This is a genomic window from Anaerolinea thermophila (genome assembly GCF_020723905.1).
GTDB classification, from domain to species: Bacteria; Chloroflexota; Anaerolineae; order Anaerolineales; family Anaerolineaceae; genus Anaerolinea; species Anaerolinea thermophila_A.
On sequence record NZ_DYHZ01000004.1, the window covers coordinates 235,195 to 291,227 of the forward strand.

Here is a 56,033-nt window from a genome sequence, read left to right on the forward strand (position 1 = left end):
ATGCCATGCTGGAGCATGTGCGCGGGCTGAATCCCGCGGTGCTGGTGGTGGATTCCATTCAAACGGTCTATTTGCCCGCGCTGGAGTCGCCGGCGGGATCGGTCTCTCAGGTGCGCGAGTGCGCCAGCCGTCTGCGCGACCTTGCCAAATCGGCGGGAATTTCCATTTTTGTCATCGGGCATGTCACCAAAGAGGGCATCATTGCCGGTCCGCGTGTGCTGGAGCACATTGTGGATACGGTGCTGTATCTGGAGGGCGACCGCTACCAGTCTTACCGGCTGCTGCGCTCGGTGAAGAACCGCTTTGGTGCCACCTCGGAAGTGGGGGTGTTCGAGATGCTCGAACGCGGCATGAGCGAGGTGCTCAACCCCTCCGAAGCCTTCCTGGCCGAGCGCCTGGTGAACGTGCCCGGCTCTGCCATTGCCGTGACCATGGAGGGGACGCGCCCCCTGCTGGTGGAGATTCAGGGGCTGACCAGCCCCAGCCCGCTGACCCTGCCGCGCCGCACCGCTAACGGCATTGACGGCAACCGCCTTCTGCTCATCACCGCCGTGCTCACCCGCCGTATGGGCTTGCGCCTTGCCGAGCAGGATGTCTTCGTCAACGTGATCGGGGGGCTGCGCATCAGCGAGCCTGCCGCTGACCTTGCGGTGGCGGCGGCGATTGCCTCTTCCATGAAGGACGTGCCGGTGCGCGCCAGCGCGGTGCTGATCGGCGAGGTGGGGCTTTCGGGTGAACTGCGCATGCCCTCTCAGATGAGCGCGCGCCTGCGCGAAGCCGCCCGCCTGGGTTTTGATACCGCGGTGGTGCCGCGGCGCATCCGCCGCGGGGGCGAAGCCTACCCCGAAGCCATGCAGGTGCTGGAGGCGCGCTCTCTGCGCGAAGCCCTGACCATGGCGCTGGTGGAAGCCCCTGCGCGGGAGTAGAGCGGGCGGGAGAAGTAATTTGCGTACCCCCCCTCTATTTCAGGGCATTTCGGGGCATTTTTTCAGGGGGGGTACGCAAAAATCGGGCAGGTGGAAGACGAAACCACTCTGCCGGAGAGAAAGACATGGAAAAAGACTTGATTTTTGAAAAAAGATGTGCTATTCTGGAAACAGTTCACCCTGCGGGGGCACTTCTACCGGCAGGCAGTGGATGGGCAAAAGTACAGTCTGAATCAAAGAAGACCCGAAAGGGTATTAAGACACAAGCAAGACCTTTTGTGGAGTATAAAGCAGTCACCAGTCTGAATCAAAGAAGACCCGAAAGGGTATTAAGACCGAGTACGGGTGCGGATGCAAGGGGTGCGAAGTGGTATACGTCTGAATCAAAGAAGACCCGAAAGGGTATTAAGACTTTTTCAGCCTTGTTTCCCTGTCTGCCTTCTCTTCAGTCTGAATCAAAGAAGACCCGAAAGGGTATTAAGACATTCTATGAGGGTGGCCGGCTCACCCTCGAGTTCGATTGTCTGAATCAAAGAAGACCCGAAAGGGTATTAAGACGTTAGAGGGCAGGAACTGTACCCTGCCCACCACTTTGAGAGTCTGAATCAAAGAAGACCCGAAAGGGTATTAAGACAGCACAATGATCAGTGACGACCAAAGTGCGGCAGCGATGAGTCTGAATCAAAGAAGACCCGAAAGGGTATTAAGACCCATAGTTATCCTCCAATAGAGACAAACCATGAAGGTTTAGTCTGAATCAAAGAAGACCCGAAAGGGTATTAAGACAGGCTGAAGAGGGAAAGAGGGGGGGGAAAAGGTCTTAAGTCTGAATCAAAGAAGACCCGAAAGGGTATTAAGACTCACTGGCTTGTTTTTATCCGATACTTTCTTGGGCTGTTTGTCTGAATCAAAGAAGACCCGAAAGGGTATTAAGACTCTAGCATAAATGCAACGGTTGCATTTGCAGGTGAAACGTCTGAATCAAAGAAGACCCGAAAGGGTATTAAGACTCTAGCATAAATGCAACGGTTGCATTTGCAGGTGAAACGTCTGAATCAAAGAAGACCCGAAAGGGTATTAAGACATCTGCGAGCCATGTCTGTCGCGTCCATGCCTTTCAAGATTGTCTGAATCAAAGAAGACCCGAAAGGGTATTAAGACCAATACAGGATGCTCAATGCCCGTGGAGGTAAGGTTGAAGAGTCTGAATCAAAGAAGACCCGAAAGGGTATTAAGACTGCGCCCTGAATGGGGCGCCCGCGCCACTTTCTCTCGTGGGTCTGAATCAAAGAAGACCCGAAAGGGTATTAAGACGCCCCTCCCGTCTGGAAGGGGCACAGCCACTGGCAGGTGCGTCTGAATCAAAGAAGACCCGAAAGGGTATTAAGACACGTCTACGGCCTTTTGGCCGTACGATATTTCCAACGCTAAGTCTGAATCAAAGAAGACCCGAAAGGGTATTAAGACAGAACCGCGGACAAATCATACCGACCGTTTATCTTAAGTGTCTGAATCAAAGAAGACCCGAAAGGGTATTAAGACTCAGTTTTCATTTCTCCCTCCGTTGTATTTTCCGTCTGAATCAAAGAAGACCCGAAAGGGTATTAAGACTCAACGAGATTGTGGATGCTCTTTCGGGATTTCTGTTCTACGCAACTCAGAGGGGGATTGACCAGAACGTGGCTCTGTACGTGGATAATGTTCTGGTTTTCGGAGACCCATACGACGAAGAGATGTACAACGAGTTGTTTGTCAAAGGGTTGCTGAAAGGCAAACTGAAGAACCTGTTTGACGAATATATTGGTCTCCTAAAACTCAGCCAGAAACTGAAAAAGGCTGGCGTGGATATCTTCAATGCTGAATTTTGCTCAAAAGCACTGGATGATTACGTCTGGGAGATTACCTTTCAGGGAGGTTAAAGGCTGGGAGAGCGAAAATTGTTTTGCGTTGTTTGGGCACAGCCCTGTTCGATTTCAACCCCCTGACAACAGCGGGAATTTCTAATTACTGAGGAGGTTGTATGTTGAAGAAAGCCGTTTGTGTGTTCTGCAAGAAAGAAATGATGACGGACGCCTGGGAATATGCCGATGAACCCGTCGAGATTATCTGCGATGACTGCGACACCCGCAAAGTCATTACCGTCAAATGCCCTGTGTGCGGTAAGACCCACCAGACCCTGTGGTTCGAGGGCACGGAAACAGAAATCTGTGATGAGTGTGAAAAGAACCTGATTGCGTAAGGCAGGGGAGGGCGCCAGCCCTCCCTTAGAAAGGAGTTGCCATGAAACTATTCGTGCAGAAAGGGAAGGTCGTCTGAATCAAAGAAGACCCGAAAGGGTATTAAGACGTATCAACGTTCGAAGCACCGCGAGGTGACTAGAAGCACTAAACGGTTACAATCAATTGAGGAGGTTATATGAGCGACGAAGAACCTGTTGTTATTCGCGAATCGGAACTTAACAGCGACGAGACCCAAGACCGGAACGCCGACTGGATTAAGTACGCGAACCCGAAATCACAGGAGGCGGATTTGCGGGCGTCAATCTGGGCGCAGTATCATCATTTGGGCATCCCGTGTCCTTTCGAGGACGAGTGGGTAGAGGATCAAGAACCGCCCAAACGCAAGTAAGTCTGAATCAAAGAAGACCCGAAAGGGGATTAAGACCGAAAGGCGGCAGAGGTTCCCCTCTCCCTGCACTTGCGCAGGGAGAGGCTGTTTTGGGTCACCCGCTCGGACAAAATTCAGATATACTTAAACCATCCACACCCTTGAGGGGGAAGCCCTATGCCTCGAACGATTGTGCTTCTGTTGCTGGTTTTATCCCTGACCGCCGCGGGACTGGGGGCCTGTCAGTCCACGCCCACCCCCGCTCCCACCATGGACCCTGCCGTGCTGACGCAGACCGCCGCCGCCGCCCGGACGCAGGAGCGCGGCACGCAGGAAGCCCTGCAGACCTCGCAGGCGCTTCTGAACATCACCCCCACCATCACCCCCACGCAGACGACCGCACCTACCCGCACGGCAACCCCCACCGTCACCCCCACCATCACCCTGGTGCCCACCCGCACGGCAACGCCCCTGCCCAGCGCCACCATCACCAACACTCCCTCGCCCTACACCTGCCGGCTGGTCTCGCAGGTGCCGCGCGACGGCTCGACCATCAAGCCCAACACCACCTTCACCGTCACCTGGACGGTGCAGAACGTGGGCAAGGCGGTCTGGGAGGATATTGGCATTGACCTGGTGCAGTTGGGCGGCGATAAAATCGCCGTGCAGACCATTTACGACCTGCCGCGCACGGTCAAGCCCGGCGAGACGGTGGATCTGCAGGTGGAGTTGAAAGCCCCCGAAACCTCCGGCTATTACCGCACCGACTGGAAACTGGCCATTGTGGATCAGGGGTTCACCTTCTGCCCGCTGTACGTGGATTTCTGGGTGAGCGACCGCTAGACTGGATCCAGGTCTTTTAGATATAATGTTCTATAGAAAGGAAACCGGGTATGCCGGGAAGAGGAACTGCCCCGCGAAGTGGGAACGAACTGAAACAACGAGTTGTGGATCTTGCCCGCGAACTGGGTCTGGAAGTCAAGACAGAAGTCAGGGCGGCAAGGAGGCTCTGGGGACAAAAAAGACATATTGATGTCGTTCTTACCGAGCCTAAAACGGGAAAGCGTCTGGGGATCGAGTGTAAATTCCAGTCCACTCCGGGAACGGCGGAAGAAAAAGTGCCTTCCACCATTCAGGATATTGAGCACTGGCCCATTCCCGGAATTGTCGTGATTGACGGGGAAGGTTTTTCGGAAAATATGAGCGGTTACTTGATGTCAACCGGAAAAGTGGTCTGGTTTGAAGATCTGGAAGACTGGTTGCGCCTTTATTTTGGACTGTGATATGGGAAACCCGGTTCCACGACCTTTTCTGAAATGGGCTGGCGGAAAGACACAACTGGCAGATGCAATTCTTGAACGCATGCCGGTTTCTTTCAACACCTATCACGAGCCTTTTGTGGGGAGTGGAGCCATATTCTTTCGCCTTTACCGCGATCGCAAAATCCGGCATGCGATTCTCTCTGATATTAACGCCGAACTGATAGATACCTACCTTGCCATCCGTGACCATGTGCTGGAAGTTATCTCCATCCTGGAGCAGTACCCTCACGATAAAGCCTTTTATTATGAGATTCGCGAAAAAGATCCGTGGACAATGAGTTTACCGGAGCGGGCTGCTCGCATGATTTACCTGAATAAGACCGGATACAACGGCCTGTACCGCGTCAATCGTCAGGGAAAATTTAATGTGCCTTTTGGCAAATACAAATCTCCAAAATATCTGGACAGGGAAAACTTAATCGCCGTTTCGCAAGCCTTGCAGGATGTAGATCTTCTATGTGTTTCTTTTGAGACGGTTGTTGAACGGGCAAAGATGGGAGACTGGGTATATTTTGATCCTCCCTACGTGCCGCTTTCTCAGACAGCGAATTTCACTTCCTACCAGCCAAACGGTTTTGGCGTACAAGAACAGGCAAAGTTAAGGGATGTTTGTGTTGAATTAACTCGTAACGGGGTCTTTGTGACCCTCTCAAACTCAGACACCCGGTTGATTCGCGATCTCTATTTCCCTGAATACTTTTTAACGGATGAGGTCTTAGCCAATCGTGCCATCAACTGCAATGGTGCAAAGCGAGGCAAGATTACCGAACTGTTAATTACAAATTATCCTGTTGAAAGAGCCATTCAACTGCAACTGCTGGAGACGAGAGGAACGTACCTGATTCATTCTGCCTCTTAACTTCGATGGGGTTTTTGTATGGAACGGGTGGGAAGACAAAAAAGGGCTGTCGGGTACAGTGACCGGACAGCCCTTTGCAATGGCGCGCTCAGCGCTTCAGTGCGTCACAGCGGGAAGTGGGTGGCTGTGCCCGCCACCACAATCCAGGTGAAGAGCAGGGCATTGAGGAACGCGCCGGTGTAGATGCGTCCCGTCTTGCGGTAGAAGAAGGTGGTCAGCGCGCCTGCCAGCCCGAGGATGGGGATGAACTGAATGCCGATGATCGTCCACAGCGGCTGGGTGGGATCCAGCAGCATCCCGTTTGTCCACATGGGGATGTACTGCACCAGTTGCAGGGCGGTGTAGCCGACGATGAAGAACAGTGCGTTCACCGCCACTTCCTTCCACAGCCCGAAGTCGGCGCGGCGCATCTGCGCAAACAGGGCAAGGCTGGCGAGGAAGAAGTACACAAACAGCGGAATGAGGTAGCGCAGGGCGATGGCGAAGTGCGTCGGGCTCATCAGTTTGACTGCGAACACCCAGAAGCGGTAATCGGTCTTGAAGAGGAAGTCGGTGACCAGCAGGGTGGCGTAACCCAGCAGGACAATGGACAGTGCCAGCACGAAGGCGCGCCCGATCTTCATCCAGTTGAGTTTGCCGTTCCAGGTCAGTCCGTATTCATCCCCGCCGCCGCGCTGGCTTTTCTTGACCAGCAGGAAGTGCCAGATCAACAGCAGGGCGAGGGAAATCAGTCCGTTCAGCACCGCCCAGAAGGTGACCTGGGTGGTGATGTTCTGGGGGAAGAACCACGAGGCTTTGAAGAGTTTGCCTGCCCAGGTGGTGAAGGTGAAGAGGGTCAGCGGACCGATGGCGGCGGTGAGCAGAGCCCCCAGCCACCAGCCCCAGCCGCTCAAGCCTCTGGCGGCAGGCAGAGGATCCACAATGGCTTTGAAGTAGGGCACTTCTACCAGCAGACCGCCCACGGCGAAGAGGAACAGGAAGAAGCCCAGCAGGGCAATCAGCGTGCCAATTTCCTTCCAGTACCAGATTTGATTGCTGGCGGGCAGGGGTGTGCCGCCCTGCAGGGTCTTCTGGAACCAGTCAATGGCGTGACCGATGGCTTGCTGGCTCAGGTGATCGCCGGGGTGGGAGATGCGCGGCTGGTAAAGCACCCGCGCCGTGCCGGCGTTGATATCGCCGTACACTTTGCCCACCTGGATGTCTTCCTGCGTGTTGAAGAGGGCTTTCATCTTGTCGGTCTTGCCGGCATCCACGGCGCGCGGTGTCAGCCACATCAGCCCGGAGAACTCATCCCACTGGCTGAAGACTACTGCCACGTTGCGGGGGAACTCGGGGGTGCCGTCGGGTGCGCCGTAAGTGCCGGTGGATGAGCCTTCCAGCACCACCGATTTGTAGCCATCGGGGAACACCGAGGCGGCAATCAATACTGCCCAGCCGCCCATGGAGTGCCCTTCCAGACCGATGTTGTTCTTGTCCACAATGTCCAGCGAGCGCAGGTAGCGCAGTCCTTCAATGCCGCCGAAGCCGTCGGCAAAGGCGGGACCTTCGCTGTAGCCGTGCCCGGACTGGTCAAGCGCCAGCACCACATAGCCGCGGCGGGCAAATTCAATGGCAAAGCCGCTCTGCGTCTCACGCGAGTTGATGTAGCCGTGGATGGCGAGGATGCCCGGCGCGGGCTTTTCCACCGACACCCCTTTGGGAATGTAGAGCAGGGCGGAGTAGAGACGTCCGTTGGGTGCGGCAAAGCGCACATCTTTAACGATCACCTGTCCAAAGTTGGTTTGCACGGCACTGGCAAGCAATCCCCCGATCAAAATCATTGCCAGCGCAACGATTAAGAGATTGCGATACAGTTTCTGATTCATGGTTGTCCTCCCGAGAAAAAAAACAAACAGCGTTGAAAGCGATGAAGTCAGGCGTCAGGTGCGTACTCCCAACAAACCACCCCCTTTCGTGTGAAGGTTCAACCCGATTCATTGTATATTCATTTTGATTAAAAAATCAAGTTTCTAGCGCATGGAATTTCTCGAAGGTCCTGCTCCGTTGTGATGGTGTTCGTGCTTGTTCCGGTACATCTCCCGGTCGGCGCGGGGGGCTTTCTCGGGCGGGGGCGTCAGGTTCAACCCGTCCACGTGGTTGATGTGCGGCACGTGCACCTCGCCGTCCTCACCGAACACCACCACGCTGAGCGAGGCGGGCGCCACTGCAAGGCGGTGCAGGGCGTGCAGGGGCATCAACAGGTAATGCGCCACCGCCAGACGCACCACATCGGCATGGGTAAAGCAGGCGATCATCTCGCCGGGGTGGCGCTGGCGCAGGTCTTCCAGCTGGGCGATGATGCGCGCCTGCGCTTCGGGGAAGGACTCGCCGCCGGGGAAGGTAAACTGTTCGGGGCGCTCGCGCAGGGCTTTCCACGCCTTAAGCCGGCGCAGGCTCTTCAGCGTGCGCCCTGCCCATTCCCCGGGGTCCACCTCGTTCAGCCCTGCGGCTTCCAGAATGGGCAATCCTTTTGCCTCGGCAAGGGGACGGGCGGTCTCGCGGGCGCGTTCCAGCGGGCTGGCATACACCGCGCGGATGGGGGCATCGGCAAGGCGTTTGCCCAGCGTCTGGGCTTGCTGGATGCCCTTTTCGGTCAGGGTTACGCCGGGCAGACGTCCGGGCAGGCGCCCCTGAGCGACAAAATGGGTCTCACCGTGACGAATCAGCAGAAGGATGGTCGGGGGCTTCATGGGGGGCGGTCTCCGTTTGAGCGGTTTTCCAGGCACGCCAGCGTTTGAGGCGTTCCTGAATGGCGGCTTCATAGCCCTGGTCAGAGGGGTTGTAGAACATCGTTCCCTGCAGGGAGGCGGGCAGGTACTGCTGGGGGACAAAGTGACCGGGGAAATCGTGGGGGTACAGGTAGCCCTTGCCGTGTCCCAGTCCTCTGGCGTCGCGGCTGGCGTCCATCAGGTGCACGGGGACGGGACCGGCGCCTTCCTGCTGGATGCGCTCCAGGGCGCTGTAGTACGCCGTGCCCACGGTGTTGCTCTTGGGGGCGGTGGCAAGGTAAAGGGTGGCTTCGGCGATGGGGTAAATGCCTTCGGGCATGCCGATGTAATCAAAGGCATATGCCGCCGAGACGGCAACCTGCAGGGCGTGCGGGTCTGCCAGCCCGATGTCCTCTCCTGCCAGGATGATGAGGCGCCGCAGGATGAAGCGCGGATCCTCGCCAGCGGCGAGCATCTTCGCCAGCCAGTAAAGGGCGGCGTCGGGGTCGGAGCCGCGCACGCTTTTAATGAAGGCGGAGATGGTGTCGTAGTGGGCATCGCCGTTCTTGTCGTACAGCACGGCGCGGCGCTGGATGGACTCCTGCGCCACCTCCAGGGTGATGTGGCGGACGCCCTCTTGATCGGGCGGGGTGGATTCAACCGCCAGTTCCAGGGCGTTGAGCAGGTTGCGGGCATCGCCGCCGGATACGCGGATGAGATGCGCGCGGGCTTCGGGGTCCACCTCCACTTTCAGGTTGCCGTAACCGCGTTCGGGGTCGGTGAGGGCGCGGTCGAACAGCACGCTGAGGTGATGCTCTTCGAGGGGGAGCAACTGGAAGATGCGCGAGCGCGACACCAGCGCGCTGATCACCTCGAAGTAGGGGTTTTCGGTGGTGGCGCCTACCAGGGTAATCATGCCGCTTTCCACGTGGGGCAAAAGGGCGTCCTGCTGGGCTTTGTTCCAGCGGTGTACCTCATCCACGAAGAGGATGGTGCGCCGCCGGTACAGTTTGCGGCGTTCTTCGGCTTCCTGAATGACGCGGCGCAGATCGGGCACACCCGCCAGCACGGCTGAAATGACCTCGAAATGGGCGCGGGTGTACTGGGCGATCAACTGCGCCAGGGTGGTCTTGCCGGTGCCGGGCGGTCCCCACAGGATGATGGACGAGAAGAGGCGGTCGGTCTCGATGGCGCGGCGCAGCAGTTTGCCGGGACCGATGATGTGTTCCTGCCCGACCATTTCGTCAAAGGTGCGCGGGCGCAGTCGCGCCGCCAGCGGGGCTTCGCTCTTCATTTGTTCTTCATGAGCATGGTCAAAAAGGTCCATGCGCTTTGTGCTCCTCCCTGAGATTCTGATGTTGAATATATCATGTTTTGGGGGAGTGTGGAACATTTGTCTGAAGTTTTATGGCGGGCAGGGGGCGCCTCTACCCGCCCGAAAGACAAGCCAGACCATCCCCCCGCGGGATGGTCTGGGTCGGATCTGCGCTGGGAAGGGGATGGACTACTCGGCTGGAATCAGGGCTTCGAAATCCTGCAGGGTACCGCGGTCGAGGGCGCAGGTGATGATTTGCCTGCCCAGGGGGTCGAGGTCTTCGGTGAGGAAGGGCTGAAGGGTGCGGCGGAAGAACTCGTAGAGGATCTTCGCGCCCTGATCGTAGCCTTCTTCTCCCACTTCGGGCTGGGTGTCTACCTGCAGGAACCAGCGGGCAATCTGCTGGCCTTCTACCTGCATTTGGTGCATGGCGTAGCCCAGCAGGGCGCAGCGCGCCGGGCGGATTTGCTCCGGGCGGAAGCGCGCGCTCCCGCGCCGCGCCAGATACTCGCGGGCAATCCACTGTGCCATGAAGCCCACCTTCCACGCGCCGATGTGCTGGTTGGGGACGAGGATGTAGCGCATGCGCCGGTAGGCGGCAAACTGGTCGAGCAAAATGTTGGCGTGGCGCACCTGCAAACCGCTGGAGAAGGGCCAGTACGAGCCGACGCCTTCACTGCTCATGCCTTCTTCATGCACGATACTGGGGTTGTCGTGTCCGCGCGGCGCCGCCAGACGCCACAGCCAGGCAAGCGCAGGCGGCAGGATGTGGAACAGCCCGATGATGCCGTAACTGGGGTTTTCGCGGGTGCAGGGCGGGGTGCGCACTCCAAAACTGCGGATGTCCACCGTCACCGAGCCGTGAATGATGTTGGGGACGATGGCGCGCGGGATGATCACCCGGGGATTGGGGCAGGGCTTGCCGGGGGCGTCTTCGATGTGCTCCCAGATGAGGGCGCGCGAACCGGGCACGGCGTCAATGTTCAGGAAGAGCAGGGGGCGTTCGGGCTGTGCCGTCAACCCTTCAAGGAAGGGGTCGGTGCCGTAGCGGCGGATGTGATCCACGCGCACGAACCAGGCACGCTCAGCGTCTTTCAGGCGCAGTTTGCCGTGATTTGCCTGAATGGAGGGGTGGCACAGCGCCATGTCGTCGGTCACGGGGCGCAGTTCGCAGGCGCGGGGAATCTGCAGGTAGCGTTCCTCGCCGGTGACCAGATTGCGTCCCAGCAGCCAGCGTCCATCGGGGGCGCGGTGGGCTTGCTCCAGCATTTCGCTCTTACCGCCGCCGCTGGCGCCCTCGTGCATGAGGGTGATCTCGTTGTCGTAGGGGGTGATGACGCGCACGGTGGAGCAGTGCGCCGTGGTCCAGCCCTCTTTTTCGCCGAGGTTCAGAAGCATGCCGTACACGCCTTTCTTGGCGCTGGGACCCGGGTAGAGGTTGTAGGAGAACATCTCGTACACTCCGGGCAGGCGGTTGTGCACCACCACCTGTTTGCCCTGAAAGTGGGTGTGGCGGAAGACCGGCGCAATGTACACCACCGCCGAGGGGTGGAAATCTGCGGGGATTTCGGCAGGGGGAATCATTCCCTGAAGCATGGCAAGACCCAGGGCAAAGAACCCGGCATTGGCAGGACACAGCACCAGCGCGCTCAACCCGATCTCATCGGCGCCGGCGTTAAAGGCAAACACGAGCAATTCCTGCGTTTTCAGCCAGTCAAAGGTTTGCTGGCGCAGTTCCTCAAAAGGCTTGCCAAAGCGTTCGGCAAAGCGGGGCTTGTCGGTTGGCAGGTCATCTCCCACCACCAGGCAGTTGGGGTCTCGTCGGCGCATATACGGTTCGAGATAATTGGCGGCAATGCCGTTGCGCACGCGGGCAACGTGGGCTTCAACCACCCGTCCCACGCCGGGCACGTCGTATGCCACCTCAAAGGCATTGCTCTCGCGACCGCCACACGCCAGATCGGTTAATTCTTGCTCAGAAGCAGGCGAAATGACGCGGGGTGCCTGTTTCAGGATGGCTTTTGCCTCCTCCGGAATGTTGAACTGCGTCCAGTCCATAAAACGACCTCCTGTAAATGCTGGCAGGCTTTCCTGACTCGTCAGACAAGCGGAAATAATGCCGCAGATTATAGCATTTTGAGGGAAAAGGGGAAGATGATTCAGAAAAAAATGACCCTTTTGGGTGAGGATTAATGATCCTCTCCCTCCAGCCACTCGTGCAGTTTTTGCTCCAGGGTTTGCTGAAGGTTCTGGTAGTCCTGTCCCAGTTTGAGCACCTTTGCCGGGTCGGGTGGGGGCGATTCGAGGGCGCGGCTGAGCACTGCCAGTTGCTCTTCCAGACGGTGGATCTCGGCTTCCAGTGCCTGCTGGCGTTTGATGCGCTCGCGCTCTCTGTTGCGAGAGGGGGTGGAGCGGGGGGCGGGCTTCTCGGCGGGCTTGACGGGTGCCGCCTGCGCGCGGCGGGCTTCTTCCTCGGCGCGCAGAACCTCGCGGTACTGGCTGTAGGTGCCCTCGAACACCCGCAGGGTGCGCGCTTCGGGAATGACTTCCCAGATCTGGGTTGCCAGAGCGTCAATCAGATAGCGGTCGTGCGAAACCAGCAGTACCGTGCCTTCGTAGTCGGCGAGGACGGCTTGCAGAATTTCCTGCGAGGGCAAATCCAGATGATTGGTGGGTTCGTCCAGCAGGAGCAGGTTGGCTTTGGAGAGCGCCAGCACCGCCAGCGCCAGCCTGCCGCGTTCGCCGCCCGAAAGCACCCGCACCGGCTTGAAGACGTCATCTTCGGTGAAAAGGAAGCGCGCCAGATAGTCGCGAATCTGCCCGGGGAGCATGTGTGGCGCGGCGGCGGCAATTTCTTCCATCAGAGTGTGATCGGGGTTCAGCCCTTCGTGCGCCTGAGCAAAGTAGCCCACCTGCAGGCTGGCGCCCAGGGTGACCTCGCCTTCGAGGGGGGGCAGGATGCCCAGGACGGTCTTGAGGAAGGTGGTCTTTCCGGCGCCGTTGGGACCGATGACGGCGGCGCATTCGCCGCGCCGCAGGGTCAGGTCGGGGACGCGGAAGAGCACGCGTCGTTCGTCGGGGTAGCCCACTGCCAGGGCGTGGGTGCGCAGGACCAGATCACCCGAACGCTGGAGAGGGGTCAGTTGCAGGCGCAGGGCGCGCGGCTTGACCGGCGGGGTCAGGCGGGCGGTTTCCAGCAGGCGCTCCAGACGTTTGAGCCTGCCTTTTGCCTGGGCGGTGTTCTGCCCGGCAATGTTGCGGCGGATGTATTCCTCTTCTTTTTCAATGAAGGCTTGCTGTGCGGCAAATTCCTCCATGCGGCGGCGGTAGCGTTCCTCGCGCTGATGCAGGTAGGCGGTGTAATTGCCGGGGTACATTTCCAGCGCCGGGGTCATCTCCCAGATTTGTTCGGCAACCTGATCGAGGAAGTAGCGGTCGTGCGAGACCAGGAGGACGGCGCCCTGCCATTCTTTGAGGGTGTTTTCCAGCCACTCGATGGCTTGAATGTCGAGGTGGTTGGTGGGCTCGTCCAGCAACAGCAGGTCGGGCTGGCTGAGGAGGAGGCGTGCCAGCAGGGCGCGGGTTTGCTGTCCGCCAGAGGCTTTGTTCAGCGGGCGCTGGTAGTCGTTCTCGCTGAAGCCCAGTCCCTGCAGGGTCTGGCGGATGCGCGTTTCGTAGGTATAGCCGCCGGCGCGTTCAAAGGCTTCCTGAAGTTTGCCGTACTGGGCAAGCGTCTCTTCGGAATGATCGCCGGCGCTCATGCGCGTTTCCAGGGCGTGCAGTTCGTCCTGCATTTGTAACAGGGGGGCAAAGGCGCTCAGACATTCCTGCCAGATGGTGCGCTGATGGCTGAAGTGGGGGCGCTGGGGCAGGTAGCCCACCCGGCAGTTGCGGGCAATCTGCACCTCGCCGGTGGTGGGTTCTTCCTCGCCTGCCAGGATGCGCAGGAGGGTGGTCTTGCCCACGCCGTTGACGCCCACCAGCCCGATGCGCGCGCCGTGAGGAATCGCCAGATTGAGGTCGCGGAAGACATCCAGCGCGCCGTAGGATTTACTCAGGTGGTTGGCAATCAGCACCGACACGCTGGAGAGTATACCACAGGCAGGAAGGGTTCACGGCGAAGCGGAAGGGGTTGCGTCATCTGTACGGGCAAACCCTCGCACTGCCCGCACCTCGCGCCAGGAGATGACCTGGATGCGTTCACGCGCCAGCGTTTCCCGGAAGATCGGATCGGCTGGCAGGCGGTGTTCCCACGTGCGCTTTTCCCAGTGCGGCGCAGTGACGCGCAGTTCCGGACTATCCACGGCTGGATGAAGGAAAAGTTCATGGACGCCTTCCGGCAGTTGAGTCAGTTTTTTACATACACTGTCGCGGAATGTTTCGTAGGTCTCGCCCGGTAACTTTTCATACGGGTGTGCAAGCAGGCAATCCAGCACCGGAACCTTCAGCGCAGTTGCCATCTCTGCAACCTGCTGAAGCATGCCAAGAACTTCCGGGCTGAGCGAATCGCCGATAGCGTCGCCCGGCAGGAAGCGCGTGGGCAGGCGGAAGGGAAAACCACGTTCGGCACACAGTTGAAAGACCAGGGGAAGGTGGCTCTGCACACCCATCACACCGTAGAGCGACCCCATGTGATTGTCCAGATGCGAGACGCGCACCCCCCACCGCTCGGCATACGCCAGTTGTGCCCGCATTTCTCGATTGACGTCTGCCGGTTGAGAGAAGCGCTCCACACTGAACACATCTGGATAAAAATATCCCTCTGCATCCACCAGCGAAGGGACTTCTCCCTGTGCAATCGGGCGCCAGCGTTCATCTGGCGTTTCTCCACTTGTAAAAGTCAAATGCAAACCAATACACTTCTCCGGATGCGTGCGGGCATATTCTGCTGCTTCAGGGAACCAGGGACAGGGTGTCATGAGAGTAGCGGAGGTGATCCAGCCCTTTTCCAGCAAATCCATGATGGCAAGATTCGTGGAATGGTTCAATCCAAAATCATCGGCGTTAATGATCAAATAGCGTGTCATTCTTTTTCCTCTTGCTGCGTGCCTGCCCCAGGCTGTTCGCCTGCCAGTTTGACGACAGGGTGTTCTTCTCGATATAAAAAGGTGATGGCAAATGCAATCAACAGCAGGGCAAACGGTACTGCGCTGATCAGAAAGCGAAACGCGGCTTCCGGGTTGGGACCAGGGTTTTGACCGCTTTCGTAGCCGTAAAGCATACCCACGATCCAGAAAGCCACTGCAGAAAGAAAGGCGCTCGACCGCGTGATAAAGCCGCCTACAGCGCCGTAGATGGCTTCGCGCCGCTGTCCTGTGCGTTCGGCATCCAGGTCAATGATGCGCGCGCCAACCACACTGGGGGTGACCAGAAAGCCCGCCAGACCAAAACTGACCAGAAAGCCCCCCAGCGCTCCGCCGATCAGCCCTTCAACAAATGCCATCGGGATGACGGAAAGCCCATACACAACCATGGCTGTCTGCCAGGCGCGCTTTGCTCCAACCTTGCGAATCAACCATGCCCATACCGAAACGAGCGGCACTACGGGGATGAAGATCATTGCCAGAAGGATGGAGACCTGACTTTCGGGAATTTTGAGCGCGTATTTGGCGTAGAAGGGGATGATGGAGCCAAGCAAGCCGTTGACCGTCTGAGCAAAGGAGTTGGCGATGTTGAACACCCAGAATGGACGGTTTTTAAGTGTTTCTCGAAACGCCTCGGCAAATTTGAGCGGGGGTTTCTGCTGCGCTTCGGAACTTTCGCGCACCGTGAGAATGAGAATTACCATTAAAATGGCGTACACGACTGCGAACAGCAACGCCATGCGCTGGAAGCCGAACGCAGCGAAGACAATCGGCGTTACAGCCGCGCCAATCAGAATGCCGATGATCTGATACCCTTGCTGGATCGCCGAAGCCCGCGCGCGCTGTGCATCTCCACGGAAAATCTCGGGAAAGAGCGCACCGTAATTCGTCCACTGGATGGCGGCGGTTGTCTCATACAGGATCAGCGCCAGAGTGAACCAGATGAACAGACTCTCCCCCTGGAATACGCGGGGTGGCGAGAAGACAAGCACGAAAAAGAGGGCAAATAACGGCAAAGTGGCTACCAGCCAGGGTCGCCGCCGTCCCCAGCGCGTGCGGGTGCTGTCAGACCAGTAGCCGAAAAGGGGATCGTTGACGGCGTCCCATACCATATAGATTGTGCGGGCTATGGTTGCCAGCCCAACTGCCAGCCCCAGCGTCTCTACATAAAAATACGTGTAATACGTGCTGAACGCCTGCCCCGGGATCATTAAAGCCAGCATCCCCAGTGAATACGTCCACGGCGAATTGATAAACTTTGATTTCATGGGCGTCCCTTTCCTGTCTGCTGAATCTTTTATTAATTCTAGCATGAATACCCGATTCACTGATTTTTGCCTTGCTGACCGGGGGCGTGGATGAAATGGTCTTTGCCTGCACTGAACGGACTGGTCTCAAGAGTCTGTCAGGCAGGTTTGTGAATGGTTATATTATCCTGTCTTTCAGCCGGATACCGGTATCCGCGCCAGCGTTTCCCGGCGTTTTGTGCCTGTTTGATGGGGGGGCTTTTCAGGGCATACCCGTTCAGTAGATGCGCTCACCGGGTTTCAGGTCGCCAAACCAGCGCTCAAAGGTTGTGTTGTAGAAGGACAGAATGGCAAGGTTGCCCAGTCTCCAGTCTGCGTGGAAAGCCTTTTGAGGGCATCCGGTCAGGCAGCGGTAACAGCGGATACAGCGATCTCCCAGAATCGGATAGGGTTGCAGGGTGATGTTATGCACCGGACACTCATAGACGCACCACTGGCACCGATTGCATCGTGCCGGGTCAGGTTTGGGTTCTGGCAACATCCGGCGCAGAAAGCCATCTGTGCTGATGAGGGCGACAAGGTTGTAAAACCTTCCTCCCGGCTTAAAGGTATCGGGACGGCTCTCAGCCACAGGGTCAGGGGAGCCAGCCGAGACATGTTCGATGAGCGCTGTAGCGAAGCGCCGCGCCCGGGCAAAATCCTCTGCGTTGGGGCGCCCCGGAAACCTGCCCTGAAGACAGGGCGCAGGATGATGAAGTTCTCCACGGGCGAGAAAGCCGCTCACCACATCAGCCCCCCTGGCTTGCAGCAGGCGCGTCAGGTCGAAAAGGACTCGACCCGGCGCACCGCCCGATGTGGCAAAAACAAAAGCACGCCTGCCTTCCAGCGCCGGCAGATTCTGCAGGAATGTTTTGATGGGCGCAGGTGCCTGGCTGGAAAAACAGGGCGTTCCTATGCCCAGCAAATCGCCCGCGGCAGCATCCTGAGGAGAGGCTTTCTTCAGCGAGATCAGCCGTGTGGCATGTCCCGCTTCCCGAAAACCTTCAGCCATTGCCTCAGCAATGCGACGCGTGTTGCCCGTCTGAGAAAAGTAAATCAGTCTGATATCCATGGAATGTCTCCAAATAGTCCACCACTGCCCGGAGACATCGGGTTTAGCCAGACCGCAGAGAGCAGCGTCGAGTGAAAGGGGATGTCGGATCTTTCCTGTACGATCCTGACGTTATTCTCCTTTCATGACCAGAGGTAAATGGATCTGAGCACCCGGGGCAATCACGGTGAGGGTGGGGTCGTACACCAGCACCGTACCCGAACCGCCGTACCGTTTGCCGAGGAAGTAGAAAGTATGTGTGCCGGCGGTTACCGGCTTGAGCACCGAGAGAGCCACGGACTCGTCCGTGCCGTCTCCGGAGTCGTCGTAGATGTTGACCCAGCGGTCAATGTCAGCATCGCCGCTGATGGTATCAATGCCAATCTCAAAAAGGGCTTCGTATTCGCCATTTTGCCGCGCCACCGAACCATTGGTGGAGATGAACACCCAGCCGGCTTGCGGTACGGTGAGGGTGCACTGGCGAATGACCTGAAAACTGCTGGAGGTTGTCGTCCAACTTGTATTTCCCGATGCGCCGCAGGTTAAGAGGGAGCCACCCGCGGCGAGTACTGCTGCCAGGTTACTGGAGAGGGTAGATGACATCCGCTCATCGTCGTTCCTGGATCCAGAATCGGGTGGAGCGCTCCATGTTTCTCCAGAGGGGTTCTCAATGACAGGTCTGGCGCTACCGTTTTTGGACAGGGGGTCTGGCGTAAGAATGGAAAAGAAATCATCGTCAGAGTCCGGTTCGGGAGGCAGAAAACTGTTTTTATCGGAGGGAACGGGGGTAGACGCCTCGGGTATGGGAATATCGGATGGCAATCTGTCGACATTAGAACCCGATACGCGATTTGTCTGTGGCAGTGCCATGATGCTGATCAGAGCGATAATCGCCCCAAACACATACCGTAGATGAGCAATGCGTAACCTGTTCACAGTCGGCTCCTTTTCAGGTGGATTGACCTTCTCTCCTGTGCAATCAACCGTTAAGGGCAGGGATGTGCCGCGGCTGTGATGCGTGGTTTGCTCACCCCCATAAAGAGTAAATCTTCTACTTCTTAAAATTATATATCAAAATTATTTATTTAACCTATTCCGGGTGTGGAAACATCGACCACGGGTAATCCCGTTCGAAAAAAGGCTGTTTTTTTTTTCTGTGGGGGGAAAGGTTCTGGCTTTCTACATTAAAAATCCCTTCCTTGACGCCCGGCGCAAGATTCGGTAAGATGAACGCATGTATTTATCTGGCTCCAGGTGGAGCATGACGCGCCGCAAACGGCGCGCCAACCCGCTCAGGCTGATGGTCTTGATTGCCGCCGTCGGGGTGATGCTGTACGTTAACCAGTTCGTCGTGCCCAACACCCCGCCGCTCTTTGTGCCTACCCCCACCCCGACCCGCTCTCCCGAATCGTTCCTGCAGGAAGCCCGCGCGTTTGCCGCCGAAGGGCGCTTTACCCAGGCGGAAGCCGCCTACCAGCAAGCCCTGCAGGCAGATCCCAAGAACATCACCATTTATCTGGAACTGGCGCGTCTGCAAGCCCTTTACGGCAAGTATGCCGAGGCGCAAAAGAACGCCGAGAATGCCATCCTGCTCAACCCCAACAGCAGTCTGGCGCATGCCATCCACGGATGGGCGCTGGGCTTGCAGGGCGAGTACCTGCCCGCTCAGGCAGAACTGAACAAAGCCATCGAAATGGAGCCCGGCAACGGGCTGGCGTATGCCTATCTGGCAGAGGTGCTGGCACTGCAAAAAATCGAGGGGAAAGACGACCCCACCACGCTGGATAAAGCCATTGAAGCCTCGCGCAAGGCGGTGGAACTGGCGCCTGATCAGATGGAATCCTACCGCGCCCGCGGCTACGTGCTGGAGATCACCAGCAATTACGCCGATGCGGTGGTGGCGTTCCAGCAAGCCATTGCCCTCAACAGCAACCTTGCCGACCTGCACCTGGCGCTGGGACGCAACTACAAAGCCCAGGACATTTACGATAAAGCCATTGAAGAATTCAACAAAGCCATTGCCCTGCGACCCGACGATCCACGCCCCTACGTGGAGACAGCCCTGACCTACCTGCGCTACGGCGAGTTTGCCAAAGCCGCCCAGTACGCCGAGCAAGCCATTCAGCAAGATCCCTCCGACCCCTTCCTGTACGGCTATCTGGGCACCATTCACTACCGCTCGCGCAACTACAATCAGGCGGTGAAGTTCCTGCGCCTTGCCACCCGCGGCGGACTCTCTGAGAGCGGTACGATTGTGCAGGGGCTGCCCCTGGATGCCACCAGCCAGTATCTCTACACCCGCTACGGCATCTCGCTGGCGTATGTGGGCGAGTGCGGCGAAGCCCTGCAAATTTCGCAGGCGCTCCAGCAAGCCTTCCCCGATGATGCGGTCAATCTGGACAACGCCGCCGAGATTGTGCGCATCTGTGAGACGGGCGGCGACCAGCCCACCCCCACCCCATAAGCCATGGCGCAAAAATACCTGTTCCGCAAACGGTCTTCTTCCAACCCCTACACCATTCTGGCGCTTACGGTGGTCTTGCTGGCGCTGGTGGCGGTTCTGCGCGGCTTGCAAACGCAGCAAATTGAGCCGCTCTTTCTGCCCACCCCCACCCCCACGCGCACCTCGAACTCTTACGCGCTGGAAGGGCAGACTCACTTTCAGGCGGGCAACCTGAAAGGCGCCATCGAAGCCTATCAGCAAGCCCTGCAGACCGAGCCCAACAACGCACGCATCTGGATGGAACTGGCGCAGATTCAAACCTACTCCTACAAATCGCTGACCACCCGCGAAGCCCAGCGCCAGCGTCTTGCCGAGGCGCTGGAATCGGCAAACCGCGCGGTGGAACTGGCGCCCGAAGACAGCAGTGCCTATGCCATCCGCGCTTTCGTGCGCGACTGGAACGCCGGACTGCTTGAATCGGGCGAGGAGCGCAGTCGCCTGCTGGTGGAAGCCGAGCAGGACGCTCAAAAAGCCCTCCTGCTGGATAAGAACAACGTGCTGGCGCTGGCGTACTCTGCCGAAATCCTCAACGACCAGCAGAAATGGGATCAAGCCCGCCAGTACATTCAACTGGCGGTGGAGCGCAACCCCAACCTGATGGATGTGTGGCGGGTGCAAGCCGCCATCCTCGAAACGCTGGGCGATTATCAGGGCGCCATTCAAGCCTACGACCGCGCCATCGAACTTGCCCCCAACCTCACCTTCCTGTATGTGCAGGCGGGCGTCATTTACCGTCATCTGGGCATGACCCAGACCCAGAAGAACGTTGCCATGCAGTATTACACCACCGCGCTGGATTACTTTGCCAAAGCGGTGAACAAAAACAAACAACTGGGCATCGAAGACCCCGTGCCGTATATCGCCATTGGTAAGGTGTACACTCAGATGGGCGAGTTTTTTGTGGCGGCACTGAATGCCAAGAAAGCTCTGCAGATTGACCCCTACAGCCCTGACCTGTACGGACAACTGGGCATGGTGTACTTCAAAGCCCGCAACTATGAGACAGCCATCCCCGCCCTGCAGTGCGCGGTTGAGGGCTGTCCTCCGCAGGTGTCCTGCGAGGTGCGCGACTGCGACCCTGCCACCGACCCGCCGATTGAGATTCAGGGCATTCCCCTGGAACCCAATGACCCCGCCACGGTGGTGTATTACTACACCTACGGCTCGGTGCTTGCCGGAATGTACCGCCCCGTGGGCGAGACCAGAGACTACTGCGACCGCGCGCTGAAGGTTTTTGACCGGGTGCGGGCGCTCTACGCCAGCGACAGCACGGTGATGGGCATCGTGCAAGCCAGCGAGTCCATCTGTGCGTCGTTTGGCATTACCCGCAATCCGTAATACGGGGCGGCGTTATCGCGGAGCGGTTTCTTCCCGACGGGTGCGCGCTTCCAGCGCTTTGTAGAGCATGATGGAACCTGCCACCGCGGCGTTGAGCGATTCAATCCTGCCGCGCATGGGCAAACTTACCAGCACGTCGCAGTGCCGGCGAACCAGCGGGCGCATGCCTTCCCCCTCATTGCCCACCACCAGCACCAGCGCCCCATCCAGGCGCACGCGATCGTAAGGCTGGGCTTCGGACGAGCCTTCCAGCCCGACCACCCAGGCATCGGCATCTTCCTTGAAGGTTTCCAGCGCCTGTGCCAGGTTGGCTTGCGCCACCAGCAAGTGCTCGCTGGCGCCCGAAGAAGCCTGCACCACCGCAGGGGTGATGCCTGCCGCCCGCGCCAGCGGAATCACCACCCCGTGCACCCCCACCGCCTCGGCACTGCGCAACAGCGTGCCCAGATTCTGCGGATTCTGGATTAAATCCAGCCCCAGTGCCAGCAGGGGCTCGCCGCGCTGACGCGCCAGTGCGAGGATATCCTGCAGGGTGGCGTAGGGGTAGCCCGAACACTCCAGCGCCACCCCCTGATGACTCTCACTCAAACTGTCCAGTTGCGCGCGGGGAACACGGGAAACAGGCACCCGCCGCGCGGCGCTCAGGGCAAGAATCTCTTCCACCCTGCCCTTTTCTTCCACCCCGCTGGCAATCAGCAGGCGGAAGAACTGCCTGCGGCGGGCGCGCAGGGCTTCGTAAACGGCATTTCTACCGCTGATCCACTCTTTCACTTCTCGTACCGCCAGAGGGTGCCTTCGCGGGTATCTTCGAGGGTCACGCCCAGCGCGGCGAGACGGTCGCGAATCATGTCGGAGAGCGCCCAGAGTTTCTGCTTGCGCAGTTCGCTGCGCACCTCCACCAGCAGGTCAATGAAGGGGGCGGCTTCCTGCGGTTTTCCCTCTTCCATGCGCAGACGCAGACCCAGCACCCCCGCCAGTTCGCGCAGGACGTTTTGACCCACCGCCAGTTGTTCATCGGTAGCGCCCTCGGTGCGGGCGGTGTTGATGGCGCGCACCAGTTCAAAGAGATGGCTGAGCGCCCCCGCGGTGTTGAAGTCATCGTCCATGGCTTCCTTAAAGCCTGCGCGGGCGGCGCGCGCCGCCTCTTCCAGCGCCTTGACCGCCTCGGCGGAAATGCCCGCCGCCCCGGGCAAAGCCGGACGCAGGGCAGATTTCAGGCGCTCCAGGGCGCGTTCGGTCTGCTCGATGACCTCGTCGTTGAAGGTCAGGGGAGCGCGGTAGCCCGAGTTGAGCACCATCAGGCGCAGGACATCGGCATCGTGTCTGGCGAGGAACTCGTCAATGGTCACCAGATTACCCAGCGACTTGGACATCTTCTCGCCGCCGAACTGGAGCATGCCGTTGTGCACCCAGTAACGGGCAAAGGGTTTACCCGTGTAGGACTCGGACTGGGCAATCTCGTTTTCGTGGTGCGGGAAGATGAGGTCGTTGCCGCCGCCGTGGATGTCAATTTGCTCGCCGAGGTGGTGCAGGTTCATCGCCGAGCACTCGATGTGCCAGCCGGGGCGTCCTTTGCCCCAGGGGCTGTCCCAGGCGGGTTCGCCGGGTTTGGCGGCTTTCCACAGGGCAAAGTCCATGGGATGTTCCTTCTGTTCGCCCACCTCGATGCGCGCGCCCGCCTGCATCTCGTCCAGTTTTCTGCCGGAGAGGCGTCCGTAATCCTCATCGCGGGTTACTCGGAAGTACACATCGCCGTTGGGAGCGGCGTAGGCATAACCCTTCTCGATCAAGCCCTGGATGATGGTGATGATCTGGTCAATTTCCTGCGTGGCGCGCGGGTTGATGGTTGCCGGAAGGACGTTGAGGTCTTCCAGATTCTTGCGGTATTCCTGAATGTGCATCTCCGCCAGCGCAAACGGATCCATGCCTAACTGGCTGGCGCGCAGGATGATTTTGTCGTCCACGTCGGTGTAGTTCATGGCGTGTTTGACCTCATAGCCGCGGTATTCCAGATAGCGGCGGATGATGTCGAACACCAGTGCCGACATGGCATGCCCCACATGGGCTTTGTTGTACACCGTCGGACCGCACACGTACATACGAACCTTACCCGGTTCGATGGTCTCGAAGGGTTCTTTCTTTCGGGTCAGGGTATTATAAATTTTCAAAGCCATAGGTCTTTCCCTCTTTTTTCATTCGTTTTCGCGTTCAGGACGGGCAAAAATCATGCGCCCGGCGGCGGTTTGCAGAACTTTGGTCACCACCACATTGATTTCCTGATCCATGTAGTCGCGTCCATTCTCAACCACCACCATGGTGCCGTCATCCATGTAGCCCACCCCCTGAGATGGCTCTTTGCCTTCCTGGATGACGCGCACCTGAAGCATCTCGCCGGGGAGCAGGACCGACTTCACCGCATTTGCCAGTTCATTGATGTTGAGGATGGTGACGCCCTGCAGTTCGGCAATGCGGTTGAGGTTGTAATCGTTGGTGAGGATGGGACAGCGCAGTTGACGGGCAAGGATGACCAGTTTGTCATCCACCTCGCGCACACCCTCCACATCCAGATCGGTGATGCGCACCGGGATGCCGGGCTCTTTCTGCAGTTGCGCGAGCACCTCCATGCCGCGCCTGCCGCGCTGACGGCGCAGGGCGTCTGGCGAATCGGCAATGTACTGCAGTTCGTTGAGCACGAAGCGCGGGATGAGCAGGGAGCCGGGCAGAAAACCGGTGCGGGCAATGTCGGCAATTCGTCCATCAATGATGACGCTGGTATCCAGCAAGATGGTACGTTCTGCCATGGGAGCGCCCCCCTCGCCCGCCATGCCGGGGGCTCCGCCGCGCGAAAAGCCCTGCATCAGGGTAAAGAGGTCATCCTGCCGGGTGACAAACACCGAGACGCCCAGATACGCCATCACCAGCACGCCGATGAAAGGCATGACCTGCCCGAAGGGGGCGGGCAACAGCGAGAGCGGAAACGACAGCAGGGCGGCGATAATCAAGCCCACGATCAGCCCGATCAGCGATGCCAGCAGGGAGCGGGTGGACAGGCGGCTCAACTGCATGCGCAGAGATTTAATGGGGCGAGTGGTGAGATAAGGGGTCAGGATGAGTCCAATCAACGCGCCAACCATGCCGATGGTGAAGGCGTACTGTTCCACAGAAAAAATGAACTCGCCGGGGGTCTCATTTGCCAGCCTGCCCAGGTGAGTGCCCAGATATACGCCGAGGATGGAAAAGACGATCATGCCGATCAAGCGAGCCACAAAATCAGCGCTCATGAATAATTCCTCCTTTTTTAAGGTGCAGAAAAAAATAAGAAGATAATTGCTGGTATTCTGGATGATAGCATGCCTTGAGGGGGTTCGTCAATGAGAAATGTGCCCTTTTCCCCTCGCCCTTCGGCAGATGAAAAGCCGCCGGGTGTTGTTGCTTCTCCACTCGAGGCGCTCCCTGCGGTGGTCTCTCCGGCAGACAAGCGGTGAACAGCGTCGAACTGCAAAAGAGGTCAAAAAAGGGTCAAGACGGCTTTCTTTTCGCTGACGATATGTTATTTTTAAGTGAGGGACGGGATGATATGCTCACAGAACTCAATCGGCGTTTGACGGAGACGGCGGAAGCCCTGCAACGAAAAAATGCCCTGATGCAAGAGAAGCAAACCACGGAGGAAGTGCTCTGGCGTCTGCGTCAGGATCTGGATGATCTGGAGGATCGCCTGCAAAAGTCGGCGGCGCGTCTGCAGGCGCTGGAAGGCGCTTCTCTGCAGGCGGGCTGGCACAGTCTGCTGGGAGACCGTGATGAGCAGGCGGCGCAGGCGCGCCAGGACCTTCAACGGCTCAAAGGGCAGGTGCAAAAGACGCGGCGGGCGGTACAGGAAGCCGAAGCCCGTCTGTCGGAACTGGAAGCGCAACTGGCGCAACTGATGGGGGTGGAAGATGCTTTTGAAAACCTGATGCTCCAGAAGGAACAGGCGCTTCTCTCTGCCCGGCACCCCCTGAGCGCGGAACTGCAGGAAATCAACCGCCGCCAGCAAAGCCTGCACGCCGAAAAGCGCGAGATTGGTGAGGCACTGCAGGCAGGACTGGATGCGCTGGACAGGCTGAAGGAAGCCATTGAGGCGCTGGAGAGCGCCAGCGGGCTGGGCGTGTGGGACATACTGGGAGGCGGAGGGCTGGTAAGTGTCTTCAAGCATTCGCGCATTCGAGATGCCCGCGACCTGCTGGAACAGGCGCAGAGGGCTCTCAACCGTTTTGAGCGCGAACTGCGCGATGTGCAGTCTTCATCCGATTCTGATCTGCAGGTGGGCGGGCTGGAACTTTTCCTGGATATCTTTGCCGACGGTTTGCTGGTGGACGCGTGGGTGCAAAGTAAAGTCTCTGCCGCCCTGGATCGCGCCCGTGACCGGCACGCTGACCTCATTGCCGCGCTGAACCGGCTCAACCAGCGCTACCGGCAACTGGAGCGGGAAGAAGTCGACCTGCACAGGCGCCGCCGCGAAATCCTGACCGCCCCCGGCTAATTTTCCGGATGGGATCTTTCCAGAAGGCAGGTGTAAAAAGGATGTGAATCAGGGTTCAGCAGGTTCAGGGTGCGGGGCGGCAGAGGCTTTCCACAGGTCGCTCAGGTGCATCACCGGGCGGTAGGTGCGGCGGTGCAGGGGGCAGGGACCCCACTGCTGAAGCGCACGGCGGTGACGGGCGGTGCCGTACCCCTTATGCACCTCAAAACCGTACTGCGGATACTGGCGGGCAAGGTCGCGCATCAGCGCATCGCGGGCCGTTTTTGCCAGCACCGAGGCGGCGGCAATGCTTAAACTACGCGCATCGCCCTTGATCAGGCTGGTTTGCGGGAGGGGGATCTCCGGCAGGCGCAGGGCGTCAATCAGCAGGTGGCGGGGGTAGAGGGCGCATTCCTGCAGGGCGCGCATCATCGCCAGGCGGGTTGCCGGGACAATGCCGTGGGTCTCGATCTCCTCCACGCTGGCAAAGCCCACTCCCCAGGCGAGGGCTGTCTCGCGAATCACGGCGGCGAACCCCTCGCGGGCTCTGGCGGTCATCTGTTTGGAATCGCGCACGCCGTGCAGGTGTTTCAGTAAATCGGCATCGTCAGGGGGCAGAATCACCGCGGCGGCGGCAACCGGTCCCGCCCATGCGCCGCGTCCGGCTTCATCCAGACCGGCGGTGGGGAAGACACCTGCCTGCCAGAGGCTTTGCTCAAATTCCAGCGTGGGCAGAGGGGGAAGGTCAGCGAGGGGCTGGCGCGCCATCGTACAACCCCCGGCGGGCGTTCAGGCGGATGCGGATTAAATCGGCAAACATGGCGTAGGAGTCGCGCAGGACGCGAATCTTGCTCTCGGCGTTGTAGTACCACGGGATGGGCACTTCCACCACGCGGTAGCCCATGCGCCGGGCAATGAAGAGCACCTCGACGTCAAATGTCCAGCCGTGCAGGGTCTGCAGGGGGAAGATGCGATCGGCAATGTCGCCGCGGAAGCACTTGAAGCCGCACTGGGTATCCTGCAAGCCGGGCAGTGCCACCCAGCGCACCAGCGTGTTGAAGCCGCGCCCGATGATGTGGCGCAGGATGGGCTCGTGGTAGCGCACCGCGCCGGGGGCTTCGCGCGAGGCAATGGCAATTTCCACATCGGGCAGGGCGGGAGGGATGAAGCGGGAGATCTGCTCCACGGGCATGGAGAAGTCCACATCGCAGAACATGCGGTACTGTCCGTGCGCCGCCAGCATGCCGCGCTGAACGGCTAAGCCCTTGCCGCGCCGCTCGTCGGTGAGGGGAACGATATAGGGAAAGCGTGCGGCGTACTCTGCCAGCACCTCGCGGGTGCGGTCGGTACTGCCGTTTTCCACCACCACCACCTCAAAGGCAAACGGTTGAGCGGAAAGGAAGGCGTGGAGACCCTCCAGCGCCGGGGGGAGACGGTGTTCTTCGTTGTGGGCGGGAAGGATGATGGAGAGGAAAGGGGCGCTCACGGTTGCCTGCCCGGCGATACCCGCCCGTTACAGAATGGGGACGCCCTTGAGCACATCCCGCGCTTCGGCAGTGTCGCCATCGCCACAGCGCACCCATTCAGCGCCGTTGTGGGAGACGAGGGTGACCGGCGCGCCCAACTCAAATTGATTGCCCCAGGGGGCAAGACGTTTGCCGCTGTAGATCACCTGCCGGGCGCGCAGGCGCTGGATCAGTTCCTCGCGGCGCACCAGAATGTGATCGCCATACACGGCGCCCCGACGTTCATGGAGACGGACGAAATCAATCTTCCCCTCAGGGGTGTAATGGACGGCTTCGACAACTGCATCCACTTTGCGGGGTGCCTTTCCCATAAGGCTTCCATGCTCCTGTCTGGATATGAATTCAACCGCCAGCAAACCCGGCGGTTGGTTGAATTCAGTCGGGGTGGGCGGATTTGAACCGCCGACCACATGCCCCCAATGCACGTGCGCTACCGGACTGCGCTACACCCCGGGCATGTACGAGTATAATCCGAATCGGGCGAAACCGTCAAGAAGCCCTTAAGAAGGGGGAAGAAGAGGCTTTTAGCGCAGGGAACCGGTATGCAACGGCTTTGCTGACAGGTCTTCATTCCAGCGCCGGCTCACCCGTTTATGAATATACCAGGTATACGGCAATCCAAGATTGGTTTCAATGAGTGAATTTACAACAACAGGCTGCCAGAGAGGCGGGCGGATGCCGTTAATCAGCAGTGCGGCTTCCCAGGCAAATTGAACGCCAATGCCGATTGCCAGCAACCAGAGGATGTTTACTTTTTCTCCTCCCTTCAGGTTTCGAAAGACGATAAAGGCATAGCCGATACAAAGAATCAGCGCCATGACGCCGTGATAGGACCCTGTGCCGCGCGAGATGGTTATTTCCGGAAACCCGCCCCCGAAGTTATGACTCAACTGCCCAACGGTGATCCACCCCAGGATGGGTAAAAGGGACCATTCGACCGCATGACCATCGCCGTCCAGTAAAAGCCATATCCATGCGAAATTGGTAAACCCATAACTCATGCTCAACCACAGCAGGAACCAGAAAGGATCTGCGCCGTAAACCTCTCGTGTGCCGAGAAGTTTGTAGAAAATCCCGAAATCAACCAGAAAATAGACCACACCCGCCAGCAGTCCCACAATGACAGCCAGCCTTCGTCTAAAGTAAAGCAGGAAAGCGGCAAAAAACAATAACCAGATGATGTCAAGGAAGATATAAAGCGAACTGAATGTCCGTGAAACGGTAAAATCCATCTGTTTCTCCTGCGGGTATCTGCCTTAACTGCGGAGATTCTGCATGAGTTTAATAGCCGTGGCAATCTCTACATTGAGGGTATCGCCGTTATGTTTTCCATACCTCGTGATTTGAAGAGAATCCCCAAAAGCATCCATTGCAATGCCTGCATCCAGGGAGGAAAAGATTTGCACCCGTTCCGCATTGAAAAAGGTTTCAGCCTCTTCCTGGTTTTCGCCAAGCAAGATGAATTTTCGGTCAAATTCCGGGAAGGCGGTTAGATGGACACGTTGCAATCCTCTGAAGTTGGAAGCCCATCCAATCATGGAATCCGCAAGCCTGTTCATGATGTTGCCCAGTCTGTCATCCAGGTCTGGCATTTGCATCAGGGCAAAATGGGGCAGTCGTAAGAATGGAGAAACTGCAACCAATCGATCTTCCAGTTTCATATCGCTGTTCAAGACCCCATCATAGAGATATAAATCCCCGTCCAGGGTCTTTTTTTTGACTTATACGGATGATTTGCAGGTTTGCTGTATCGTTATGCTGCAAGGCGCGAATGCGGTTAAAGAGTTCTTGCGGTGGAGATTCAAGGGGATGAAAACCCAGTTGCTTCCGGCGGATTTCTCCCGGGTCCACTCTTTCTTTACGCAGTACGCCCAGTACAATCAGAATGGCAACAAAAATGATCAGTGTGAGCACAATAACAAGGAGGGAAGAATTCATAAGACAGGTTTATTTTTCACTCTCGCCTTTTAATCCATGTTTTTCAATGGCTTGTGTTACTTTAGTTAGCCACGCAAACAACCACTCGATTTCCTTCTCTGAGAATTTTCGATTTATCTGGCACTTTAATTCTCTACCTGCGGGCTGAAATAGACCAGAATTCTGTGCTTCTTCAAATAAAGCCTGCAGTTCTTGTTCTGAAATATCTATTTTGCCTGATAAACCGCCGCGTCCAAAAAGAGCCGTATATATGGATTGCTGAAACACAGATGTTGGTGGATACCCAAAACAAAAAACCACGTGATTACCGGATAAATTGACATTCAGTGAGAAACCCTTAATGCCCCAGTGAATTGGAAACGATTTCGATTTCGCCCATGTCAGCAATTTTTCAAAAATGAATCTACCGTTTGCGTCTACCGAATTGAAAAAGGCTTTTTCAGAAATTCGGGGCAATGAACCCGATGTGATAGTAGAAATATTATCTGCTTCGTTCCCAACGACGATATTTGTGGAAAACAACCTTAATCCGTCATCGGCTTTGTAAAAGGTAAACTCTACACAGGTGACCCTTACGCCTTTTTTTCGCAGGAAAGTGGACGTTTGACGAATTTCGGGTGTGATTTTTTGACCAATAATTACAATCCGCTGCTCTTTATTGAATACAACTGCTTCGTCAGTGTCTAAATGGAAATACTCATGATGATACTGGGCAAGATTTATGACTTCATCACCTGCATATTTTCTGAAAATTTCGTCCAACTGCTCATAGCCTAATTTTTCAACAAAGGACAGGTACTCAAGAGCCTGTACCAGCGTTTCTCGGGGAGTGCGGTTTCTCTTCAGTTCGATAACGACTGAATTGCCCTCTTTGTCGATGGCGAGCAGGTCAATAAACCCCCCAAGATTTGTTGCAACCTGTCGCCCAATCATTAACAAATTGCCGTTTTCAATGATCTTATCTGGATTATTTTCAAGCCAGGTTTCTAAAACGGATTCATGGTGTTCATCATGAAATCCAATCTCAGCACATTCTATAAACTTATCATCGGGTGTGATACTGTATATTTTCATCGGCTCCTCGAATTTCAAAGATAACGGTTTCCCTTACCCGATAAGCCATCCTTCCCAATTAAATTACTGCTGAAAACCACACGTTTATCCGAAAAAACATGAACTATTCTGTTTTTCCGGAAGATCGTTACTCCTCTTTTCTACCCTACCGCAAGGCGGCGGTAGGTGTCGCAGCGTTCGCACGTTTCCCGCTGGCACAGCAGCGCCAGGGGATCCTGCCAGATGACCTCGCGCAGGCGCTCCAGCATGGGCGCCAGCGGGATGACCTGTACCACCGCCCGGGCAATGCTTGCGCGGCGGGTGAGGTCTTCCAGCAGAGGGGCGGCGGCGTCGAAGCCGTCGGAACAGCCGGGAAAGCCGGGGCATTCCCACACCCCCCGGGGGGTGAGCGCCCAGCGGATGAAGCCCTGCCTGCCAGCCAGCGCCTCGGCGTAGTGGATGCTGGTGTTGACGGTGTGGTTCACCCCGATCAGCACCACCTCGCCGTCCATCTTTGTCAGCGCGCCGATGGGCGCCAGCGGCTCCGCCAGGGTTTGCGCGGCAAGCACCTCCTCCAGCCCGATGCCCGCAAACGAGAGGATGGGATGCATGGAGCGCTGTGCCTGCGGGTGACGGCGCACCGTCTCTGCCAGAATGCCCATCAGCGGGTCGGCGGGCATGTCGGGAAGGAAGAACTCTGCCATCTGATTCAGGTCTTTGCCCGAGCCGTAGGTCAAGCCGTTGTTTTCCGGTCCAGCCTCGGGGATGATCATGGTCCTGTAGGTGAAGGCAGGCGTCATCACCCGCCCGCTGACGGCGAGCAGGGCGCCCAGCAGGGTATCGGCGCCGCCGCGAATCTCCTCTCCAAACGAGGAGAGCGAAGCGTGCACCAGAACGGGTTGCCGGGGTGAAAGCCCCAGCGAGCGAAACGTCTGAACCAGATCGCGGAATGAGAGCATGTGATTTTCCTCCCCGGGGTTAATGCGTTATGCCCAGTCGCCGGTATTATCCACCTCGAACAGCGTGCCGGGTTCAGCCTGGGTGTGACCGTGCAGGATTTGTGCCGCTAGTTGCGCCGTAATCAACGCGCCGCGCGGGTTGACGCTTTCCAGACACAGCCCCAGCACGCGGATGCCCAGCGGCGCCAGTTCGGCGGCAGAGCGGGTGAGCGCGCGCAAGCCCGCCTGACTGGCGGCAAAGGCGGATTTTCCCGCCCCGGGCGGACGCGCCCCGCCGCCGGTGATGACGTGCAGGATGGTGCCGCCGCGCCCTTCCTCGCGCCAGATGCGTCCCAGCGCCTGAAGCATGAGGAACGGACCGCCGATGTTGCTTTCCAGCGTGCGCTGGAAGTCCCACTCGTCCAGTTCCAGAATGCCCGCAGTGGGCTGTGCCAGCGGGCAGTTTACCAGCGCGTCCAGCGTCTCCCAGCGTTCCAGCACCTCGTCAATCAGCATGCGCACCGCCAGCCCTTTGGAGGGGTCGGCAACGTGGGTGGAGACCTCTGCCCCCTGTGCCTGCACCAGCGCCGCCGTCTCTTCCAGCCCCATGGGGGTCAGGTCGGTCAGCGCCAGGCGCGCGCCGGGTTCCGCCAGCGCCAGAGCAATGGATTTTGCCGGTTCGCGCCCGGCTGAGGTGATTAAAACTGTCAGCGGGCTCATCCTAACTCCGCATGGTTGCGAAATTCCACCACCGGACGGTGCAGATCATCCAGTTCCAGCACCACGATTTCGTTTTCGCCTTCTTTCAGCAGGGGGGCAGGCACGTAGAGCGTCTTCTGCGGTCCGCGCTTCCAGTAACGCCCGATGTTGAAGCCGTTGATCCACACCACCCCTTTGGTCCATCCCGGCAGGGCAAGGAAGGTATCGGCGGGTTTTCCGGGAATGGTCCAGGTGCCGCGCAGGAAGGCTGGAAATTCTTCCGGCTCACCGGGCAGATAACGGATGGCGGAGAGGTCATCCAGCGGCAGGGGATAAACCGTCCAGCCGAACAGCCACTGCTGACCCAGCAAAACCCCCTCGGTGATGCCCTTGCGGTCGGCAAGGTCGGGACCGTAGTTGACCCGTCCCATGTTCTCCACCAGAATGCGCAGGCGCACTCCCTGATCAATGACCGAGAAGGACAGCGGTCGGGCGTGATTTTCGCGCTCGACGATGCCCACCAGGTCGTTATCCACAAAGACATGCCCGCGGTCGTGCAGTCCGCGGATGATCAGGCGGGCTTCTTCGCGGGGACCGGTCAACTGGGTCTCGTAGAGGATGAAGCCGTAGTTCTGGTCGTACATCTCCATGGGCAGGGGGGCGGTGCTGTACTCGGGGGTGGAGAGCGCATCCACCTGCGCAAGCAGGGGCGCCCACTCCTCCAGTTCCACCTTGCCGTAGGCTTCCCGGTGCACCGGTGCAAAGTCGGGCATTTTGGGCAGGTCCACGTACCTGCCGATGACCTCGCGCAGGGCGTGGTACTTGGGGGTGATCTCGCCGTACTCGTTGAGCGGGGCGTCGTAGTCGTAACTGGTCACCGTGGGGGCGTAACCGGGAGAGGGGAAGGCGTTGGCGCCGTTCATGAAGCCGAAATTGGTGCCGCCGTGGAACATGTACAGGTTGACCGAAGCACCCTCGGAAAGTAAATCATCCAGCACGCGGGCAACCTCTCCCCCCGAGCGGGTGTGATGGCGCTCGCCCCAGTGGTCAAACCAGCCGTCCCAGAATTCCGCCACCAGCAGGGGACCGGTGGTCTGGTACTCGCGCAGTTTGTCGAAGGCGTCGCCCGGGCGGTTGCCGAAGTTCACCGCCCTGAAGAGGTGCGGCAGACCGCCGTACTGCATCATTTCGTCGCTGACGCCGTCGGCGGTGAAGAGGAACACGTCTACCCCGCACTGGCGCAGGAGTTCTTCCAGATATTTGATGTAGCGGGTATCGTTGCCGTAACTGCCGTATTCGTTTTCCACCTGCATGGCAATGATGGGACCGCCGCGGGTGCTTTGCAGGGGCACAAGCCGGCGCATCAACTGGCTGAAGTAGGCTTCCACTGCATCCAGATAGGGCTGGTACATACAGCGCAGTTTCATCTGCGGGTCTTTGAGAAGCCATGCCGGCAGACCGCCCATCTCCCACTCGGCGCAGATGTAGGGACCCGGGCGCACGATGACGTACAGTCCCAGTTCGCCTGCCAGTTCAATGTAGCGTTCGATATTCAGCCAGTCGCCGAAATGAAATTCCCCCTCATGAGGCTCGTGCAGATTCCATGCAATGTAGGTCTCCACCGTATTGAGCCCCATGGCTTTGAGTTTGAGCAAACGGTCTTTCCAGTACGCCGGGTGCACGCGAAAGTAATGCATTGCCCCGGCGAGAATACGGAAGGGCTCTCCGTCTAACTCAAAATGGTCATCCTCGATTGTTAAAGTGGACATAGGGATTTCTTCTTTATGCCTTTATCCAGAGAAATGTGTACCCTTATTTTAACGTAAGTTTGGCTCCAGTTGACGCCCATTCGGGGAAATGGGGGCAAAATTCAGGGGGAAACATTGTCTGAGTCGGTGGGCAGGCAGGTGGGGATGCCGTTCTGCAGGGTTTCGGTGTTCAGGTTCATGCCGAAGTACGGCGAGGGGTCGAGGGTGTTGGCGATTTCCCGCTCGTCGAGAAAGCGTCCGGTGCCGTCGTCGCGCACGATGGAGAAATGCAGGTGTACGCCCACCGGCGTGCCCGGGGTGCCGGAGAAGTTGCCCTGATAGCCCAGCAGAGTGCCCGCTTCCACAAAGACTTCCTGCGTGCCCGGCGGGAAGGCAGGGTCAATCAGGGGGGTGCCCTGCGGGTCTGCCAGATGGGTGTAGTAGGTCCAGATCTGCCGGTCCGGCTGGAGCGGGTCGCGGGGGATGCGGATGATCAGGCTGGAGCGCCACTCGGGCAGACGCGTCAGATAGCCGGAGGCGGCGGCGTATACGGGGGTTTCTCCCGGGGCGGTGCCGCCGAAGATGTCCAGCCCGGTGTGATGATGTCCCGGACGGAAGGAATCATTCCACACGTAGCCGATAAAGCCGCGCGTGGGCAGGCGGAAGGAGGCGCCCGGGCACTGCGTGCCGGCGTCCAGCGCCCAGTCGGCGTGGGCTGAGGGGTTGCGGATGAAGGAAATCACCCGCTGGTCGCGGGTGGAACTGCCCTGCACGGTGCGGCGAATTGCCCACGCGCCCAGAGCGGCGGCGGCAAAGGCGGCAAGGATGAGCAAGAAAAACAGGACTTTGCGCATGGAGAAAAAAAGCCGCGCAGGGCAGGCGCCCGGCGCGGTGTTCCTCAGAAATTTATTTCTTCAAACTGCCGATCATGGACCACGGACCCGTCCAGGTGATGTGTACGTCCCGGATGTGTCCGCGCAGGTCTTCCTCGCTCTCGACAAAGACCAGTTTGTTGGTGGGGGTGCGCCCTTTCCAGCGCTGTTTCACCTTTTCCTCGAACAGCACCGGCACGGTCTCGCCCAGATAGCGGGCGTTGATTTCGCCCGCGATGCGTTCCTGCAGTTCCTCCAGCATGCGGAAGCGGCGCATTTTTTCCCCGGCGGGGACATCGTCCTTCATGCGGCGTGCCGAGACGGTGCCCGGGCGGGGGGAGTAGCGCGCCAGATGGGCAACATCCAGGCGCAGTTCTTCCAGCAGGCGGTAGGTGTTCATGAATTGCTCTTCGGTCTCGCCGGGGAAGCCCACGATGATATCGGTGGCGATGGAGACGCCGGGAATGCGCTCGCGGATGCGGGCAATCAGCGCACGGTACTGGTCGGCGGTGTAGCCGCGCTTCATGTTCTCCAGCACGGTGTCGTCGCCCGCCTGCACCGGCACCTCGATGTGAGGCATCACCTTGGGCAGGCTGGCAACCGCGTCCAGCAGTTCGTCGGTCATCCAGTTGGGGTGCGAGGTGAGGAAGCGGATGCGCTCCAGCCCGTCCATTTCGTTCAGGCGGATGAGCAAGCCTGCCAGCGTGGGATAGTCGGGGTTGTCCTTGCCGTAGCGGTCCACAATCTGTCCCAGCAGGGTGATCTCTTTGACGCCCTGGCGCACCAGCGCGCGGGCTTCTGCCAGAATGTCCTCAGGGGGACGACTGCGCTCAATGCCGCGGCGGTAGGGGATGATGCAGTAGGTGCAGGCGTGCGAACAGCCGTACACCACCGGAATGTGCGCCGAGACCAGTTTGCCGCGTTCGGCTTCGGGCAGGACCAGGTCGCCGTCCATGTAGGCGTAGCGGGTGGCGGTGGCGCTTTCTTCCATGGCGCGCACCTCCGACTGGGTGAGGAATGCCACCAGCGGCGAGGGGTCGGACGGCGGCGAGAACACATCCACAAAGGGGAAGCGTTTGCGCAGGGCATCGTTGTTGCGGATGCCCACCAGACAACCCATTAAATTAATCACCAGATGCGGGTTCTTCTCCTTCAACGGGCGCAGGGAGTTCAGCCTGCCGTAGGCTTTATCCTCGGCGGACTGGCGCACCACGCAGGTGTTCAGCACGATGACATCGGCTTCTTCGGGTCTGGGCGTGACCGAATAGCCGAGGTGCTCGAGCGCCGAAGCCACCCGTTGAGAATCTGCCACGTTCATCTGACAGCCTTCTGTCCAGATATGGTACTTCATAGGATGAAATTATACCAAATTCAGACTGGTTTGGGTGGATTCGGTGCAGGCGTCTGGCGGGATCTTCCAGAACAGCCTCTGTTCTGTATCCTCCGCGAGAGCGGTGTGCCTTGATGCCCTGGCGTTTATGTTACAATACTTTTGAAGGGTACTTATGGACGAAGAAGAGAAACTCCCACCTGTGAATCCCCCGGAAGATACCGCCGGGCGGAAACTGCGCCGCATCCTTGAGGAAGGCAAAAAGGCGGAAGAAGCCCTGGAAAACACCCAGCCTTCCCGCCTTTCTCCCAGACCCGTCGAACCGCCCGCCGATGCCGCCGCCACTCAGCCGGTTACGGGCGAGACGACACCCCCTTCCCCTCCACCCTTTTTAGAGGAAGACATCGTACCGCCCCTGCGTCCGCGCGGCGAACCTGCCGGGACTTTGCCGGTGTCGCCGTTCAGCGCGCCGCCGGAAAGTTTGTCCATCCCACCAGCCGATGAAGCCCCCACCCTGCCGCCCGAGGTGGCAAGCGAAGCCCCTGCGCTGAGCGGCGGTGTGCCGGACGATGAAGCCCATCTGGCGCCCACCATCCCACCGTTCCTGCTGGAATCGGACGCCGATATCCTGCCCATACGGGTGGAAGAGACCGATCTGGAAGCCACTCAGGTGTCGCCCAGCGCCTATGACCTGCCCACCCTGTATCCTTCGCGCCCGGCGACGCAGGAACCGCCCACCCAGCCTTTTGCCGTGCGGGTGCGACCTGCGGCGCGCGAACCCGGTTCACGTCCCACCGTTCCGCCGCGCACCCCGCCTTCTCCGCCGCCCGCGGCGCGCCGTGCGCGTCCCGTTCAGCCCCGCCCTGCGGAGACAGAAGAAGGCGGCGGACGCTCCCCCTGGGGATGCATCCTGCAGGCGGTACTGGGACTTGTTGTCCTTATCATTGTGCTGGCAGGTGTGGTGGCAACCTTCCTGATTTATCAGTACTTCTCCATTGCCCGCACCCTGCCGGATATTTCCAACCTGAAGGAACGCGCCTCGCAGTTTGAGACCACCCGCATTCTCGACCGCAACGGCAACGTGCTGTACGAAATCCTCGACCCCAACGCGGGACGGCGCACCTACGTGCCGCTCAAGCGCATTTCGCCTTACATGGTTGCCGCCATCATTGCCACCGAGGATAAGGAGTTCTACAACAACCCCGGGTTTGACCCCTTCGGCATTGCCCGGGCGCTGTGGCAGAACTACACCAGCGGAGAGGTGGTTTCGGGCGCTTCGACCATCACCCAGCAACTGGCGCGCGCCATTCTGCTCAGCCCGGAAGAAGCCGCCCAGCGCACCGTTCAGCGCAAGGCGCGCGAGATTGTGCTTGCCGCCGAACTCACCCGCCGGTACAGCAAGGATCAAATCCTTGAACTGTACCTGAACGAGATTTACTACGGCAACCTTGCCTACGGGGTGGAAGCCGCTGCCAATACCTACTTTGGCACCAGCGCCGACAAACTGACCCTGGCGCAAGCCTCGTTCCTTGCCGGTCTGCCGCAAGCCCCCAGCGTGTACGATATCTTCAGCAATCGAGAGCAAGCCCTGCGCCGCCACAAGCAGGTGCTGGTGCTGATGTACGAACTGAGCCGCGAGAAGAACTGCATTGAGGTCTCCAACAGCGTCCAGCCGGTGTGCGTGGATGCCGCCGCCGCTACCGCCGCGGCGCAGGAGATTGAAGCCTACAACTTCCAGCCGCCGCGCAACACCATCCGCTATCCGCACTGGGTCAATTACGTGCGCTCCCTGCTGGAAGAGCAGTACGATGCCCAGACCATCTACCGCTCCGGGTTTACCGTGTACACCACCCTCGATCCCAACCTGCAGGAGCAAGCCCAGAACATTGTGGCAGAGCAGGTGCGTTCGCTCTCGGGGCGCAACGTGCAGAACGGCGCGCTGGTTGCCATCCGTCCTGCCACGGGTGAGATTCTTGCCATGGTGGGGTCGGCGGATTACTTTAACGAGGACATCAGCGGGCAGATCAACATGGCACTGGTGCCGCGCCAGCCGGGTTCATCCATCAAGCCGCTCACCTATCTGGCGGCGTTTGAAAAAGGCTGGACGCCCGCCACGCTCATCTGGGACGTGCCCTCCGAGTTTCCGCCATCCGGCAGACCCGACGACCCGCGCGAGCCGTACAAGCCGGTCAACTACGATGGACGCTTCCACGGTCCCGTCACGGTGCGCAGTGCGCTGGCGAATTCCTACAATGTGCCTGCCGTCAAAGCCCTGCAGTTCGTGGGCATCTACGATGACCCCAGCACCCCGCAGAGCGAGGGGCTGATCGGCATGGCGAAACGTCTGGGCATCACCACCCTGACGCGCGATGATTACGGGCTTTCGCTGACGCTGGGCGGCGGCGAGGTGACCCTGCTGGAGATGACCTCGGCGTTTGGCACGATGGCGAACGCCGGTCGGCGCATGCCCCCGTATGCCATCACCCGCATCGAGGATTACGCCGGTAACGTGGTCTATGAGCACAAAGCGCCCCCCGGCGAGCAGGTTCTGCGCCCCGAACATGCCTTCCTGATCAGTTCCATCCTTTCCGATAATCAAGCCCGCGCGCCCATGTTCGGCACCAACTCGGTGCTGGCATTGCCCTTCCCCGCCGCCGCCAAGACCGGCACCACCAACGACTTCCGCGATAACTGGACGCTGGGCTATACCCCCGACCTTGCTGTGGGCGTGTGGGTGGGCAACGCCGATTACACCCCCATGGAAGGCGTCAGCGGGGTGACCGGCGCCGCACCCATCTGGGCGCAGTTCATGCAGACTGCCGTCCCCGCCCTCACCGGCGGCAACCCCAGCCCCTTTGTGCGCCCTGCCAATGTGGTCGAGCGGGTGGTGTGCGCCATCTCCGGAACCGAGCCTTCGGAGTGGTGTCCGGGTCAGCGCACCGAGTTCTTTGCCGCCGATCAACTGCCCCTGCCCAAGGATGAAGATCTGTGGAAGCGCGCTCAGATTGACACCTGGACGGGGCTGCGCGCATCGGCGGCGTGCTCCGGCTTTACCGCCGAGAAGTTTGTCCTCAACGTCACCGATAAGGACGCGGTGCGCTGGATTCGGGAGACCGAAGAAGGACGCCGCTGGGCGGAGAGCATTGGCTTTTCGGATGATTTCTTCTTCATCCCCGAACGGGAATGTCGGGAAAGCGATCCCCGTCCCAACATTTACTTTGCCGGGCTGGCGGAAGATCAAGCCATCCTCTCGGCGCCGCTGGATATTTACGCGGTGGTGGACGCCACCGACGATTTCCGCCGCTGGCGTCTGGAGTGGGGACTGGGGAGCGACCCCGGTGAGTGGAAGACCCTGCTGGAGGGCATGACCTCGCCGGTCAAGTCGCCCGACCGCATTTACTCGTGGGATTTGCAGGATGTGCCGCGTGAGACCATCACCCTGCGCATTTATCTGGAGAGCACCGAGGACGGCTACGCCGAGAAGCGCATCCGCCTGCGCATTCAGGCGCCCACGCCCACCCCGACGCCCACCCTGACCCCGACGGTGACGCCCACGCCCACTCTGACACCCACCCCCACGCTGACGCCTACCCCCACGGAGACGCCCACCCCCGTGCCAACAGATACGCCCGTAGCCACCGCGGGGGCAGCGCTGGAACGAGTGTAAGCCCCGGGAAGCACGGTTTTCACTGGCTGTGCGCCGTTGTGCGCCGGTGAGGGAAAACCGTGCTATGCTTAACCTGTCCATCCAATTTGCCTCTGGAGGGTTGACATGGAAAAGCGTTTCAAAGTCCTGCGTTTCGTGGGGACGCTGTACAAAATCTTTGGCGTGGTGGTCGGTGTGGCGATGCTGATTCTCGCCCTGGGCATTTGTGCCGTTTCGGTCATGGGCGGCGCCAGCATGGCAGATTATGCCCGCGAGTACGGCATGCACGGCATGGAAGTGTTCGGCGCGCTGGGCGGGGTGATTATAAGCGGTGTGGTGCTGATCGCCGGGGCGGTGTGGGCAATTTCCCTGTATGCCATCGGCGAGGGGGTGTACCTGTTTATTGCCATTGAGGAAAATACCCGTGCCGCCGCCCTGCGCCTGCAGGCGCCCGTTCCGCCAGTTGAATGATGGATTCGCACAGCGCACCTTGAAAGAAACGCCAGCCTGCTGTATAATTTGGCGCGCACACGCCACCGTAGCTCAGCCGGCAGAGCAGACGTTTCGTAAACGCCAGGTCGTGGGTTCGAATCCCACCGGTGGCTCTTTTTGTTTAAATTTCCCGGAATTGGCTCAATCGAATCCTACGGGACGCTGAGCGGCGCAATGCGCCCGACCTGCATTTCCGCCAGGACGCCGCGCACCAGTTCCTGCCTGCCGGGGGAGAAGAGCGCCTCGTTCACGTGGGTAAAAGCAATCGGCACCCGCACCAGGGCGGGAGGCGCAGAAGCGGAGAAGACCTCATCCAGTGCGGCGGTGAGATCCCAGTCCAGCGTCACCGCCCACTGTTCGGATAATGCTTCGGGCGGGGGGACGATGCCCAGCACCCGCACCGGCTGGGTGAACTGCACCAGCCCCTTCAGGTAAGCAATCACCTCGGGGTGAACGGCGGCATGGGAGAGGTAGAAGACGTCCACCTTGCCTTCGTCGAACAGTTTTGCCGCCACTGCCGCCCAGTCGCTGCCGCTGTCCGTGTCCACCCCGGCGGTGAGGGGGAAGTTCATGCCGAGGGGCCAGCCGGGCGAGCATACCCCGCAGAAGTAGCGCCCGCCGTTCAAAAAGGCTTCCTGAATGCCGGGCTGACTGGAGGGAATCAAACCCGCGGCGCGCCAGTCATCCGAAATGACCGTGGCGGTGAGACCGGCGGCAAACGCCAGCGCCTGTGGATCGGCAAGCAGGGTGGTGAGGTTGGGGGCTTCGGGCAGGGTTTGAGCGGAGAGCACCACAAAGCGCGTCTGCGGCGCGGCGTTGAGGGCATCGCCGAGCGAGGGAGGTTCTGCCAGCGCCAGCACCAGCGGCACGTCTGCCCCGAAGGCCCGTTCGCTCCACTCTGAAAGCACCTCTACGGGGGCGCCGCCGCTGGCAAGCGTTTCCAGATGGGCGCGCGCTGTTTCCACCCACTCAGGGTTGACATCTGCCGGAGCGTACACCACCATGCGTTGCGGGGGCGGGGTGGGCGTCTCGGAGGGAGAGGGGGTGGGAGAAACGACAGGGGTATTCTCCGCCGTATTGCCCGGGGCGGGCGAAGGCGACACCGGGCTCTGTCCCTGACAGGCGGTCAGCCACAGGGCGAGCAGGAGCAGGGCAAGTACACGTCTCATAAGGGCGAATTGTACCCGAGAACCCCACGGAGGCAAAGGCAGGGGGTTAACGCTCCACTTCAATGAGTACTTCCAGTGCACCGGCGTTGTCTTCCAGGCGGGTATCGTTGATGCGCAGGAAGAGCGTTCCGCGTTCGCCCAGACGCTGATCGAAATCCCGTCCGACGTAGAAGGGCTGACTGTTGCCCACCCTGCCGATGAGCGCGGCGTGTGAGATGCCTTCGGCAACGTTGCAGTCACAGCGGGGATCGCCGCCCGACCCGACCGCGTCGAAATTGCCGCCGTTCCACGGCGACCACAGCCCGGAAATCTGGCGGATGCGCACGCGCATGCCCGGTTTGATCGGGATGCCGGTGTCCTGCCAGTCAGCATCGGCGCGCACCACAAAGGTGAGGGCATCGTCATTTTCGACCGAACCGGGGAGCGAGAGACGGCACCCCATCAGCGGCAACAGCGCCGCAAACAGCATCACCCACCGCAAGGCTTTCATGACGGCATTCCTCCAACGAGGATTATACGGTGCGGGGAGGCTCTCCGGCAAGACAGAGGCTGTCTGGATGCGGCGCTTCTTCATTGCAAAAACGTCTCAAAAAAGCCTTTGCACCGGGCGGGAAATTCGGTTATGCTTTTTTTATCCCGGAAGGGACTTTCAATGAAAGGAATTTACAGATGAATGGACCTGTTCCAAAAATTTTATCTCCCGGAGAGCGGGAGGAACTGCTCCGCACGCTGAAGGTGCGTTTTGAGAAGCACATGCACCGCCACGCCGGGCTGGAATGGAGCCGGGTGCAGGCGCGTCTGGACGAGCGCCCCGAAAAATGGTTCTCGCTCTACGAGATGGAGCGGACGGGCGGTGAGCCGGATGTGATCGGCGTTGACGAGAAGACGGGCGAAATCCTGTTTTGCGACTGTGCGGAGGAAAGCCCAAAGGGACGCCGGAGTCTGTGCTACGACCGCGAAGCCTGGGAAGCCCGCAGGGAAAACAAGCCCTTGGGAAATGCAGTGGACATGGCGTCCGCCATGGGCATCGAGATTCTGACGGAGGAGCAGTACCGGTTTCTGCAAACGCTGGGAGAGTTTGACACCAGAACATCCAGCTGGGTGAAAACGCCCCCGGAGATTCGTCGGCTGGGCGGCGCGCTCTTCTGTGACCGGCGGTATAACACTGTCTTCGTCTATCACAACGGCGCCGATTCTTACTACGCATCCAGAGGGTTTCGCGGTCTGTTGAGGGTGTAAAGGCGGTTCCATTGTTCTCTATCTCACCCTTTCATTCCTTCCTGGCAGTGTGAAGGAGAAAAAGTTTTGCTTTTTCTGCCATCGGCAGTATCCCAGACAAACAGCCCCCCTTCTCCTCGGGGAAGAGGGGCAGGGGGGATGGGGCGAGTGGAGGAATGCTTTCTTGACGTTTACAGGTTGTGGTTTCACCGTTTTCAACTTTGAGAAAGCCCGTTAAGCGTTCTCCCATGCTTGACGCCTTCCCCCGCATGTGATAGATTGCTCTTTCAGAACCTGGCAGTGTCTCAGCCGTGTCTCTGCGGCTGTATATAATGGAGGAATGATTGTGAAACGCTGGATGCCTCTTGTGCTGATGACTCTGGCGCTGGTGAGCGGATGTATTGTGCCGCCCAGCCCCACCCCGGCGGCGAGCGTCACGCCCACCGCCTTACCCCCTACCCCCACCGAAACGCCCATCCCCACCCCGGAAATGCCCCGTACGCTGGTGGTGTGCCTTGCCGAAGAACCGCAGACGCTGTATCCCTACGGCGGCAATTCGCGCAGTATGTGGGCGGTGCTGGAAGCCCTGTACGATGGTCCCTTTGATACCCGTCAGTACGGCGTCCAGCCGGTGATTCTGGAGAAGATGCCCGCGCTGAGCGACGGCGATGCCCGCATTGAAGCGGTTGAGGTTCGGGCAGGCGACCCTGTGGTGGATGCGGCGGGCAATCTGGTGGCGCTGGCGGCGGGTGTGCAGGTGCTCCCGGCGGGGTGTGCCTCGCCGGAGTGCGCCGTCACCTGGGACGGATCCAGTTCTCTGCAGATGGATCGTCTGACGGTCACCTTCCGCCTCAAGGAGGGCATTCAGTGGTCAGACGGCGCCCCGCTCACCGCCGAAGATTCGGTCTTTTCCTTCAATATTGCCGCCGACCCGGCAACGCCGACCGCCAAGGGGCTGATTGACCGCACTCTCTCTTACACGGCGCTGGATGAGCGTACGGTGGAGTGGGTGGGCGTGCCCGGTTTTCTGGAGCGCAACTACCCGGCGTATTTCTTCCTGCCTCTGCCCAGACATGCCTGGGGGACGCTGAGCGCGGCGCAGATTTTACAGGATGAGCAGATTCGCCGCGCGCCGCTGGGCTGGGGGGCGTATACGGTGCAGGAGTGGACGGCGGGCGATCACATCACCCTGAAGAAGAATCCGCTGTACTTCCGCGCCGCCGAGGGGTTGCCTGCCTTCGATACGCTGGTGTTCCGCTTCTCGGGCAATCCGCCCGACAGCGCTTTGATGGCGCTGGTGGCGGGCGAGTGCGACATCGTCGAACCCAATGCCGATTTCCTGCCCCTGCTGGAAGAACTCATCAACACGCAGAACAACGGGCGCTTGCAGTTACTGCTGGCGCAGGGTCCGGAGTGGGAGCATGTGGCGTTTGGCATCCGCCCGGCGTCTTACGATGACGGCTACGACCCGGCGGCGGGCGACCGCCCCGATTTCTTCGGCGACGTGCGCACCCGCCAGGCGTTTGCACTGTGCGCCAACCGGGAGGCGATTGTCCGGCAGGTGTTCTTCAACCGTGTGGAAGTGCCGCGCGGCTATCTGGCGCCCGATCACCCCGCCTACAACAAAGAGGCACTGCCCGAATATCCCTACGACCCGGCGCGGGGGAGTGCCCTGCTGGATGAGGTGGGCTGGAAGGACCTCGATAACGACCCCGGCACCCCGCGCGTGGCGCAGGGGGTGAGCGGCGTCCCCGACGGCACCCCTCTGAAGGTGGAATTGCTCACCACACAGGCGGCACTGCGCACCCAGACCGCGCAGACCCTTCAGCAGTCCTGGCGCGCCTGCGGCATTGAAACGACCATTGCCCAGTTGCCCCCCGGCGAGATGTTCGCCCCCGGTCCGGATGGGGCAGTCTTTGGCAGGCGCTTTGACCTTGCCATGTTCTACTGGCAGACCAGTCAGCGCAATGCCTGCGCGCTGTACACCAGTGCCCAGATCCCCGGTGCCATCAACCAGTGGATTGGCGTCAACGTGAGCGGTTTTTCCTCGCCCGCCTACGATGCGGCGTGTCTGGATTCACTGCGGGCGCATGCCACCCCCGCAGAAGATCTGCAAGCCCTGCAGAACGCCGAGAAAGTCTTTGCAGAGCAGTTGCCCGTCCTGCCGCTGTACTTTCAGTTGAAGATTGCCATTGCCCGCCCCGATCTGTGCGGTTTTGCGCTTGATCCCACGGCGCGCAGTTTCCTGTGGAACATTGAAGATATCCATATCGGTGAGGGTTGTCAGCCGTGAAAAAAGGCTACCTGTACGCGTTTCTGGCTTACGGCATGTGGGGCGTTTTTCCGTTGTACTGGAAAGCCCTGCAGGATGTGCCTTCGGTTCAGATTCTGGCACACCGTGTGGTGTGGTCGCTGGTGTTTCTGGTCTTCCTGATCTCCCTGCGGCGGGAGTGGGAAGCCCTGCGCGGCATGCTTTCGCGGCGGGTCTTGCTGGTATATGCCCTCTCGGGGGCGCTGGTGACCCTGAACTGGGGACTGTACATCTGGGGCGTCAACGCCAATCATGTGGTGGAAGCCTCGCTGGGGTACTTCATCAATCCGCTGGTGAACGTCCTGCTGGGGGTGGTGTTCCTGCGCGAGCGTCTGCGCCCTGCGCAGTGGGCGGCTATCGGGCTGGCGATGGTGGGCGTGCTGTACATGACCGTTGCCTATGGGCGTTTGCCCTGGCTGGCGCTGGCGCTGGCGTTCACCTTTGGTATTTATGGCTACCTGAAGAAGACCTTTCCGCTTAATTCCCTGCACGGATTGACGCTGGAGACCGGCGCAGTCACCCCGCTGATGCTGGCGTATCTGGTGTATCTGGAGGTCAACGGGCAGGGGGCGTTCCTGCACGGCAGTGCCCTGCGATCTTTTTTGCTGGCGCTGGCGGGGGTGGTGACGGCAACCCCACTGCTCTTCTTCGGCATGGGGGCGCGCCTCATTCCGCTCTCGACCATGGGGTTGATTCAGTACCTCTCGCCGACCATTCAGTTTCTGCTGGGGGTTTTTCTCTATCATGAGCCGTTCGATCAGGCGCGCCTGATTGGCTTTGGGGTGGTGTGGCTGGCGCTGGCGCTGTATCTGGTGGAGGGGTATCTGCATCAGCGCCGGGCTGTCCCTGCCACCGGGTAGAGATGCCGGAATGCGCCCCGGGATGCCGCAACGGGCGTAAAATGAGGGTATCCGTCTGGTGTATGGAGGATTTTCATGGCTGAATCCATGCGTGAGATTCTGGCAAAGGTGGAGCGCGGGGAACTGACTCCCGAAGAGGCAGAGGCAATGCTGCGCGGGGAGACCCCGTCCACCCCGACTGAGCCGCCCGCGGAGGATGTCCCGCCGGTGGAGGGTGAGGTGCTGGAAAGCCCTGCGGAGGTGGATCTCCGCCTCAACCGCTGGCGACTGTGGTGGCTGGTGCCGCTGGGCATTGGCGGTTTCATCCTGGTGGTGGGCATTTCCCTCATCACCCTGGGATATGCTTCCTCAAGCCCGTTCTGGTTCGTCTGCGGCTTTTTCCCGCTCTTTCTCGGTCTGATGGTGGCGGTGCTGGCGCTGTGGAGCCGGAAGGCGCGCTGGCTGCACCTGCGGGTGCGCGAGAAAGGCAAGATGCAGGTGGCGCTTTCGTTCCCCATTCCCATTCTGATGGGAAAGTGGTTCTTCACCCTGTTTGGCGGCGTCATCCCCGGATTGCGCGACCAGCCCGGGGTGGTTGAATCCATGCCGGAGATGCTGGACGCGGTCGGCAGGTCCCGCGAACCGCTCATCGTCGAAGTCAACGATGGGGATACTGAAGTAAAGATATATTTAATTTGAAGATCCAATACCGGATTCCTTACCGGACGTGCGGTGATGCTCGTGTTATACTTTCCCCATGCAGACGACTTCCATTCAAGCCCTTCTCTTTGATGTGGGCGGGGTGATTCTGCGCACCGAAGATCCCGCGCCACGCGAGGCGCTGGCGCGTGAGTACGGGATGACCCGCGCCGAACTGGAGAAACTGGTCTTTGCCTCTCCGGCGGCGCTGGCGGCGGAACGCGGCGAGGTGGATGAGCCTGCCGTGTGGGACGCCATTGCCCGCACCCTGCGCCTTTCGCCCCCGCAGTTGAGTGCCTTCCGCGAGCAGTTCTGGGCAGGAGACCGCGTGGATACGGCTCTGCTGACCTTTCTGGCAGAGGCGCGTCCGCGGGTGCGTACGGGCTTGCTCTCCAACGCCTGGACACGCGACCTGCGCGCTCTGCTGTGCGCTTACGGCGCCCCCGCCGACCTGCTCGACCGCGCCGTGGAGGTGTGGCTGACCTCATCCATGCTGGGGGCGCGCAAGCCCGATCCGCGTGCCTTTGCGGCGGCGCTGGAGCATCTGGGTGTGTCAGCCCATCAAACCGTCTTTGTGGATGATTTTGTGGAAAACGTGGAAGGCGCGCGCCGCGCCGGGCTGGTGGGCGTGCACTTCCAGAACACCGCTCAGACCCTCGATACCCTGCGCCGCCTGCTGGAGAACAGATGGAGCCGCTGATCACCCTTGGCGTGGTTGCCGATACGCACGTCCCCGACCGGGTTAATGCCCTGCATCCTGAACTGATTTCTTCTCTGCGCAGGCAGGGTGTACAGCGCATCCTGCACGCCGGAGATGTGTGTGTTCCGGCGGTGCTGGAGGAACTGGAGCAGGTTGCGCCGGTTACAGCGGCGCGTGGCAACCGCGACTGGATGTTCCATCCGTCCCTGCCGTGGGTGGTGGAGATGGAACTGGGCGGCGTGCGTCTGGCGCTGATTCACGGGCAGGGCTCTTTCCTGCGCTACTGGTGGGACAAAACCCTGTATGTCCTGCAGGGCTACCGCTTCGAGCGCTACCGCAACGTTCTCCTGCGCACCTGTCCGCAGGCGGATGTGTATCTCTACGGGCACACTCATCAGGCAGAAAACCGCCGCGAGAACGGCAAACTCTTCTTTAATCCGGGTTCTGCCAGTCTTGGCATCATCCCCGGGCGGGTGCCGCCTTCGTTTGGCATCCTGCGCATGGACGCCAGCGGCAGGGTGGAGGGGGAAATTCATGTGCTGAAAGGCTGGAAAGTCCAGCGCGGTGGGTGGGTCAGAGATTAAGCACCTTACTCATCAGTACATCCAGAATCTGGACGATTCGGCTTACTCTGTGGTAAAATCCATCGGCTCGCCGAAGAGGGGAGCAAAAAATCAACTCACACGCTGGCTGACTGCTTCTGCGTGCCCCCGCAGGGGGTGAGGAAGCGGGATGAGGACAGCGGGAGAATAACGCAAAGGAGAAAAAAGAATAATGGCTACTGTGATCTCCATGAAAGCCCTTCTGGAGAGCGGCGTCCACTTTGGGCACCGCACGAACAAATGGAACCCCCACATGCGCCCGTACATCTTCACCGAGCGCAACGGGATTCATATCATCGATCTTCAGCAAACTGTTAAAGCCCTGAATACGGCGTACAACCTGGTGCGCGATACCGTTGCCAACGGCGGTACGGTGCTGTTTGTTGGCACCAAACGCCAGGCGCAGGAAACCGTGCGCGAGGAAGCCGAGCGCTGCGGTATGCCCTACGTGGTGGAGCGCTGGATGGGCGGTATCCTCACCAACTGGATTACGTTCTATCAGCGTATTCAGGAACTGGAGCGCATGGAGCGCATGCGCGATAGCGGCGAGATTTCCCGCCTGACCAAGAAGGAAGGTCTGCTGATTCAGCGTGAGATTGACCGCCTCGAGGTGCGCCTGGGCGGTATCCGCAAGATGAAGCGCCTGCCCGACCTGCTCTTCGTGGTGGATGTGGATCGCGAAGCCACCGCCGTGCACGAAGCCAACAAGATGGGCATCCCCGTGATTGCGCTGGTGGATACCAACTGCGATCCGCGCGGCGTGGACTACGTCATTCCCTCCAACGATGACGCCATCCGCGCCATCAAACTGCTGGTGGGCAAGATTGCCGATGCCGTCATTGAGGGCAAAGCCTACCGCAAGGAAGAAGTGAGCGAGGAAGAAGCCGCGGTGGACTTTAGCGCGGTGACCGTGGGCGTGGAAGAGGATATTGACGACGAAGCCCTGCTGGGCGAATCCACGCTGGCAAAGATGAAGGGGATGGTGGATGACGAGATCGAGGAATAGTGCATTCCTCTGGTAAGCGAATCTGGCACATTTTGAGAAAGACGGGAAAAAGACCATGGCAATTACGACTGAAATGATCAAGCAACTGCGCGAGGCAACCGGCGCAGGTATTCTGGACTGCCGAAAGGCGCTGGAGCAATCCAACGGCGATTACGAAAAGGCAGTAGATTACCTCCGCGAGAAAGGGCTGGCGCAAGCCGCCAAGCGCTCAGACCGCACTGCTTCTGAAGGCGTTATCGAAGTGTACTCGCACGGCAACGGGCGTGTGGCAGTGGTGGTGGAAGTCAACTGCGAGAGCGATTTCGTCGCCCGCGAAGCCTCCTTCCGCGCCTTTGCCCATGAACTGGCGCTGCAGATCGCGGCTTCCTCCCCCCGCTGGATCAAGGAAGAGGACATCCCCGAAGCCGAACTGAAGCGCGAAGCCGACATTGCGGCGGCGCGCGCCCGCGAAGAGGGCAAACCGGAAGCGGTGATTCCCCGCATTGTCGAGGGGTACCTCAATAAATTCAAGGACGAGACCGTGCTGATGCGCCAGAAGTACATCCGCGATGAGAGCAAGACCATCCAGGATCTGTACAACGAACTGGCAGTGTCTTTGAAAGAGAACATCGTCGTGCGGCGGTTCGTCCGCTGGGAACTGGGCGAAGCCTCGAGTTAACCTCTCAAAGCCAACCGAAAGGTTGGCTTTTTTTCTGGAAATGGAGAAGAGTACTGCATGGAAACAACCCCCTCAAATGGATTGAAATACCGCCGCATCCTTCTCAAACTGTCGGGCGAAGCGCTGGCAAAAGAAGATGGTTTCGGCATTGACCCTGTGTGCGTGCGCGATATTGCCCGGCGCATCAAACAGGTGCGCGAGATGAACGTGGATGTGGCGGTGGTCATTGGCGCGGGCAACCTGTGGCGCGGACGGGTGGGACAGAACAGTGGCATGGATCCCGCCACCGCCGACTATATGGGCATGCTGGCGACGGTGATGAACGCTCTGGCGCTGATGGATGCGCTGGAAAGCATGAACGTGATTACGCGGGTGCAGTCTGCCATCGAGATGCACTCGGTTGCCGAGCCGTATATCCGCCGCCGCGCCATCCGTCACCTGGAGAAGGGGCGGGTGGTGATCCTCGGCGGAGGCACGGGAAACCCCTACTTCACCACCGATACCGCCGCCGCCCTGCGCGCCACCGAATTGAAGTGCGATGTGCTCATCAAAGCCACCAAGGTGGATGGGGTGTACGACAGCGACCCCAAGAAAAACCCCAACGCCCGCCGCTTTGAGCGCATCACCTACATGGAGGCGCTCAACCAGCGCCTGGAGGTGATGGACAGCACCGCGCTCTCCCTGTGCATGGACAATAAGATGCCCATCCTGGTCCTCAACCTGTGGGATGAGAGTGCCCTCATTCGCGCACTGAAGGGCGAACCCGTGGGCACACTGGTAAGCGATTAAGCGCCCCTTCAACCAGCCTGCTGTTTTGCGCACGGGGAGAACATCTCCGTGCGCTTTTGTTTGTGGGGGGGAGGTGCAGGGTATGGATTATTTGGGAACAGAGAATACCCGGTTAAGGAAGGCATCCAAAAGTGCCGCAGAATCCTGCCAGCCGGCTGAGGGCTGAGTTGGGTGGTGTTTTGTTGTGAAATACTTTACTTGCTATTAAGGGCATGTGCGCGCTCGTAGTTCACGACAATAACACCGCTCGGGGTGACTTTGCTTTCTGTCACCTTGAACCTCATTGGAATTGTGCCATCGGCAAATAACCGCTTTCCAGCGCCCAATGTGATTGGGTATATCATCAGCCAGAATGCATCTACCAGATCATGCTTGATAAGGGTCTGAACAAGTCTGCTACTTCCCCAGACGTGCAAATCTGAACCCTGTTGTTGTTTGATTTCGGCAACTTTTTCTTCAATATCTCCATTTAAAAACACAGACGGCTGCCAATTGCTGGAGGTTCTGGTATTTGATGCAACATACTTGGTTGCTGCGTTGACATTGGGCCATATATTCCCATGTTGAGGCCAGTATGACTCCCAGATTTCAAAGGTGGTGCGTCCTAACAACAGGTCGAACGGCAAGTTCATCTGCCTTCTCAGAAGCATTCCAAGGACATCATCGGAAAATAAACTGATCCACCCACCATGCACAAAACCACCACTCATGTCCTCTTCGGGTCCGCCCGGGGCCTGTATGACACCATCAAGGGAAATATGTTCAAGCACAATAATTTTTCTCATAACTGGGTTTCTTCCATGTTTGAATGATTATAGTGTAATCCGGTATTTTTTTCAGCAAGCCAGCCAGCGGTTTGCGTCAGCGGGTTGCGAAGTTTAGAACAATTTCCATCGCTTATATTTTCCCAGTTCTTTCCTGACACGGTTTTCAAATTCTTTCCGATCTGTCAGCATGGCATCCGTTTTTGCGGCTTCAAGGGCCTGTTCCAGGTACTTTCGGGTATCTTCTTCTCGTCCAACCTGTCTGGAGAGGGTAGCCAGGTTGAAATAGAGGGGTGCACTGCCAGGGCGAATCTGTTGAGCCTGTTCCATAGCCTTAAGCGCTTCTCCCGGGCGATTCAAAGCGCTAAAGCAGGCCGATAAGTAAAAATAGGCATCAAACATCTCTGGCGTGCGATCAATCACCTCGAGGAAGCACGCGATCGCTGCCGCATAATGTTCTTTATAAAATAATTCAACTCCACTGCTCATCAGGATGGTGATCTCTTTGTCGGGTGAGCGATATTCGGGGTTTTCACTGCCGCAGTACGAACATACTTTATCGTAGTCAGATACATTGGCTCCACAACTGGTGCATTTTACTGCCATGATCCTGATCTCCTGCTGAATGTGTTGCAGATCATCTGCTGGAAAAACGCTGTTTCTACTGTGTTTTTTTTTATGGTAGGGGGTATGGCGAAACGCTCAGACTATCTTTTGATACGCGGTTTTTTCGCGTACAGCCAGCCGAAAAAGGATGTTATGACCTGTTTTGCCCTGGGATTGGAAACCCTCCGAAATGATTAATAATAAATAAATTATATATCTAACTCCGCAAAATCAAGTATTTTTCCCGCCTGTTCCATTCCCCCCTGGATATCAGAACCCCTCAACCTGCACGAAAACCACCCTCACCCATCGGGCGAATGATGGGCAGGTCCTCGGGGGCTTTTGTCAGGTGGGATTCGATTTCGGCTTGCATGGAAATCTCTCCTGGAAAATCCTGTACCTTAATGCTCCGAAAGGCTTCGGGGGCATCAGATTCCAGTCTGTACGTACCCGGCATGCTCCTGAGCGCCCTCATTCGCGCACTGAAGGGCGAACCCGTGGGCACACTGGTGAGCGATTAAGCGCCCCTTCAACCAGCCTGCTGAGAATCCCCTTTGCGGGGTTTTCAGGTACAATCATTGCAGACTTCATGGATGCTCAGGCTGGCGAAATTGTCCTTCTGTCTCTGCGCGTTTCCGGGGTAGCCCTGTTTTTCAGTTCTCTGCTGGGAATTCCTGCGGGTGTTTTACTGGGACTGAACCGCTTTCCCGGAAAGCGGCTTGCCGTCATTCTGATTTACACCGGCATGGGCTTTCCCCCGGTGGTCATTGGCTTGCTGGTGTATTTTTTGCTCTCCCAGCGCAGTCCGCTGGCGGGGTTGCCTTTTCTGCCCGATTTGTTCACTCCCGAAGCCATGATTCTGGCGCAGATCATTCTGGCGTTTCCGCTGGTAGCGGGCTTTACCATGACCGCCATCCAGGCGGTGGACCCTGCTCTGCGCCTGCAGGTGATGGCGCTGGGTGCCACCCGCGCCCAGGCGGCGCTTTCCATCCTGCGCGAAGCCCGCAACGGGGTGATTGCTGCCATTGTGGCGGGTTTTGGGGGTATTATCTCCGAGGTGGGGGCGGTGATGATGGTGGGCGGCAATATCGCTGGACGCACCCGCGTACTCACCACCGCCATCGTTCTGGAAACGCGTCAGGGTAACTTTGAGGCGGCACTGTCGCTCAGCCTGATTTTGCTGGGCATGGCTTTTGTGGTGAACGCGTTGCTTTTTATCTTGCAGGACCGCTGGCAGAACGACTGAAATCCTATGGACATTCTGTATCGGGTGGAAGGTCTTCAGCAAATCTATCAGAATCGCACGGTGCTGGATGTGCCGGAACTGGACATCTACAGGGGCGAGATTCTGGCGGTGGTTGGTCCCAGCGGAGCGGGAAAAAGCACGCTTCTGCGCCTGCTGGCGTTTCTCGAATCCCCTGCCCGCGGGCAAATCCTTTTTGAGAACTACCCCTTCACCCCCTTGACCGCCGAAATGCCGCTTTCTCTGCGGCGGCGGGTGACGATGGTGTTTCAGCGTCCGGTGTTGCTCCATGACAGCGTGCGTGCCAATGTGATGTATGGGTTGCGCCTGCGCGGCGAGCGCGACCACCATTCGCGGGTGGAGCAAGCCCTGCGCGAGGTGGGCATGGACAGGATGGCACATGTGCGCGCCCGCACCCTCTCCGGCGGGGAGATTCAGCGAACTGCTCTGGCGCGCGCCATTGTCCTTCAACCAGAGGTGCTTTTGCTGGATGAGCCTACCGCCAATCTCGATCCCTACAACGTGCGCCTCATTGAAGATCTCATCCAGCGTCTGAACCGTCAGTACGGCATGACGCTGGTGATCGTTACCCACAACGTCTTTCAGGCGCGCCGGCTGGCACACCGCACTGCGCTCCTGCTGGACGGCAAGTTGATCGAGGTGCGGGATACCCATACCTTTTTTGAGTCGCCCGGCGACGCCCGCACCCGCGCTTTTATTCATGGAGAATGGGTGTGCTGAAACGGGCGTTCTTCTTCCTCCTTGCACTTCTGGCGCTCAGCGCCTGCCAGAGACCTTCTGCATTGCCGCATTTGCGCCTTGCCACCACGACCTCAACGCAGGATTCGGGACTGCTGGATATGCTCATCCCGGTCTTTGAGGAAGCCTATCCTGTCCGGGTGGATGTGATTGCCACTGGCACGGGGCAAGCCCTGAAACTGGGCGAGGATGGCAATGCCGATGTCTTGCTGGTGCACGATTTCGAGCGGGAGCAGGCGTTTATGGCGGCTGGGTACGGGGTGCGCCGCGAGGACGTAATGTTCAACGATTTTGTGCTGGTTGGACCGGCGGAAGATCCCGCAGAGGCGCGCGGCGCCGCTTCCATGACCGAAGCCTTCCAGCGCATTGCCTGGAGCCGGGCATTCTTCATCTCCCGCGGCGATTCCTCCGGCACCCATGTCCGTGAGCAGGCTTTGTGGGAGCAAGCCGGTATCCACCCGCAGGGCGAGGACTGGTACTTCTCGGCGGGGCAGGGCATGGGCGAAGTGCTCACCCTTGCCGAAGAACAACGCGCCTACACCCTCAGCGACCGCGCCACCTTCCTGCGCCGTCAGCAAAACGGACTGCAACTGGTGATTTTACGGGAAAAAGAGGAAGGATTGCGCAACCCCTATGGGGCAATTGTGGTCAGTCCTGCCCGGGGGGCGGATATTCAGGTGGAGTGGGCAGAGACCTTTGTGGACTGGCTGATTTCCGTCCCCGTTCAGCAAAGGATTGCCCGCTTTGGTGTGGACGAGTTTGGACAACCGCTCTTCTTCCCCGATTCACGGCTTTGGCGGGAGCAGAATCAGCCCTGAGGCGTCTTCGGCGGCGCAGTGGGCTGGAACGAGGGGTTAGCCCGCCTTTTATGGCTCAGGGTACAACTACGCCACCGCATGGTCCTGTTTTTTCGATAATACCATGATGGGATTAACAACCCAGTTGTATTCTGGAGGAACGTTTTCTAACAAACGCATTGCCTGCGCAAAGTTTCCCGTTTCCCTAGCTATCTCGGCTTTCATAATCCTCTCATCGGGTTTCTTTTCATCTAAAAGGTCGGATAGTCGGGTGAGATTTTCGTGTAACTTCTCGAGGTATTCTGCGGGAATCTGCGCTTTTGCATTTTTGCGCACCAGGTCATTGACTGCCCACCAGAAGCGCACACGGAGATAGCGCTCTTTTTCCACCACCCTTATGGGCTGCTTTTCAAGACAAGAGGTGGAAACACCCGCGCCCGCACCACATTCACCCGGAAAGTGTCATCCGCCGTCTTGAGACTATCACTTACCCGGATAGCACATCACAACTGTCCAGCCACCCTGTTTGCGGGTGAATGTTCACAAAGTTCCCGGCATTGATTCTTTCCCACAGTACCGGTACTGCTTTTCTTGTCCGCCCAATCGTTGACGTTGCTTGCTCCAGTTGCAGGTTAGGCTTCTACAGAAAGGCTGTCTTGGCAAGATTCTTACAGCGATTACAGAGATTCCTCAAGGCAGTTTCTCGATATGAGGTTTGCACGCCTTCTCCAGACGAACCATGGCATCGATCATCGAATCCTGCAATTTGTCCCAACCTTCGCGGTTGCGGAGGCCGCCGTGACCATGAATATAATAACAGATACGCGCGGCGCGCTTCTCTTCCAATCGTTGCCATTCCAGGGGTGCCCCAAAGGCTTGCTCTATGGCTTCTTTACGTTGGGCTAGAAAATCAAAGATAACCTTGTTACGCTCACTATCTTGTGTGTCAATGTAAAGTTCCACCCGGCCATGGTCTTTGAGAACTACATAAGCCCATGTGAGGCCAGCTCTTCCAGCGCCAGTGCTAATCCAATGTTCCTTCGAGGGAGAAATGTTTGAAAAAAGTGCGGAGCGCTGACGGACTTTTTCCAACAGTTTTTCCCAAAACTCCAGCCGCAAAATATGCCGTTCAGCCAGTTCTTTGCGCTGAGCGCCAATTTGACGACTTTCGGGACTAGGTCCAGCGATCACGGTGAAAAGTGGGGCAGAGGGAGAGTCGTCAATCCGAACTGCTTCTACCTGAATCAGATAAAAAGCAGTATCGGCCGGAAGCATCTCATTGAGCCAGTGTACAGCCTTTTCGTGCTCTGGTCTGGGCTGACTGGTTACCCAAATGGCTGTCTTGGCCTCGTGATTGGACATATAGGTGATCAATTTGCCCAAGTGATCATGGTCTGTGCGCTCCAGCTGGTTTTCGATCACCACGAGATTCCCATCGCGGTCTTCCGCCAAGATGTCTACAGCAAAATCACCAATGGACGCTTCTGTTTCGACCAATGAGAGAGACAATCCGGTACACTTTTCCAGATAGTCAAGGTTTTTGGCTAGCCAGCGGCTAAAGTTGCGGGCTTCGTGGTTCCACACTTCGCGCAATGGGACACGGGTAAGTTTGCCAATTTGAACCATATCAGCCTCCTTTTATCTATTCTACCAATTATACCAAAGACTAACTATTCATTATACGGATTTCAAATATCCTGCCTTTTTACTGGATAGCCAGTTCCAAAAAGGATGTTATGGTTATTCGAAGTAATCCTGTAAAAAAATATATACCTACCCCTTGAAGTCAAGCCCTTCTTAATGCCTGCTTCATCCACCCCGGATACCAGAACCCCTCAACCTGCACGATAAAGCCTGGTCCGGAAAGGGCAGGCGCTTAAAATCAAACCACCCTCACCCATTGGGCGAACGATGGGCAGGGATTTGCTTTGAATCGGCTGGCGGGAGCAGAATCAGCCCTGAAGCGTCTCAGGATGTTTCTTCGCTGAGCAGGTCTTCCAGCACTTTTGCCGAGCGGGCTTCGATTTCGGCGTGCAGGCTGTTGCCGCCTGCATCCATGGTCACCACCACGGGGAAGTCCTCGACCTCAATGACC

56 protein-coding genes, 2 tRNA genes and 1 CRISPR repeat array (2 of these 59 only partly in view) are annotated in these 56,033 nt (G+C 58.7%); of the genes, 26 read left to right on the top strand and 32 right to left on the bottom strand.

Going from position 1 to position 56,033, the window contains the following annotated elements:
• From radA to LHF31_RS07860, 7 genes are all read left to right on the top strand, one after another.
• Positions 1-926, top strand: the 3' portion of a protein-coding gene (gene radA / locus LHF31_RS07830; protein WP_298010028.1) for a DNA repair protein RadA. Its footprint begins 481 nt before the window's first position; the window shows 926 of its 1,407 coding nt (coding positions 482-1,407); its start codon lies beyond the left edge, outside the window; the stop codon is at positions 924-926.
• Positions 927-1,152: 226 nt separating this feature from the next.
• Positions 1,153-2,537: a CRISPR direct-repeat array (repeat unit 36 nt; unit sequence GTCTGAATCAAAGAAGACCCGAAAGGGTATTAAGAC).
• Between the two features lie 68 nt (positions 2,538-2,605).
• Positions 2,606-2,845 carry a hypothetical protein gene (locus LHF31_RS07835; protein WP_303774052.1) on the top strand — a complete coding sequence of 80 codons (240 nt, stop codon included), beginning with the start codon at positions 2,606-2,608 and terminating at the stop codon, positions 2,843-2,845.
• A gap of 101 nt (positions 2,846-2,946) precedes the next feature.
• Entirely contained in the window at positions 2,947-3,165 is a 219-nt protein-coding gene (locus LHF31_RS07840; protein WP_298009740.1) for a hypothetical protein, read from the top strand.
• Between the two features lie 176 nt (positions 3,166-3,341).
• Positions 3,342-3,554 carry a hypothetical protein gene (locus LHF31_RS07845; protein ID WP_298009743.1) on the top strand — a complete coding sequence of 71 codons (213 nt, stop codon included), beginning with the start codon at positions 3,342-3,344 and terminating at the stop codon, positions 3,552-3,554.
• A 156-nt stretch (positions 3,555-3,710) separates the two neighbouring features.
• A complete protein-coding gene (locus LHF31_RS07850) occupies positions 3,711-4,376 on the top strand; it encodes an NBR1-Ig-like domain-containing protein (RefSeq protein WP_303774055.1) in 666 nt (221 codons plus the stop codon).
• Positions 4,377-4,426: 50 nt separating this feature from the next.
• On the top strand, positions 4,427-4,816 hold the full coding sequence (locus tag LHF31_RS07855; RefSeq protein WP_298009748.1) for a PD-(D/E)XK nuclease superfamily protein: 390 nt from the start codon (positions 4,427-4,429) through the stop codon (positions 4,814-4,816).
• Position 4,817: 1 nt separating this feature from the next.
• Complete coding sequence (locus LHF31_RS07860) at positions 4,818-5,714, top strand: DNA adenine methylase (RefSeq protein WP_298009751.1); 897 nt, start codon at positions 4,818-4,820, stop codon at positions 5,712-5,714.
• Positions 5,715-5,818: 104 nt separating this feature from the next.
• Here the strand turns inward: LHF31_RS07860 and LHF31_RS07865 are convergent, their stop codons facing one another.
• From LHF31_RS07865 to LHF31_RS07905, 9 genes are all read right to left on the bottom strand, one after another.
• Complete coding sequence (locus tag LHF31_RS07865) at positions 5,819-7,579, bottom strand: S9 family peptidase (RefSeq protein WP_298009753.1); 1,761 nt, start codon at positions 7,577-7,579, stop codon at positions 5,819-5,821.
• Between the two features lie 144 nt (positions 7,580-7,723).
• Positions 7,724-8,443 (bottom strand): histidine phosphatase family protein, encoded by a 720-nt coding sequence (locus LHF31_RS07870; RefSeq protein WP_298009755.1) that lies wholly within the window; start codon positions 8,441-8,443, stop codon positions 7,724-7,726.
• On the bottom strand, positions 8,403-9,788 hold the full coding sequence (locus tag LHF31_RS07875) for an AAA family ATPase (protein ID WP_298009758.1): 1,386 nt from the start codon (positions 9,786-9,788) through the stop codon (positions 8,403-8,405). The genes LHF31_RS07870 and LHF31_RS07875 overlap by 41 nt, the downstream gene beginning before the upstream one ends.
• A gap of 177 nt (positions 9,789-9,965) precedes the next feature.
• Positions 9,966-11,834 (bottom strand): DUF4914 family protein, encoded by a 1,869-nt coding sequence (locus LHF31_RS07880; RefSeq protein WP_303774058.1) that lies wholly within the window; start codon positions 11,832-11,834, stop codon positions 9,966-9,968.
• A 131-nt stretch (positions 11,835-11,965) separates the two neighbouring features.
• Positions 11,966-13,858, bottom strand: coding sequence for an ABC-F family ATP-binding cassette domain-containing protein (locus tag LHF31_RS07885; RefSeq protein ID WP_298006348.1), 1,893 nt, complete (start codon positions 13,856-13,858; stop codon positions 11,966-11,968).
• 30 nt (positions 13,859-13,888) lie between these two features.
• Entirely contained in the window at positions 13,889-14,803 is a 915-nt protein-coding gene (locus tag LHF31_RS07890) for a polysaccharide deacetylase family protein (protein ID WP_303774060.1), read from the bottom strand.
• Positions 14,800-16,128, bottom strand: coding sequence for an MFS transporter (locus LHF31_RS07895; RefSeq protein WP_298004126.1), 1,329 nt, complete (start codon positions 16,126-16,128; stop codon positions 14,800-14,802). The genes LHF31_RS07890 and LHF31_RS07895 overlap by 4 nt, the downstream gene beginning before the upstream one ends.
• Positions 16,129-16,384: 256 nt before the next feature.
• The gene (locus LHF31_RS07900) at positions 16,385-17,218 is read right to left on the bottom strand and encodes a flavodoxin domain-containing protein (protein WP_298004121.1); all 834 of its coding nucleotides are present in this window, start codon (positions 17,216-17,218) and stop codon (positions 16,385-16,387) included.
• Between the two features lie 111 nt (positions 17,219-17,329).
• Positions 17,330-18,133, bottom strand: a complete 804-nt coding sequence (locus LHF31_RS07905) for a hypothetical protein (protein ID WP_298004118.1) — start codon at positions 18,131-18,133, stop codon at positions 17,330-17,332.
• Positions 18,134-18,458: 325 nt separating this feature from the next.
• On the opposite strand from LHF31_RS07905, the gene LHF31_RS07910 reads away from it, so the two are divergent.
• Entirely contained in the window at positions 18,459-19,661 is a 1,203-nt protein-coding gene (locus tag LHF31_RS07910; protein ID WP_298004115.1) for a tetratricopeptide repeat protein, read from the top strand.
• Between the two features lie 3 nt (positions 19,662-19,664).
• Complete coding sequence (locus LHF31_RS07915; RefSeq protein WP_298004112.1) at positions 19,665-21,038, top strand: lipopolysaccharide assembly protein LapB; 1,374 nt, start codon at positions 19,665-19,667, stop codon at positions 21,036-21,038.
• A 12-nt stretch (positions 21,039-21,050) separates the two neighbouring features.
• On the opposite strand, the gene rlmB is transcribed toward LHF31_RS07915, so the two are convergent.
• The 3 genes from rlmB to LHF31_RS07930 are packed head-to-tail and all read right to left on the bottom strand — an operon-like array spanning position 21,051 to position 24,319.
• The gene (gene rlmB / locus LHF31_RS07920) at positions 21,051-21,809 is read right to left on the bottom strand and encodes a 23S rRNA (guanosine(2251)-2'-O)-methyltransferase RlmB (protein ID WP_298004109.1); all 759 of its coding nucleotides are present in this window, start codon (positions 21,807-21,809) and stop codon (positions 21,051-21,053) included.
• On the bottom strand, positions 21,806-23,212 hold the full coding sequence (gene cysS / locus LHF31_RS07925) for a cysteine--tRNA ligase (RefSeq protein WP_298004107.1): 1,407 nt from the start codon (positions 23,210-23,212) through the stop codon (positions 21,806-21,808). Before cysS ends, rlmB begins: the two co-directional genes overlap by 4 nt.
• An 18-nt stretch (positions 23,213-23,230) precedes the next feature.
• Positions 23,231-24,319 carry a PIN/TRAM domain-containing protein gene (locus LHF31_RS07930; protein WP_298004104.1) on the bottom strand — a complete coding sequence of 363 codons (1,089 nt, stop codon included), beginning with the start codon at positions 24,317-24,319 and terminating at the stop codon, positions 23,231-23,233.
• 296 nt (positions 24,320-24,615) lie between these two features.
• On the opposite strand from LHF31_RS07930, the gene LHF31_RS07935 reads away from it, so the two are divergent.
• Entirely contained in the window at positions 24,616-25,557 is a 942-nt protein-coding gene (locus LHF31_RS07935; RefSeq protein ID WP_298004102.1) for a hypothetical protein, read from the top strand.
• Positions 25,558-25,605: 48 nt separating this feature from the next.
• Here the strand turns inward: LHF31_RS07935 and LHF31_RS07940 are convergent, their stop codons facing one another.
• The 13 genes from LHF31_RS07940 to miaB all read right to left on the bottom strand — a co-directional run bounded on the left by LHF31_RS07940 (position 25,606) and on the right by miaB (position 35,661).
• Positions 25,606-26,304, bottom strand: a complete 699-nt coding sequence (locus LHF31_RS07940; protein ID WP_298004100.1) for a ribonuclease HII — start codon at positions 26,302-26,304, stop codon at positions 25,606-25,608.
• Entirely contained in the window at positions 26,282-27,022 is a 741-nt protein-coding gene (locus tag LHF31_RS07945; RefSeq protein WP_298004097.1) for a dolichyl-phosphate beta-glucosyltransferase, read from the bottom strand. The genes LHF31_RS07940 and LHF31_RS07945 overlap by 23 nt, the downstream gene beginning before the upstream one ends.
• 27 nt (positions 27,023-27,049) lie before the next feature.
• Positions 27,050-27,373 carry a hypothetical protein gene (locus LHF31_RS07950; protein WP_298004094.1) on the bottom strand — a complete coding sequence of 108 codons (324 nt, stop codon included), beginning with the start codon at positions 27,371-27,373 and terminating at the stop codon, positions 27,050-27,052.
• A gap of 68 nt (positions 27,374-27,441) precedes the next feature.
• A tRNA-Pro gene (locus LHF31_RS07955) sits at positions 27,442-27,515 on the bottom strand.
• 71 nt (positions 27,516-27,586) lie between these two features.
• Positions 27,587-28,294: a hypothetical protein gene (locus tag LHF31_RS07960; protein WP_298004091.1), complete on the bottom strand. Its 708-nt coding sequence runs from the start codon at positions 28,292-28,294 to the stop codon at positions 27,587-27,589.
• Positions 28,295-28,318: 24 nt separating this feature from the next.
• Complete coding sequence (locus tag LHF31_RS07965) at positions 28,319-28,723, bottom strand: hypothetical protein (RefSeq protein ID WP_303774064.1); 405 nt, start codon at positions 28,721-28,723, stop codon at positions 28,319-28,321.
• 19 nt (positions 28,724-28,742) lie between these two features.
• Positions 28,743-29,000 (bottom strand): hypothetical protein, encoded by a 258-nt coding sequence (locus LHF31_RS07970; RefSeq protein WP_298004085.1) that lies wholly within the window; start codon positions 28,998-29,000, stop codon positions 28,743-28,745.
• A 9-nt stretch (positions 29,001-29,009) separates the two neighbouring features.
• A complete protein-coding gene (locus LHF31_RS07975; RefSeq protein ID WP_298004082.1) occupies positions 29,010-30,074 on the bottom strand; it encodes an endonuclease NucS domain-containing protein in 1,065 nt (354 codons plus the stop codon).
• A 140-nt stretch (positions 30,075-30,214) separates the two neighbouring features.
• A complete protein-coding gene (locus LHF31_RS07980; RefSeq protein WP_298004079.1) occupies positions 30,215-31,012 on the bottom strand; it encodes an AAC(3) family N-acetyltransferase in 798 nt (265 codons plus the stop codon).
• A gap of 27 nt (positions 31,013-31,039) precedes the next feature.
• Positions 31,040-31,711, bottom strand: a complete 672-nt coding sequence (locus tag LHF31_RS07985) for an SDR family NAD(P)-dependent oxidoreductase (RefSeq protein WP_298004076.1) — start codon at positions 31,709-31,711, stop codon at positions 31,040-31,042.
• On the bottom strand, positions 31,708-33,459 hold the full coding sequence (locus LHF31_RS07990) for a beta-galactosidase family protein (protein WP_298004073.1): 1,752 nt from the start codon (positions 33,457-33,459) through the stop codon (positions 31,708-31,710). Before LHF31_RS07990 ends, LHF31_RS07985 begins: the two co-directional genes overlap by 4 nt.
• 101 nt (positions 33,460-33,560) lie before the next feature.
• Positions 33,561-34,292, bottom strand: coding sequence for a M23 family metallopeptidase (locus LHF31_RS07995; RefSeq protein ID WP_298004070.1), 732 nt, complete (start codon positions 34,290-34,292; stop codon positions 33,561-33,563).
• A 52-nt stretch (positions 34,293-34,344) separates the two neighbouring features.
• Positions 34,345-35,661, bottom strand: a complete 1,317-nt coding sequence (miaB, locus tag LHF31_RS08000) for a tRNA (N6-isopentenyl adenosine(37)-C2)-methylthiotransferase MiaB (protein WP_298004067.1) — start codon at positions 35,659-35,661, stop codon at positions 34,345-34,347.
• Positions 35,662-35,815: 154 nt separating this feature from the next.
• Here miaB and LHF31_RS08005 point away from each other — a divergent pair, with 154 nt between their 5' ends.
• The 3 genes from LHF31_RS08005 (at position 35,816) to LHF31_RS08015 (ending at position 39,891) form a co-directional block, all read left to right on the top strand.
• Positions 35,816-39,307 carry a transglycosylase domain-containing protein gene (locus tag LHF31_RS08005; protein ID WP_298004064.1) on the top strand — a complete coding sequence of 1,164 codons (3,492 nt, stop codon included), beginning with the start codon at positions 35,816-35,818 and terminating at the stop codon, positions 39,305-39,307.
• Between the two features lie 105 nt (positions 39,308-39,412).
• Entirely contained in the window at positions 39,413-39,757 is a 345-nt protein-coding gene (locus LHF31_RS08010; RefSeq protein ID WP_298004061.1) for a hypothetical protein, read from the top strand.
• A 61-nt stretch (positions 39,758-39,818) separates the two neighbouring features.
• Positions 39,819-39,891: transfer RNA gene (locus tag LHF31_RS08015), tRNA-Thr, on the top strand.
• A 39-nt stretch (positions 39,892-39,930) separates the two neighbouring features.
• Here the strand turns inward: LHF31_RS08015 and LHF31_RS08020 are convergent.
• Both LHF31_RS08020 and LHF31_RS08025 read right to left on the bottom strand, forming a co-directional pair.
• Positions 39,931-40,947 carry a hypothetical protein gene (locus tag LHF31_RS08020; protein WP_298004059.1) on the bottom strand — a complete coding sequence of 339 codons (1,017 nt, stop codon included), beginning with the start codon at positions 40,945-40,947 and terminating at the stop codon, positions 39,931-39,933.
• A gap of 46 nt (positions 40,948-40,993) precedes the next feature.
• On the bottom strand, positions 40,994-41,437 hold the full coding sequence (locus LHF31_RS08025) for a hypothetical protein (RefSeq protein ID WP_298004056.1): 444 nt from the start codon (positions 41,435-41,437) through the stop codon (positions 40,994-40,996).
• 179 nt (positions 41,438-41,616) lie between these two features.
• Between LHF31_RS08025 and LHF31_RS08030 the strand changes: the two genes are divergently transcribed.
• The 9 genes from LHF31_RS08030 to pyrH all read left to right on the top strand — a co-directional run bounded on the left by LHF31_RS08030 (position 41,617) and on the right by pyrH (position 49,769).
• On the top strand, positions 41,617-42,186 hold the full coding sequence (locus LHF31_RS08030; RefSeq protein WP_298004053.1) for a DUF4256 domain-containing protein: 570 nt from the start codon (positions 41,617-41,619) through the stop codon (positions 42,184-42,186).
• A 325-nt stretch (positions 42,187-42,511) separates the two neighbouring features.
• Complete coding sequence (locus LHF31_RS08035; RefSeq protein ID WP_298004050.1) at positions 42,512-44,458, top strand: peptide ABC transporter substrate-binding protein; 1,947 nt, start codon at positions 42,512-42,514, stop codon at positions 44,456-44,458.
• On the top strand, positions 44,455-45,336 hold the full coding sequence (rarD, locus tag LHF31_RS08040) for an EamA family transporter RarD (RefSeq protein WP_298004046.1): 882 nt from the start codon (positions 44,455-44,457) through the stop codon (positions 45,334-45,336). Before LHF31_RS08035 ends, rarD begins: the two co-directional genes overlap by 4 nt.
• A gap of 75 nt (positions 45,337-45,411) precedes the next feature.
• Positions 45,412-46,014 (top strand): hypothetical protein, encoded by a 603-nt coding sequence (locus tag LHF31_RS08045; protein WP_298004040.1) that lies wholly within the window; start codon positions 45,412-45,414, stop codon positions 46,012-46,014.
• A 58-nt stretch (positions 46,015-46,072) separates the two neighbouring features.
• Entirely contained in the window at positions 46,073-46,714 is a 642-nt protein-coding gene (locus LHF31_RS08050) for an HAD family phosphatase (RefSeq protein ID WP_298004034.1), read from the top strand.
• Positions 46,702-47,298: a metallophosphoesterase family protein gene (locus LHF31_RS08055; RefSeq protein ID WP_298004031.1), complete on the top strand. Its 597-nt coding sequence runs from the start codon at positions 46,702-46,704 to the stop codon at positions 47,296-47,298. Before LHF31_RS08050 ends, LHF31_RS08055 begins: the two co-directional genes overlap by 13 nt.
• A 190-nt stretch (positions 47,299-47,488) precedes the next feature.
• A complete protein-coding gene (gene rpsB / locus LHF31_RS08060; protein ID WP_298004028.1) occupies positions 47,489-48,322 on the top strand; it encodes a 30S ribosomal protein S2 in 834 nt (277 codons plus the stop codon).
• 55 nt (positions 48,323-48,377) lie between these two features.
• Positions 48,378-48,980 (top strand): translation elongation factor Ts, encoded by a 603-nt coding sequence (gene tsf, locus LHF31_RS08065; RefSeq protein ID WP_298004025.1) that lies wholly within the window; start codon positions 48,378-48,380, stop codon positions 48,978-48,980.
• Between the two features lie 57 nt (positions 48,981-49,037).
• Entirely contained in the window at positions 49,038-49,769 is a 732-nt protein-coding gene (gene pyrH, locus LHF31_RS08070; protein WP_298004022.1) for a UMP kinase, read from the top strand.
• A gap of 194 nt (positions 49,770-49,963) precedes the next feature.
• Here pyrH and LHF31_RS08075 read toward each other — a convergent pair whose 3' ends face one another.
• Both LHF31_RS08075 and LHF31_RS08080 read right to left on the bottom strand, forming a co-directional pair.
• Positions 49,964-50,554 carry a dihydrofolate reductase family protein gene (locus LHF31_RS08075; RefSeq protein WP_298004019.1) on the bottom strand — a complete coding sequence of 197 codons (591 nt, stop codon included), beginning with the start codon at positions 50,552-50,554 and terminating at the stop codon, positions 49,964-49,966.
• A gap of 93 nt (positions 50,555-50,647) precedes the next feature.
• On the bottom strand, positions 50,648-51,139 hold the full coding sequence (locus LHF31_RS08080) for a tetratricopeptide repeat protein (protein ID WP_298004016.1): 492 nt from the start codon (positions 51,137-51,139) through the stop codon (positions 50,648-50,650).
• A 371-nt stretch (positions 51,140-51,510) separates the two neighbouring features.
• On the opposite strand from LHF31_RS08080, the gene LHF31_RS08085 reads away from it, so the two are divergent.
• From LHF31_RS08085 to LHF31_RS08100, 4 genes are all read left to right on the top strand, one after another.
• Complete coding sequence (locus tag LHF31_RS08085) at positions 51,511-51,660, top strand: hypothetical protein (protein WP_298004014.1); 150 nt, start codon at positions 51,511-51,513, stop codon at positions 51,658-51,660.
• A 68-nt stretch (positions 51,661-51,728) separates the two neighbouring features.
• On the top strand, positions 51,729-52,385 hold the full coding sequence (locus LHF31_RS08090) for an ABC transporter permease (protein ID WP_303774077.1): 657 nt from the start codon (positions 51,729-51,731) through the stop codon (positions 52,383-52,385).
• 6 nt (positions 52,386-52,391) lie between these two features.
• A complete protein-coding gene (locus LHF31_RS08095) occupies positions 52,392-53,123 on the top strand; it encodes a phosphate ABC transporter ATP-binding protein (protein WP_298008688.1) in 732 nt (243 codons plus the stop codon).
• Positions 53,111-53,959 carry a substrate-binding domain-containing protein gene (locus tag LHF31_RS08100; RefSeq protein ID WP_298008685.1) on the top strand — a complete coding sequence of 283 codons (849 nt, stop codon included), beginning with the start codon at positions 53,111-53,113 and terminating at the stop codon, positions 53,957-53,959. Before LHF31_RS08095 ends, LHF31_RS08100 begins: the two co-directional genes overlap by 13 nt.
• 66 nt (positions 53,960-54,025) lie before the next feature.
• On the opposite strand, the gene LHF31_RS08105 is transcribed toward LHF31_RS08100, so the two are convergent.
• The 3 genes from LHF31_RS08105 to LHF31_RS08115 all read right to left on the bottom strand — a co-directional run.
• Positions 54,026-54,328 (bottom strand): hypothetical protein, encoded by a 303-nt coding sequence (locus LHF31_RS08105; RefSeq protein ID WP_298008683.1) that lies wholly within the window; start codon positions 54,326-54,328, stop codon positions 54,026-54,028.
• Positions 54,329-54,628: 300 nt separating this feature from the next.
• Complete coding sequence (locus LHF31_RS08110) at positions 54,629-55,564, bottom strand: DUF4268 domain-containing protein (protein WP_298008680.1); 936 nt, start codon at positions 55,562-55,564, stop codon at positions 54,629-54,631.
• Positions 55,565-55,906: 342 nt separating this feature from the next.
• On the bottom strand, positions 55,907-56,033 hold the end of the coding sequence (locus tag LHF31_RS08115) for a FumA C-terminus/TtdB family hydratase beta subunit (protein WP_298008678.1). Its footprint extends 503 nt past the window's final position; only the last 127 of its 630 coding nucleotides appear in the window; its start codon lies beyond the right edge, outside the window; the stop codon is at positions 55,907-55,909.

What these genes read in the sequence shown, in the direction of transcription:
- LHF31_RS07930 (WP_298004104.1), bottom strand. Translation starts at nt 24,319, where the DNA reads ATGAGCGCTGATTTTGTGGCTCGCTTGATCGGCATGATCGTCTTTTCC.
- LHF31_RS07895 (WP_298004126.1), bottom strand. Translation starts at nt 16,128, where the DNA reads ATGAAATCAAAGTTTATCAATTCGCCGTGGACGTATTCACTGGGGATG.
- LHF31_RS07915 (WP_298004112.1), top strand. Translation starts at nt 19,665, where the DNA reads ATGGCGCAAAAATACCTGTTCCGCAAACGGTCTTCTTCCAACCCCTAC.
- LHF31_RS07875 (WP_298009758.1), bottom strand. Translation starts at nt 9,788, where the DNA reads ATGGACCTTTTTGACCATGCTCATGAAGAACAAATGAAGAGCGAAGCC.
- LHF31_RS07995 (WP_298004070.1), bottom strand. Translation starts at nt 34,292, where the DNA reads ATGCGCAAAGTCCTGTTTTTCTTGCTCATCCTTGCCGCCTTTGCCGCC.
- LHF31_RS07870 (WP_298009755.1), bottom strand. Translation starts at nt 8,443, where the DNA reads ATGAAGCCCCCGACCATCCTTCTGCTGATTCGTCACGGTGAGACCCAT.
- LHF31_RS08010 (WP_298004061.1), top strand. Translation starts at nt 39,413, where the DNA reads ATGGAAAAGCGTTTCAAAGTCCTGCGTTTCGTGGGGACGCTGTACAAA.
- LHF31_RS08075 (WP_298004019.1), bottom strand. Translation starts at nt 50,554, where the DNA reads ATGAGAAAAATTATTGTGCTTGAACATATTTCCCTTGATGGTGTCATA.
- LHF31_RS07980 (WP_298004079.1), bottom strand. Translation starts at nt 31,012, where the DNA reads ATGCTCTCATTCCGCGATCTGGTTCAGACGTTTCGCTCGCTGGGGCTT.
- LHF31_RS07845 (WP_298009743.1), top strand. Translation starts at nt 3,342, where the DNA reads ATGAGCGACGAAGAACCTGTTGTTATTCGCGAATCGGAACTTAACAGC.
- LHF31_RS07900 (WP_298004121.1), bottom strand. Translation starts at nt 17,218, where the DNA reads ATGGATATCAGACTGATTTACTTTTCTCAGACGGGCAACACGCGTCGC.
- LHF31_RS07975 (WP_298004082.1), bottom strand. Translation starts at nt 30,074, where the DNA reads ATGAAAATATACAGTATCACACCCGATGATAAGTTTATAGAATGTGCT.
- LHF31_RS08045 (WP_298004040.1), top strand. Translation starts at nt 45,412, where the DNA reads ATGGCTGAATCCATGCGTGAGATTCTGGCAAAGGTGGAGCGCGGGGAA.
- LHF31_RS07985 (WP_298004076.1), bottom strand. Translation starts at nt 31,711, where the DNA reads ATGAGCCCGCTGACAGTTTTAATCACCTCAGCCGGGCGCGAACCGGCA.
- tsf (WP_298004025.1), top strand. Translation starts at nt 48,378, where the DNA reads ATGGCAATTACGACTGAAATGATCAAGCAACTGCGCGAGGCAACCGGC.
- LHF31_RS08055 (WP_298004031.1), top strand. Translation starts at nt 46,702, where the DNA reads ATGGAGCCGCTGATCACCCTTGGCGTGGTTGCCGATACGCACGTCCCC.
- LHF31_RS08030 (WP_298004053.1), top strand. Translation starts at nt 41,617, where the DNA reads ATGAATGGACCTGTTCCAAAAATTTTATCTCCCGGAGAGCGGGAGGAA.
- LHF31_RS07950 (WP_298004094.1), bottom strand. Translation starts at nt 27,373, where the DNA reads ATGGGAAAGGCACCCCGCAAAGTGGATGCAGTTGTCGAAGCCGTCCAT.
- LHF31_RS08020 (WP_298004059.1), bottom strand. Translation starts at nt 40,947, where the DNA reads ATGAGACGTGTACTTGCCCTGCTCCTGCTCGCCCTGTGGCTGACCGCC.
- LHF31_RS08050 (WP_298004034.1), top strand. Translation starts at nt 46,073, where the DNA reads ATGCAGACGACTTCCATTCAAGCCCTTCTCTTTGATGTGGGCGGGGTG.
- cysS (WP_298004107.1), bottom strand. Translation starts at nt 23,212, where the DNA reads ATGGCTTTGAAAATTTATAATACCCTGACCCGAAAGAAAGAACCCTTC.
- LHF31_RS07965 (WP_303774064.1), bottom strand. Translation starts at nt 28,723, where the DNA reads ATGAAACTGGAAGATCGATTGGTTGCAGTTTCTCCATTCTTACGACTG.
- LHF31_RS07855 (WP_298009748.1), top strand. Translation starts at nt 4,427, where the DNA reads ATGCCGGGAAGAGGAACTGCCCCGCGAAGTGGGAACGAACTGAAACAA.
- LHF31_RS07840 (WP_298009740.1), top strand. Translation starts at nt 2,947, where the DNA reads ATGTTGAAGAAAGCCGTTTGTGTGTTCTGCAAGAAAGAAATGATGACG.
- LHF31_RS08080 (WP_298004016.1), bottom strand. Translation starts at nt 51,139, where the DNA reads ATGGCAGTAAAATGCACCAGTTGTGGAGCCAATGTATCTGACTACGAT.
- LHF31_RS07940 (WP_298004100.1), bottom strand. Translation starts at nt 26,304, where the DNA reads ATGGCGCGCCAGCCCCTCGCTGACCTTCCCCCTCTGCCCACGCTGGAA.
- LHF31_RS08005 (WP_298004064.1), top strand. Translation starts at nt 35,816, where the DNA reads ATGGACGAAGAAGAGAAACTCCCACCTGTGAATCCCCCGGAAGATACC.
- LHF31_RS07880 (WP_303774058.1), bottom strand. Translation starts at nt 11,834, where the DNA reads ATGGACTGGACGCAGTTCAACATTCCGGAGGAGGCAAAAGCCATCCTG.
- LHF31_RS08090 (WP_303774077.1), top strand. Translation starts at nt 51,729, where the DNA reads ATGGATGCTCAGGCTGGCGAAATTGTCCTTCTGTCTCTGCGCGTTTCC.
- pyrH (WP_298004022.1), top strand. Translation starts at nt 49,038, where the DNA reads ATGGAAACAACCCCCTCAAATGGATTGAAATACCGCCGCATCCTTCTC.
- LHF31_RS08095 (WP_298008688.1), top strand. Translation starts at nt 52,392, where the DNA reads ATGGACATTCTGTATCGGGTGGAAGGTCTTCAGCAAATCTATCAGAAT.
- LHF31_RS07960 (WP_298004091.1), bottom strand. Translation starts at nt 28,294, where the DNA reads ATGGATTTTACCGTTTCACGGACATTCAGTTCGCTTTATATCTTCCTT.
- LHF31_RS07860 (WP_298009751.1), top strand. Translation starts at nt 4,818, where the DNA reads ATGGGAAACCCGGTTCCACGACCTTTTCTGAAATGGGCTGGCGGAAAG.
- miaB (WP_298004067.1), bottom strand. Translation starts at nt 35,661, where the DNA reads ATGAAGTACCATATCTGGACAGAAGGCTGTCAGATGAACGTGGCAGAT.
- LHF31_RS08100 (WP_298008685.1), top strand. Translation starts at nt 53,111, where the DNA reads ATGGGTGTGCTGAAACGGGCGTTCTTCTTCCTCCTTGCACTTCTGGCG.
- LHF31_RS07970 (WP_298004085.1), bottom strand. Translation starts at nt 29,000, where the DNA reads ATGAATTCTTCCCTCCTTGTTATTGTGCTCACACTGATCATTTTTGTT.
- LHF31_RS07935 (WP_298004102.1), top strand. Translation starts at nt 24,616, where the DNA reads ATGCTCACAGAACTCAATCGGCGTTTGACGGAGACGGCGGAAGCCCTG.
- LHF31_RS07910 (WP_298004115.1), top strand. Translation starts at nt 18,459, where the DNA reads ATGACGCGCCGCAAACGGCGCGCCAACCCGCTCAGGCTGATGGTCTTG.
- LHF31_RS07990 (WP_298004073.1), bottom strand. Translation starts at nt 33,459, where the DNA reads ATGTCCACTTTAACAATCGAGGATGACCATTTTGAGTTAGACGGAGAG.
- LHF31_RS07890 (WP_303774060.1), bottom strand. Translation starts at nt 14,803, where the DNA reads ATGACACGCTATTTGATCATTAACGCCGATGATTTTGGATTGAACCAT.
- rpsB (WP_298004028.1), top strand. Translation starts at nt 47,489, where the DNA reads ATGGCTACTGTGATCTCCATGAAAGCCCTTCTGGAGAGCGGCGTCCAC.
- LHF31_RS08025 (WP_298004056.1), bottom strand. Translation starts at nt 41,437, where the DNA reads ATGAAAGCCTTGCGGTGGGTGATGCTGTTTGCGGCGCTGTTGCCGCTG.
- LHF31_RS07850 (WP_303774055.1), top strand. Translation starts at nt 3,711, where the DNA reads ATGCCTCGAACGATTGTGCTTCTGTTGCTGGTTTTATCCCTGACCGCC.
- LHF31_RS08085 (WP_298004014.1), top strand. Translation starts at nt 51,511, where the DNA reads ATGGAAATCTCTCCTGGAAAATCCTGTACCTTAATGCTCCGAAAGGCT.
- LHF31_RS07865 (WP_298009753.1), bottom strand. Translation starts at nt 7,579, where the DNA reads ATGAATCAGAAACTGTATCGCAATCTCTTAATCGTTGCGCTGGCAATG.
- LHF31_RS08110 (WP_298008680.1), bottom strand. Translation starts at nt 55,564, where the DNA reads ATGGTTCAAATTGGCAAACTTACCCGTGTCCCATTGCGCGAAGTGTGG.